General features: G+C 71.2%; 49 protein-coding genes and 1 tRNA gene (2 of these 50 only partly in view). 20 read left to right on the forward strand and 30 right to left on the reverse strand.

The annotated features are described in order from the left end of the window. Positions 1-61 (forward strand) — tRNA-OTHER (locus BJ981_RS12805) (it extends 7 nt beyond the left edge of the window). Between the two features lie 705 nt (positions 62-766). Further along, positions 767-2005, forward strand: a complete 1239-nt coding sequence (locus BJ981_RS12810) for an IS256 family transposase (RefSeq protein WP_184611101.1) — start codon at positions 767-769, stop codon at positions 2003-2005. Positions 2006-2035: 30 nt separating this feature from the next. Here the strand turns inward: BJ981_RS12810 and BJ981_RS39130 are convergent, their stop codons facing one another. Continuing rightward, positions 2036-2674: a YdeI/OmpD-associated family protein gene (locus BJ981_RS39130; RefSeq protein WP_184611103.1), complete on the reverse strand. Its 639-nt coding sequence runs from the start codon at positions 2672-2674 to the stop codon at positions 2036-2038. A 60-nt stretch (positions 2675-2734) separates the two neighbouring features. Then, entirely contained in the window at positions 2735-3679 is a 945-nt protein-coding gene (locus tag BJ981_RS12820; protein ID WP_184611105.1) for an alpha/beta fold hydrolase, read from the reverse strand. A 185-nt stretch (positions 3680-3864) separates the two neighbouring features. Between BJ981_RS12820 and BJ981_RS12825 the strand changes: the two genes are divergently transcribed. Then, positions 3865-4812: a helix-turn-helix transcriptional regulator gene (locus BJ981_RS12825; RefSeq protein WP_184611108.1), complete on the forward strand. Its 948-nt coding sequence runs from the start codon at positions 3865-3867 to the stop codon at positions 4810-4812. A gap of 48 nt (positions 4813-4860) precedes the next feature. Here BJ981_RS12825 and BJ981_RS12830 read toward each other — a convergent pair whose 3' ends face one another. From BJ981_RS12830 to BJ981_RS12850, 5 genes are all read right to left on the reverse strand, one after another. Continuing rightward, a complete protein-coding gene (locus BJ981_RS12830) occupies positions 4861-6120 on the reverse strand; it encodes an NAD(P)/FAD-dependent oxidoreductase (protein ID WP_184611110.1) in 1260 nt (419 codons plus the stop codon). A 72-nt stretch (positions 6121-6192) separates the two neighbouring features. Next, a complete protein-coding gene (locus BJ981_RS12835) occupies positions 6193-7440 on the reverse strand; it encodes an NAD(P)/FAD-dependent oxidoreductase (RefSeq protein ID WP_184611112.1) in 1248 nt (415 codons plus the stop codon). A gap of 3 nt (positions 7441-7443) precedes the next feature. Further along, positions 7444-8826 carry an NAD(P)/FAD-dependent oxidoreductase gene (locus BJ981_RS12840; protein WP_184611114.1) on the reverse strand — a complete coding sequence of 461 codons (1383 nt, stop codon included), beginning with the start codon at positions 8824-8826 and terminating at the stop codon, positions 7444-7446. Further along, entirely contained in the window at positions 8823-10271 is a 1449-nt protein-coding gene (locus BJ981_RS12845; protein ID WP_184611116.1) for an FGGY family carbohydrate kinase, read from the reverse strand. Before BJ981_RS12845 ends, BJ981_RS12840 begins: the two co-directional genes overlap by 4 nt. Beyond that, a complete protein-coding gene (locus BJ981_RS12850) occupies positions 10268-11053 on the reverse strand; it encodes a DeoR/GlpR family DNA-binding transcription regulator (protein WP_184611118.1) in 786 nt (261 codons plus the stop codon). Before BJ981_RS12850 ends, BJ981_RS12845 begins: the two co-directional genes overlap by 4 nt. Positions 11054-11483: 430 nt before the next feature. Between BJ981_RS12850 and BJ981_RS12855 the strand changes: the two genes are divergently transcribed. From BJ981_RS12855 to BJ981_RS12870, 4 genes are read left to right on the forward strand one after another with little or no spacing between them, the layout of a single operon-like run. After that, positions 11484-12461, forward strand: coding sequence for a substrate-binding periplasmic protein (locus BJ981_RS12855; protein ID WP_184611120.1), 978 nt, complete (start codon positions 11484-11486; stop codon positions 12459-12461). Further along, positions 12458-13204: an amino acid ABC transporter permease gene (locus BJ981_RS12860; RefSeq protein ID WP_184611122.1), complete on the forward strand. Its 747-nt coding sequence runs from the start codon at positions 12458-12460 to the stop codon at positions 13202-13204. Before BJ981_RS12855 ends, BJ981_RS12860 begins: the two co-directional genes overlap by 4 nt. Then, positions 13204-13974, forward strand: a complete 771-nt coding sequence (locus tag BJ981_RS12865; protein WP_184611124.1) for an amino acid ABC transporter ATP-binding protein — start codon at positions 13204-13206, stop codon at positions 13972-13974. Before BJ981_RS12860 ends, BJ981_RS12865 begins: the two co-directional genes overlap by 1 nt. A gap of 41 nt (positions 13975-14015) precedes the next feature. Next, the gene (locus BJ981_RS12870) at positions 14016-15380 is read left to right on the forward strand and encodes a flavin monoamine oxidase family protein (protein ID WP_184611126.1); all 1365 of its coding nucleotides are present in this window, start codon (positions 14016-14018) and stop codon (positions 15378-15380) included. A gap of 66 nt (positions 15381-15446) precedes the next feature. Here the strand turns inward: BJ981_RS12870 and BJ981_RS12875 are convergent, their stop codons facing one another. Together BJ981_RS12875 and BJ981_RS37485 are read right to left on the reverse strand one after the other, a co-directional pair. Continuing rightward, the gene (locus BJ981_RS12875; protein ID WP_184611128.1) at positions 15447-16166 is read right to left on the reverse strand and encodes a hypothetical protein; all 720 of its coding nucleotides are present in this window, start codon (positions 16164-16166) and stop codon (positions 15447-15449) included. A gap of 108 nt (positions 16167-16274) precedes the next feature. After that, on the reverse strand, positions 16275-17603 hold the full coding sequence (locus BJ981_RS37485) for a helix-turn-helix transcriptional regulator (RefSeq protein ID WP_239139729.1): 1329 nt from the start codon (positions 17601-17603) through the stop codon (positions 16275-16277). A gap of 148 nt (positions 17604-17751) precedes the next feature. Here BJ981_RS37485 and BJ981_RS12885 point away from each other — a divergent pair, with 148 nt between their 5' ends. From BJ981_RS12885 to BJ981_RS12895, 3 genes are read left to right on the forward strand one after another with little or no spacing between them, the layout of a single operon-like run. Continuing rightward, positions 17752-18255 carry a SigE family RNA polymerase sigma factor gene (locus tag BJ981_RS12885; RefSeq protein ID WP_239139730.1) on the forward strand — a complete coding sequence of 168 codons (504 nt, stop codon included), beginning with the start codon at positions 17752-17754 and terminating at the stop codon, positions 18253-18255. Then, positions 18242-19591 (forward strand): hypothetical protein, encoded by a 1350-nt coding sequence (locus tag BJ981_RS12890; protein WP_184611130.1) that lies wholly within the window; start codon positions 18242-18244, stop codon positions 19589-19591. Before BJ981_RS12885 ends, BJ981_RS12890 begins: the two co-directional genes overlap by 14 nt. A 47-nt stretch (positions 19592-19638) precedes the next feature. Beyond that, positions 19639-19944 (forward strand): nuclear transport factor 2 family protein, encoded by a 306-nt coding sequence (locus BJ981_RS12895; protein ID WP_204070702.1) that lies wholly within the window; start codon positions 19639-19641, stop codon positions 19942-19944. Between the two features lie 13 nt (positions 19945-19957). Here the strand turns inward: BJ981_RS12895 and BJ981_RS12900 are convergent, their stop codons facing one another. The 9 genes from BJ981_RS12900 to BJ981_RS12940 form a co-directional block, all read right to left on the reverse strand. Then, positions 19958-20371, reverse strand: coding sequence for a hypothetical protein (locus tag BJ981_RS12900; protein ID WP_184611132.1), 414 nt, complete (start codon positions 20369-20371; stop codon positions 19958-19960). A 378-nt stretch (positions 20372-20749) separates the two neighbouring features. Continuing rightward, entirely contained in the window at positions 20750-22561 is a 1812-nt protein-coding gene (locus BJ981_RS12905; protein WP_184611134.1) for a cellulose binding domain-containing protein, read from the reverse strand. Between the two features lie 220 nt (positions 22562-22781). After that, entirely contained in the window at positions 22782-23174 is a 393-nt protein-coding gene (locus BJ981_RS12910; protein WP_184611136.1) for a DUF4265 domain-containing protein, read from the reverse strand. Positions 23175-23391: 217 nt separating this feature from the next. Then, the gene (locus BJ981_RS12915; protein WP_184611138.1) at positions 23392-24150 is read right to left on the reverse strand and encodes an enoyl-CoA hydratase-related protein; all 759 of its coding nucleotides are present in this window, start codon (positions 24148-24150) and stop codon (positions 23392-23394) included. A gap of 45 nt (positions 24151-24195) precedes the next feature. Continuing rightward, the gene (locus BJ981_RS12920; RefSeq protein ID WP_184611140.1) at positions 24196-24714 is read right to left on the reverse strand and encodes a hypothetical protein; all 519 of its coding nucleotides are present in this window, start codon (positions 24712-24714) and stop codon (positions 24196-24198) included. Continuing rightward, entirely contained in the window at positions 24711-25949 is a 1239-nt protein-coding gene (locus tag BJ981_RS12925; protein WP_184611142.1) for an NAD(P)/FAD-dependent oxidoreductase, read from the reverse strand. The genes BJ981_RS12920 and BJ981_RS12925 overlap by 4 nt, the downstream gene beginning before the upstream one ends. Next, positions 25946-26140: a ferredoxin gene (locus tag BJ981_RS12930; protein ID WP_184611144.1), complete on the reverse strand. Its 195-nt coding sequence runs from the start codon at positions 26138-26140 to the stop codon at positions 25946-25948. Before BJ981_RS12930 ends, BJ981_RS12925 begins: the two co-directional genes overlap by 4 nt. A gap of 31 nt (positions 26141-26171) precedes the next feature. Continuing rightward, positions 26172-27389 (reverse strand): aromatic ring-hydroxylating oxygenase subunit alpha, encoded by a 1218-nt coding sequence (locus BJ981_RS12935; protein ID WP_184611147.1) that lies wholly within the window; start codon positions 27387-27389, stop codon positions 26172-26174. 61 nt (positions 27390-27450) lie between these two features. Then, a complete protein-coding gene (locus BJ981_RS12940; protein WP_221314698.1) occupies positions 27451-28863 on the reverse strand; it encodes a nucleobase:cation symporter-2 family protein in 1413 nt (470 codons plus the stop codon). A 324-nt stretch (positions 28864-29187) separates the two neighbouring features. On the opposite strand from BJ981_RS12940, the gene BJ981_RS12945 reads away from it, so the two are divergent. The 8 genes from BJ981_RS12945 (at position 29188) to BJ981_RS12980 (ending at position 37942) form a co-directional block, all read left to right on the forward strand. Further along, positions 29188-29934, forward strand: a complete 747-nt coding sequence (locus BJ981_RS12945; protein ID WP_204070703.1) for a maleate cis-trans isomerase family protein — start codon at positions 29188-29190, stop codon at positions 29932-29934. A gap of 8 nt (positions 29935-29942) precedes the next feature. Next, complete coding sequence (locus BJ981_RS12950) at positions 29943-30890, forward strand: polysaccharide deacetylase family protein (protein ID WP_184611149.1); 948 nt, start codon at positions 29943-29945, stop codon at positions 30888-30890. Then, the gene (locus tag BJ981_RS39135) at positions 30887-31579 is read left to right on the forward strand and encodes a GntR family transcriptional regulator (RefSeq protein WP_204070704.1); all 693 of its coding nucleotides are present in this window, start codon (positions 30887-30889) and stop codon (positions 31577-31579) included. Before BJ981_RS12950 ends, BJ981_RS39135 begins: the two co-directional genes overlap by 4 nt. A 140-nt stretch (positions 31580-31719) precedes the next feature. Continuing rightward, the gene (locus BJ981_RS12960) at positions 31720-32985 is read left to right on the forward strand and encodes a YlbE family protein (RefSeq protein WP_184611151.1); all 1266 of its coding nucleotides are present in this window, start codon (positions 31720-31722) and stop codon (positions 32983-32985) included. Then, the gene (locus BJ981_RS12965; protein ID WP_184611153.1) at positions 32982-34544 is read left to right on the forward strand and encodes an amidase family protein; all 1563 of its coding nucleotides are present in this window, start codon (positions 32982-32984) and stop codon (positions 34542-34544) included. The genes BJ981_RS12960 and BJ981_RS12965 overlap by 4 nt, the downstream gene beginning before the upstream one ends. Beyond that, a complete protein-coding gene (locus BJ981_RS12970; RefSeq protein ID WP_184611155.1) occupies positions 34541-34936 on the forward strand; it encodes a DUF2237 family protein in 396 nt (131 codons plus the stop codon). The genes BJ981_RS12965 and BJ981_RS12970 overlap by 4 nt, the downstream gene beginning before the upstream one ends. Further along, positions 34933-36204: an MFS transporter gene (locus BJ981_RS12975; protein WP_184611157.1), complete on the forward strand. Its 1272-nt coding sequence runs from the start codon at positions 34933-34935 to the stop codon at positions 36202-36204. Before BJ981_RS12970 ends, BJ981_RS12975 begins: the two co-directional genes overlap by 4 nt. Before the next feature lie 205 nt (positions 36205-36409). Next, positions 36410-37942 carry an alpha/beta fold hydrolase gene (locus tag BJ981_RS12980; protein ID WP_184611159.1) on the forward strand — a complete coding sequence of 511 codons (1533 nt, stop codon included), beginning with the start codon at positions 36410-36412 and terminating at the stop codon, positions 37940-37942. 30 nt (positions 37943-37972) lie between these two features. Here the strand turns inward: BJ981_RS12980 and BJ981_RS12985 are convergent, their stop codons facing one another. From BJ981_RS12985 to BJ981_RS12995, 3 genes are all read right to left on the reverse strand, one after another. Continuing rightward, positions 37973-41269, reverse strand: a complete 3297-nt coding sequence (locus BJ981_RS12985) for an ATP-binding protein (RefSeq protein ID WP_184611161.1) — start codon at positions 41267-41269, stop codon at positions 37973-37975. 105 nt (positions 41270-41374) lie between these two features. Then, a complete protein-coding gene (locus BJ981_RS12990; protein WP_184611163.1) occupies positions 41375-41998 on the reverse strand; it encodes a hypothetical protein in 624 nt (207 codons plus the stop codon). 123 nt (positions 41999-42121) lie between these two features. Beyond that, positions 42122-44224: an MMPL family transporter gene (locus tag BJ981_RS12995; RefSeq protein WP_184611165.1), complete on the reverse strand. Its 2103-nt coding sequence runs from the start codon at positions 44222-44224 to the stop codon at positions 42122-42124. Between the two features lie 76 nt (positions 44225-44300). On the opposite strand from BJ981_RS12995, the gene BJ981_RS13000 reads away from it, so the two are divergent. After that, on the forward strand, positions 44301-44771 hold the full coding sequence (locus tag BJ981_RS13000) for a MarR family winged helix-turn-helix transcriptional regulator (protein WP_184611167.1): 471 nt from the start codon (positions 44301-44303) through the stop codon (positions 44769-44771). Between the two features lie 75 nt (positions 44772-44846). On the opposite strand, the gene BJ981_RS13005 is transcribed toward BJ981_RS13000, so the two are convergent. The 9 genes from BJ981_RS13005 to BJ981_RS13045 form a co-directional block, all read right to left on the reverse strand. Then, positions 44847-45461 carry an O-methyltransferase gene (locus tag BJ981_RS13005; RefSeq protein ID WP_184611169.1) on the reverse strand — a complete coding sequence of 205 codons (615 nt, stop codon included), beginning with the start codon at positions 45459-45461 and terminating at the stop codon, positions 44847-44849. Positions 45462-45465: 4 nt separating this feature from the next. After that, complete coding sequence (locus BJ981_RS13010; protein WP_184611171.1) at positions 45466-47805, reverse strand: polysaccharide lyase 8 family protein; 2340 nt, start codon at positions 47803-47805, stop codon at positions 45466-45468. A gap of 38 nt (positions 47806-47843) precedes the next feature. Continuing rightward, positions 47844-48821, reverse strand: a complete 978-nt coding sequence (locus BJ981_RS13015) for a helix-turn-helix domain-containing protein (protein WP_184611173.1) — start codon at positions 48819-48821, stop codon at positions 47844-47846. A 46-nt stretch (positions 48822-48867) separates the two neighbouring features. Next, positions 48868-49596 (reverse strand): SDR family NAD(P)-dependent oxidoreductase, encoded by a 729-nt coding sequence (locus BJ981_RS13020; RefSeq protein WP_184611175.1) that lies wholly within the window; start codon positions 49594-49596, stop codon positions 48868-48870. Beyond that, the gene (locus tag BJ981_RS39140) at positions 49593-50651 is read right to left on the reverse strand and encodes a 2,3-butanediol dehydrogenase (protein WP_184611177.1); all 1059 of its coding nucleotides are present in this window, start codon (positions 50649-50651) and stop codon (positions 49593-49595) included. Before BJ981_RS39140 ends, BJ981_RS13020 begins: the two co-directional genes overlap by 4 nt. Then, on the reverse strand, positions 50648-51934 hold the full coding sequence (locus BJ981_RS13030) for an MFS transporter (RefSeq protein WP_184611179.1): 1287 nt from the start codon (positions 51932-51934) through the stop codon (positions 50648-50650). The genes BJ981_RS39140 and BJ981_RS13030 overlap by 4 nt, the downstream gene beginning before the upstream one ends. A 27-nt stretch (positions 51935-51961) precedes the next feature. Next, entirely contained in the window at positions 51962-52495 is a 534-nt protein-coding gene (locus tag BJ981_RS13035) for a 2,4'-dihydroxyacetophenone dioxygenase family protein (RefSeq protein WP_184611181.1), read from the reverse strand. Positions 52496-52854: 359 nt separating this feature from the next. Continuing rightward, complete coding sequence (locus tag BJ981_RS13040) at positions 52855-53004, reverse strand: hypothetical protein (protein ID WP_184611183.1); 150 nt, start codon at positions 53002-53004, stop codon at positions 52855-52857. Positions 53005-53224: 220 nt separating this feature from the next. Beyond that, entirely contained in the window at positions 53225-56335 is a 3111-nt protein-coding gene (locus BJ981_RS13045; RefSeq protein WP_260324634.1) for an AfsR/SARP family transcriptional regulator, read from the reverse strand. Positions 56336-56662: 327 nt separating this feature from the next. On the opposite strand from BJ981_RS13045, the gene BJ981_RS13050 reads away from it, so the two are divergent. Continuing rightward, a protein-coding gene (locus BJ981_RS13050; protein ID WP_239139731.1) for a hypothetical protein crosses the window boundary here: on the forward strand, positions 56663-57671 show its 5' portion. 119 nt of this gene lie beyond the right edge of the window; 1009 of the gene's 1128 nt are visible here — the first part of the coding sequence; the start codon lies at positions 56663-56665; its stop codon lies beyond the right edge, outside the window.

Below are 57671 nucleotides of genomic sequence, written 5' to 3' on the forward strand. Positions count from 1 at the left end.
AGCAGGGTGGTTGTTCCGCCTGAAAAGCGGAAGGTCGGCGGTTCGACCCCGCCCCTGACCACCTCAAAAGCAGCCAAAACGCCCCGAGCATTCGTGCTACGGGGCGTTTTTGATCTTCAGTGACAGTAACGTCTGCCAAGCTGCGCTCAGGTGGTTGGCGCGCAGACGGCCGAAGCGTGCCGGCGATTTGACGGGTGAGGACGCCGTACGACGGGAGCCGAAGAAGCCATCGGCGAAGACGTCATGAGCGCCGAAATGCGCAACGTCCTCACCCTCCTACGCTCCCCTCCACGCCCAAATCCACCTGCACTCAACCGTCCTGGACAACTCCATCTACCGAGGCGACGACCACGGTCGGGCGGTCGCTGGCCGCGATGTGGCTCTTCGGCCGGTCCGGCCGCGCCGCCGACGCGCTATCGGTTTTTGAAGTGTCTCGTGCGAGACGTGCGTCGTTGCTGGCTTTGGTCGGATGGGGATGCACCGTGCCTGGTAGATCGCGGCCTGTGTTCGCCTAGGTAGGTTGAACTGCTTGATCGCTACTCGCCGCACCCGGAACCCGGCCCCACCATGTCCTGACACACCCTCACTCGGCAAATCGACGACGCCACTCGGAGTCTTCGGGGCCGAGGTCAGCCCTGGGCTTGGCGGTTGCGTCCACGGACGTGGTGTAAGAGTTTCCCCTGATGACAAGCGTGGCGTCGTGAAATGAGGACGGCCATCGCGTGATCCTTCGTGATTGCGATCAAGACCGAAGGAGAACAAGGCGATGGCCGTGAACGACAGTGTGGACCCCGCCGGCTGGTTGGCGAAGCAGATCGAACAGCAGGATCCGGATCTGTTGCGATCCATGGTGAAGACCATGGCCGAAGCGTTGATGTCGGCCGAGGCCGACAGCCGGTGCGGGGCCGGATACGGCGAGCGCAGCAGCGAGCGCACCAACTCCCGCAACGGATATCGCACCCGTGACTGGGATACTCGGGCCGGCACCGTCGAGCTGGCGATCCCGCTCCGGCAGGGGTCCTACTTCCCCGACTGGCTGCTGGAGCGCCGCCGCCGGGCCGAGCAGGCGCTCATCAGCGTCGTGGCCACCTCCTACCTGCTGGGAGTCTCCACCCGCCGGGTGGACAAGCTGGTCGAGCAACTGGGCATCACCGGCATCTCCAAAAGCCAGGTCAGTCAGATGGCCAAGACCCTGGACACCCAGGTCGAGGCGTTCCGGACCCGCACCCTGGACGCCGGGCCTTACACCTTCCTGTGGCTGGACGCCCTGACCCAGAAAGTCCGAGAAGGCGGCCGGATCATCAACGTGCACGTCCTGGTCGCCACCGCCGTCAACGCCAACGGGCAGCGGGAGATCCTCGGCCTGGAGATCAGCAGCCGTGAAGACGGCGCCGGCTGGCTGTCCTTCTTGCGCGGCCTGGTCGCCCGCGGCCTGTCCGGGGTCCACCTGGTCATCTCCGACGCACACGCCGGGCTGGTGGACGCCATCGGCGCCTGCCTGCCAGGAGCGTCCTGGCAGCGTTGCCGCACCCACTACCTGCGCAACCTGCTCACCTGCGTCCCCAAATCCGCCCAGCCCTGGGTCGCCACCCTGGTACGCACCATCTTCGACCAAGACGGTCCCGAAGCCGTGCTCGCCCAGCACCAGTGGGTCATCGACGCTCTGGCCACCAAGTACCCAGCCGCCGCCGATCACCTGGAGACCTCCCGCGAGGACCTGCTGGCCTTCGCTGCCTTCCCCAAAGAGATCTGGAAACAGATCTGGTTCAACAACCCCCAGGAACGGCTGAACAAGGAGATCCGCCGCCGCACCGACGTCGTCGGCATCTTCCCCGACCGGCCCGCCATCATCCGCCTCATCGGCGCGGTGCTGTCGGAACAGACCGACGAATGGAGCGAAGCCCGCCGCTACATGGGCGTGGAAGTCCTGGCCAAAGCACGACTGAAACTCATCCACGGCGACACGCCGACCACGCATCGACTCCCCGACACACTCACCGCTTAACCTGCAGAAACAGATCACGCGAAGACTGACTCATACACCACTTCGCAGGACGTGACCGGCTTGGCGCCCGTTCGCTGCCTCAGCGACGGCGGCCGCGATTCGGCCGGCCCGCGTTGATGGCCGTGCCGCGCTGGCGATCCACCACAGCGTCTGCTTGCGGGCGCTCGGGGGAAAGCGGTCCCAGTTGGCTCGTGCTTGAGGGTGTTGGTCGAGTGAGGTGGCGAGGTCGGCGGGTTCTTCGAGGGCTTCGACTTGGTCGGAGATGGTCCACCATCCGTTCGTCTTCGCCGCGTCGATCGCTGCTCGCCCGGCGTCCGTCATGAGGCCGCGACGTTCCATTTCGGCGGCGCGTTGGCGGTTGAGTCGGGACCAAGGGCTTTTGGCTTTTCGCGGGGTGATCAGCTGGAGGCCGCGGTCGTCGTCGAGGAGGTTGGCGGTCGAATCGATCCACCCGAAGCAGATCGCTTCTTCGACTACTTCGGGGTAGGGGCATCGTGGTCGGCCGGTGCCGGTCCGCCACGAGCACAGCCACACGCCGCGGGTCGACGTGTGGTTCTGCTCGAGCCACGATCGCCATTGCGGTCGAGTCTCGACATGGTAGATCGGGTAGCCGAACCTCCACGTGGCGGGGTGCTCGGACGCCGACGGCCGGGGTTGCGCAGAGGTCACGGAAGTCTTCGGTGTCGAGCGGAACGGCCACTTCCCGAATGCCGGTCTGTCATATCGCGGTCAGGTGGCATCCTGCTGTTCCAGCCACTTCAGAATCGCTTGGGTCGTTTCTTCTGGCTTCTCTTGCTGGATCCAGTGACCGGAATCAAGGCTGACCACCTCCACGTTGGGCACGAACTCCGCCAGGTTCTCACCCCGTGCGACCAGGTCCCTGTCGCCATAGATCATGAGTGCGGGCTGTCGGATGATCGGGTCCACGTCCGCCAGCAGGTGCCAGTTGCGGTCGAGGTTCCTGTACCAGTTGATGCTGCCCGTGAATCCCGATGATTCGAAGGCGGAGACCAGGACGGCCAGTTCGCCGTCGCTCATGATGGGCTCACCGCGTGGTGTTTCCGCTCTGGCGAGATCGATCAGCGCCATGCCCGGCTGAGGCTCTCTGGGGGGCTCGTTCTTGCGGTACAGGTTGCGGAGGAACTGGAATGTGTTGTCTTCGAATACGGCGTCCGCGACGCCCGGCTGTCGATTGAAGTGGACGAAGTAGAAGTCGCCGCCGAGCATGTCCTCCATGAACTCGATCCAGGGCTTCTCCCCGCGCTCGGGGTAGGGCAGGCTCAGGTTGATCACCTTGTTCACACGGTTCGGGTGCAACAGGGTCAGTCCCCAGACGACGAACGCACCCCAGTCATGGCCGACGAAGGTGGCGTCTTCGTATCCATAGTGGTCGAGGAGTGCGACGAGGTCACCCGACAGGTGTTCGATGTCGTAGTCCGTCACTTCGGTCGGGCGGGATGAGTTGCCGTAGCCGCGCTGGTTCGGTGCGATGACGTGGTAGCCGGCCGCGGCGAGGGCGGGCATCTGGTGGCGCCAGGAGAAGGCGTGCTCCGGCCAGCCGTGGCAGAGCACGATGGGTTTTCCCGCATTTTCCCGGCCCGCTTCGAAGACTTCGAGTTCCACACCGTTGACCGGAATAAGGGTGGGCTTGGGGAATTCGGTTGGATTGAGCATTGCGTTTCCTCTCTGTCTTTCGGGGTGATCGGGCGGCGAAGGTTCCCGAAGATGGCGTCGGCGCACCACTGATGGGCCGGGAGGGGGGTTCGCTTGCGGTCGACCTCGTCGGTGAGGTCATGTCGTCATCTTGGCAACCGAAACCGGTCACCTCATGACCGGTTTTCTGTGAAAGTGTTGTCGGCGTGCGAACCGACCGGCTGGTGGCCATCCTCCTCTTGCTGCAACGGCGCGAGCAGGTGACAGCGGCAGAGGTCGCCCGAGAGCTGGAGGTCTCCGAGCGCACCGCCCGCCGTGACCTCGACGCCCTGGCCATGGCCGGGGTGCCCGTGTACTCCATGCAGGGCCGAAGCGGCGGCTGGCGCCTCGTGGGCGGCGCCCGCACCGACCTGTCCGGGCTGACCGCGAGTGAGGCCCGCGCCCTGTTCCTGGTCGCCAGCCCGGCCTCGGCTGCGACGCCGACCGTGAAAGCGGCTCTGCGCAAGCTCGTCCATGCCCTGCCGGAGCCCTTCCGGGTGCAGGCGGAGGCGGCGGCGTCGTCGTTGGTCATGGACCCGCAACGATGGGGGTCGAGTCGGATCGAGCACCGGCCACCTCGCTTCCTCGACGAACTCCAGGACGCGGTGATCCGCGGTGTCCAGGTGCGGCTCGGCTACGTCGACCGCGAAGGCACCGAAACCGAGAGAACCGTCCACCCGCTGGGCATCGTCGCCAAAGGACCGACGTGGTACCTCGTCGCTAACGCTGACGCCGGTCGGAGGACGTTCCGGATCGACCGCGTGTCATCCGTCGAGCCGACCGACGATCCCGTGCACCGGCCCGAGGGGTTCGACCTTGCCGAGAGCTGGAGGGAGATCGCCGACGAGGTCGGCCGAAGGCGAACACCCCTCGAAGTCCAGGCCGTGTGCACTCCCGAAGGGATCGGCAAGCTCCGAATGGGACTTGGGGACCGGCTTGAGGTTGGAGGTTCCACGAGCGACGGCCGCATCGAGGTCGTGATCCGCGGCTACAACGAGTACGCGCTCGCGGGCGAGCTCGCCGGACTGGTCGAATGGCTCGAAGTGACCGGCCCACCTGGTGTGCGGCACCACCTCACCTTGATCGCCAACGCGCTCATCGAGCGATACGGCTGAGACGCTTCAGGGATCGCCCGTCAGAATGGTTCGCCCACCGGAAGGGGCTCAGAAGCGGGTCGCGCCGAAGGGGGAGAGGACGTCGGGGCGGATGCCGTTCAGCATGAAATCCGTCAGGGCGGCGCCCGAGACCATGGACAGGCCGACGCCGAGCATGCCGTGGCCGGTGTTGACGTAGGCGTTGGACAGGTTGGGGAGGTGGTCGATGATCGGGAGGCCGTCAGGGGTCATCGGGCGGAGGCCCGCCCACAGGTGGGGCAGTTCCCGCACCGACTCGTTCGCCGGCATGTGCCGCAGGTAGCGGCGGGCGACGCGGACCATGCCGCGGACCATCCGCGGGTTGATCCGCAGTGTCTCGTCGGCGATCTCCATGCCGCCCAGTACCCGGTAACCACCCTTCAGCGGGGTCACCCCGACCTTGGTGTGCGACAGGTAGAGAGGGTGGGCGGGGGAGTGTTCGGACGGCACGAAGAAGCTGTATCCCTTGCCGCCCCGCATGGGCAGCCGGGCGCCGAGCCAGGCGGCGATGCGGCGGGTGTCCAGCCCGGCGGCGATCACCAGCGCGTCGGCCCGCACCTGCCCGCCGGTGGTCTCGACGGCGGTGACCCGGCCGCCGGAGGCGTGCACCGCGGTCACCCGGGTGCCGGTGTGCAGGCGCACGCCCCGCTTGACCAGGTACTCGGCCAGCGTGTTGCAGAACGCCCCCGGATCGACGTGCCGCTCCTCGGTCAGGTTGAATCCGCTGCGCACCTGGTCCGACAGCTCCGGCTCCAGCTCGTGGATCTCCTCGTGGCCCATGATCCGCGTCGGTACGGCGTACCCGGCGGCGCGCATCGGGGCCAGCTCGGCGAGTTGGTGGCGGGCCTCGGCCTCGGTCAGGCAGGCGCGCAGATTGCCCTTGCGCGGCACCTCGACCGGCACGCCGAGGTCGGCGAGTTCGTCGAAACCGTCGAACATCTCGCGTGACAGCGCGCCCAGCCGGGCCGAGCCGCTCTCGAAGGAGGACCGGGTGCAGTGGCGGGCGAACCTCAGCAGCCACGGGATCATGCTGGGCGCGGTGAGCGGCCGGATCGCCACGGCGGAGTCACGCTGGAACGACTCGGCGACGCCCATGCGCGGCACGCCCGGTCCGGGCGTCGGGATGCTCAGCACCGGGCTGAGCCAGCCGCCGTTGCCCCATGAGGTCGAACAGCCGGGCCGGCCCGACTCGATGATCGTGACGTCGAGATCGGCTTTCCGCAGGTAGTAGGCGGTGGCCAGGCCGACCGCGCCGCCTCCGATGACGGTGACCGACGAGAGTGCGCTCATACGCCGGCGCCAACCTTACTGCTCATGGATATGTCCAATACATAGAGATGTGTACGACGAGTCGTGAAGGCTTCATCCCGCTAGCGAGAGCCGTACCGGCCCCGCGCCGGGCACGGCCCGCGCGAGCGACGACCAGGGGACGCGGAACACCCGGCCGGGGGAGGCGGGCCACGGGACACGGCGACGGGTGAGCAGGCGGCCGGCCTGGTGGACCTGTACGACGGGCGAGCGGACCAGGGTGTCGGTCCACAGCAGCAGGCGGCCTCGGGAGGGAGGTGGGTCGCCGCGGCGGACCATCGACGGGGCCACCCAGCGCAGGGGGGCGTCCACCTGGATGTCGAACGCGATCTCGCCGGGCTGATCGTCGGCCAGCCAGCGATGGACGGCGGCGGCCACGTGCCGGCCGTCCAGGGCGGCGATGTCGGCGGTGTCGACGGGATGGATCAGGTTGCCGGCGGCGAAGACGCCCGGGCGGCTGGTGCGCAGCGCGGTGTCCACGACCGGGCCACGGCTGCTCGGGTCGAGACGGAGACCGGTGCCCCGGGCGAGCTCGTGGTCGGGGATCCAGTCGCCGGTCACCACTACGGTGTCGCACTCGACCCGGCGCCGCCGTCCGGTGCCGGCCTGCTCGACGACCACGGCGCTCACCCGGCCGGCGTCGCCCTCGATGGAGACCAGGCGGGTGCGGGTGGCCACGGGAACCCGGAGCAGGGCCCGGCCCGGCAGGTGGAAGGCGGCGTAGGACTCCGGGACCGGTTGCTGCGTGGTCATCAGCACGGTGCGGCAGCCCGCCTCGCGCAGGGTCAGCACCGCCGACCAGCTCACCAGCTCGGCCCCGACGATGACCGCCCGCTTTCCGGGCCGCCCGTGATGGAGGTGGACCAGGTTCTGCAGGTGGCCGGTGGTGTAGACCCCGGCGCCTCGGTCACCGGTGATCAGCCGGGCCGGCCTCGGCCGTTCGCGGGCGCCGGTGGCCAGCACGAGCGCGCGGGGCTCGACGCGCACCAGCCCGGACGGAGTGGTCACCTCCAGCTCGCGGCCGTCGGACACCCGGGTGACCGTGGCTTCGGTGAGGACGCGCGCCCCGGCTCGCTCGGCGCGGCGGTGCAGCAGCCGGGCGTATGCCGGCCCGCTCATCACCCGGTGCAGGTCGCGGAGGCCGTAGCCGGTGTGGTCGCTGTGCCGGGGGATGCCTCCCGGCACTTGTTCGCGCTCCAGCACCAGGATCTCGCCGTCGACCAGACCGGCCAGCGCGGCGGCGGCGGTCAGCCCGGCGGGCCCCGCGCCGACGACGGCCACCGCGGGCCTCATCGTCTCCATGCCTCAGGCCTCCGTTCCGGTGGCCTCGGCGAACAGCCGGCCGACTTCGGCGCCGCAGAAGAACCCCTGGCAGCGGCCCAGCGTCGCGCGGGTGCGGCGGCGCAGTCCGTTCAGATCGTGCGGCGGAATCGGCGCGGCGAACGCGTCGCGGACCTCGCCCCTCGTCACCTTCTCGCAGAAGCACACGATCCGCCCGTACTCGGCGTCCGCTCTGATCAGCTCGTCACTCTGGTACGGCCGGGTGAACGCCTCGCCGAGCACCGGCACCCGCACCGGCGGTGGCAGATCGGAGCGCGGCTTGAGCGGCAGCCCGGCCTCGTCGAGCAGGTCACGCAGGTGCTCGGCGATGCTCATGCTCGCGGTGAGCCCGGTGGAGCGGATCCCGCCGAGGCACGCGTAGCGCTGCCCGGCGTCCACGTCGACGACGTAGTCGCCGTGCTCGGTGGCGGCGCGGAGTCCGGCGTAGGAGGTGGTGATCTCTTCCTCCAGGAGTGACGGCATGATCCGGCGGCCCTTCTCCAGCAGCGATGCGATGCCGGCCTCGGAGGTGGAGGTGTCGGTGCGGTCCTGCAGGTCTTCGGAGGTAGGACCGAGCATCACGTTGCCGAACACGGTCGGGCTGATCAGCACCCCCTTGCCGCGTGAGGTCGGCACCGGCAGCACGATCTTCGGCGCCAGCGGCCGGGCAGCCGTGTCGAACACGATCAGTTCGCCTCGCCGGGCCGTCACGGAGAACCGCCGGTGGCCGAAGAGGCCGTCGATGACGTCCGCGCCGAGCCCGGCCGCGTTGACCACCCACCGGGCCGTGATGTCGCCCCGCGAGGTGTGCAGCGTGGTCAGGTCCGGCCCGGCGTCCACCGACTCGACGCGGGCGCCGAGTCGCAGGTCGACGCCTCGGGCCAGCGCGTCGTAGGCGAAGGCGAGCGTGGTGGACCACGGATCGACGATCGACTCGCCGGGCACGGTCATCCCGCCGAGGGCGCCTGGTCCGAGGGCGGGGACGGTCTCGTAGACGGTGTCGCGGCCGACGATCTCGGCGGCGTGGTAGCCGTTGGCGACGGCCTTGTCCCCGAGTCCCGGCAGCGCGGCGAGCTGGTCCTCGTCCCAGGCGACCAGAAGGGCCCCGGTCGGCTCGACCGAGATGCCCGTCTCGCCGGCATACCGCGACAGCTGCGCGTAGCCACGAGCCACCAGCCGGGACTCCAGCGTGCCGGGGGTGGCGTCGAAGCCGGTGTGCAGGAGCGCGGTGTTGGCCTTGCTGGTGGCGTCGCCCACGTCGTCACGGGCCTCGACCAGCGCCACGTCCAGCTCGAACGCGGCCAGCTCACGGGCCACGGCGCACCCGACCACCCCGGCCCCGATGATCGCGACGTCATGGATCCTCATGTGTCGTCCCTCCGGGCCGCCGCCGAACGAGCAGCCTTCTCCCAGCGCGCCATCGCCTCGGCGGCCCGCCGCTCGGTCCAGGCCGGCTCGAAGGACACGGCCGGGGACCACCCGTCGATCGCGGCCGGCAGGGACAGCTCGTCGTCGAGCGCCAGCCGGGCGAGAGCCGCAGTGCCGAGCGCGGTGGCGTGTGGCGACGGGTAGACGTCCACCGGGACCTGCAGCAGGTCGGCCTGGGCCTGCATCAGGGTGTGCGAGCGGGTCAGCCCGCCGTCCACCCGCAGCCGGGTCACCGGCACGCCGATGTCGGCGCTCATCGCCCGGGCCAGGGTGGCGACCTGCGCCGCCAGGCCCTCGACCACGGCGCGGACCAGCCGGCCCCGCGTGGTGGCCAGGCCGAGGCCGGTGAACGCGCCGCACGGCTCAGGGTTGCGCCACGGCTGCGCCAGACCGGCCAGGCCGGGTACGAAGCAGGCCCCACCGGAGTCGCCGGCCGCCTCGGCGTCGAGCGCGTCCGGCGCGGACAGCAGGCCCAGATCGACCAGCCACCGTACGGCGGAGCCGGCTGTGTAGACCTGGCCGTCCAGGCAGTAGCCGGTGGACGCGCGCAGCGACCAGGCGAGCGATGAGGTGAGCCCGTGCGCGGACCGCACCGCACGGTCGCCGGTGGCGCCGAGCAGGAACGCACCGGTGCCGTACGTGCACTTCACCATGCCGGGGTCGAGGCATCGTTCTGCGACCAGCGCGGCCTGCTGGTCCACGACCAGCCCGGCGACCGGGACCTCCGCGCCGGACCCCGACGCGCCGAACATCGACGTGCCGCCCACCACCTCGTCGCAGCGCGCCACCCGGGGCAGCGCCTCGTCGTCGAGGCCGAACAGGGCCAGCAGTTCGGGATCCCAGGCGACCTCGTCGAGGTCCAGCAGCAGGGACCGGCTCGCGGTCGTCGCGTCGGTGACGAACTCGCCGGTCAGCTGGTGGACCAGCCACGAGTCGGTGGTGGTGACGACGCCCTCGCGGGTGGCGTGCCGGCGCAGCCAGGCCATCTTCGGGGCCGAGAAGTAGGGGTCGAGCACGAGCCCGGTGCGTCGCCGGATGAGCTCGGTGTGCTCGCCCATGCCGGCGCAGACGTCCTGGGCGCGGCCGTCCTGCCAGACCAGCACCGTCGACAGCGGGCGGCCCGTCGAGGGATCCCAGGCGAGCACCGACTCTCCCTGGTTGGCCAGCGAGACGGCGGCCAGCGGCGGGTCTCCGGCTTCGCGCAGCGCGCGGATCCCGGCCTGCCGCACGGATTGGAGCAGCTCGAGCGGGTCCACCTCGACGCGCCCGCCGTCCAGGTAGGCGGGCCGCACGGGGACCTCCACCACCGACAGCGTGCGCTCACCGTCGTGCACCAGGGCCTTCGTGCCGGAGGTGCCCTGGTCGACGGCCAGAATCACGGTCATGGCCGGGCGGACAGGTCGTTGCCGGTCACCACATGACAGCCGACCCCCCGCAGCGCCTCGGCCAGCGCCTCGTCGGTGATCGCGCCGGCGATCAGCCCGGTGAAACCGCCGAGGTCGCAGACACGGAACGCGGCGACCCGGCCGTGCTTGGTGGAGTCGGCCAGCACGTACGAGCGAGCCGAGGTGGCGAGCACGGCGCGCTTGGTCGCGACCTCGTCCACGTGGAAGTCGGTCAGCCCGGCGTCGGCGCTCACCCCGCCGGAGCCGAGGAAGGCGATGTCGGGCCGCAGGTCCTGGAAGAAGCCGAGCGTCGTCGCGTTGGACAGCGCCAGGTCGCCGGCGCGCACCCGGCCACCCGAGACCAGCACCTCGATCCTGGCCCGTCCGGCGAGCTCGGAGGCGACCAGCAGCGAGCAGGTGACGACGGTGCCGTGGTAGTCGTTCGGCAGTGACCGGGCGACCTCCAGCGCGGTGGTGCCGACGTCGATCATCACCGTCATCCCGGGGCGCACCAGCGAGGCCGCGCTGCGGCCGATGGTGACCTTCTCCTCCGTGGCCAGGGTCGCGCGGTCGAGGAAGGACGCCTCCTCACCGGCCATCGAGGTGCGCAGCGTCGCTCCGCCGTGCACGCGCACCAGCAGGCCCTGCCGTTCGAGAGCGGACAGGTCTCGCCGGACCGTCTCGTCCGAGACGCCGAGGGAGCGGGCCAGCTCCTCGGTGCGGGCGTGTCCGGTGGGGGCCAGGAGGGTGAGGATCCGGTCCTGGCGTTCCGCCGCTAGCACCCGGACCACCTCCGCGTCGGGCGGAGGAATCTTTGACCGATCATGACCGATATTGTGGGTTGTGTGGCGCGTTGCTGTCAATGTGACCGGCCTTGAAGCTCCCGGGGCCCCTGGTGTTCAGCCTGGTCACATGCAAGATACCCATGATTCGCCGGAGGTTCCTGGTCATTGTGATGCTGGTCACATTGACAAATTTCCCACGGATTCCTACGTTACCCACATGTTCGCGGGCAAAATCCCTCGAATTACCACAACGAGATCGGGCTGAAACGGGCCTTGATCGGCCGCGTGGACATAGTGATCGCTCCGCCCCAGGAACAAGCCGGCGATCCACATATGCCTACGACCACCGCGAGCCCGGCGGACGGTGGGGGACGGTGCCCCGCACCTGTGGCAGCTGGTTCGTTGACAAAGGACACGAGGTACCGAAATGACGCGCACCCTGAACCTCGCGAGATCTCGCAAACTCGTCGCGGCCGTGGGCCTGACGCTCGCCACCACACTGGGACTCACCGCCTGTGGCTCGGGTTCCGGCTCGGGCTCCGGTTCCGGCTCGGGCACCGGCACCGCCGCCGCCGAGGACCTCGGACTGGTCAGGTCAGGTGAGGTGTCGGTCGGCTTCATGAACGGCCTGATGCCGTACGTCGGCCTTGACAAGGGCGCTCTGACCGGTGTCGACGGCGACCTGTTCGCGCTTGCCGCCAAGGAGCTCGGCCTTGAGGTGAAGCCGCAGGGCATGGAGTTCTCGGCGATGATCGCCGGCGTCCAGGCGGGCCGCTACGACATCGGGATCGGCGGTATCTCCTGGACCAAGGACCGCTCCCAGGTGGGCGTGATGAGCGACCCCGTCTACTACAGCCCCGCCCTGATGCTGACCCGTCCCGGGGTCAAGGCGACCTCGGTCGCCGACCTCAAGGGCCTCAACGTCGGCGCCGTCACCGGATCGATCAACGACGAGGCGGTGCGCGCCACCCCGGGCGCCAAGGCCCGCACCTACCCGGCGTGGGCGCAGGCCATCAGCGACCTGGCCGCGGGCCGGCTGGACGCGATCAACATCGACCCGCTGACCGCCGTCTATCTGCGCGACACCCGCCCCGACCTGAAGGGCTTCGAGGTCCAGACGATGACGCCGCCCACGGACGAGGAGGTCGCCGCCAACCCCGGCCTTCAGGGCTTCCGGCCGTACCAGGTGGTCTGGTACTGCTCGAAGAAGGCCGAGAAGCTGTGCGGCAAGCTGGACAAGATCACCAACGGCTGGTTCGCCTCGAAGGCCTCCAGTGAGGTGCTCAAGAAGTGGGGCGTGAACGCCGACGACTTCCTGACCGCCACCCCGGAGATGACCAAGGTCCGCAAGGGCGTCGACCGTCCCGACACGTGGACGGCGCCCACGCTCGGAGGCGGTAAGTGAGTCTGCTCTCGGTCGACTGGGGCGGGTATGCTCCCGTCCTGGTCGACGGGCTCGTCAAGTCGGTACAGCTCACCGCGATCGGTTTCACGGGCGCCTGTCTGGTCGGGTTCGTCGTCGCGGTGCTGCGGATGTCGCAGAACCGGGTGGTCAACGCGGCGGGTTACCTCTACACCGAGCTCTTCAAGAACCTGCCGATGATCACCGGCATCTTCATCATCTACTTCGGTCTCACCGGCATCGGGCTCGTCCTGGACGCTTTCACCGCCGGCTGGGTCGCCCTGGCGCTGTTCTACGGCGCCTACCTGGCGGAGATCTTCCGCGGCGGGCTGCAGGGCGTCTCGCGAGGGCAGACCGAGGCGGCGCACGCGCTCGGCCTGACCTCGGCGCGGGTCCTGCTGACAGTGCAACTCCCGCAGGCCGTACGGCTGGCGCTGCCCGCCACCGCCACCATGCTGGTGGACCTGCTGAAGGGGACCGCGCTGCTGGTCACCATCGGCGGCGGTGAGCTGATGACCCAGGCGACGATCATCACGTCCGAGACCTTCCAGCCGCTGGAGGTCTACATCGTGATCGGCCTGATCTACGTGGCGATGAGCTGGCCGCTCGCCCGCCTGGCGGGCTACCTCGAATCCCACCTGCGCGAAGGCACCGCGCTGTCCCCGACGAGCCGCAAGCTGCGCAGGATCACCGGGGCGAGGCTCGCACAGGACGTCACCGTGACCACCGGGGAGAAGGTCGGCTGATGAGCGAACCGACGATCCAGATCAGAGACCTGCACAAGTCGTTCGGCGGCCTCGAGGTGCTGCGCGGCGTCGACCTCGACGTCCAGTCCGGCGAGGTCGTCGCCGTGCTGGGCCGCAGCGGCAGCGGAAAGAGCACCATGCTGCGCTGCGTCAACCTCCTGGAGACCCCCACCAGCGGCACCATCACCGTCGGCGGGACGGCCGCGTTCGCCGGCCGCAAGGCGGCGAGGGGACGTGACCTGGTCGCGCTGCGCCGGAAGGTCGGCATGCTGTTCCAGGGGCTGAACGTGTTCCCGCACCTGTCGGTGGTCGAGAACGTCGCCCTGCCCATGGTGCGCAGCCTGCGCACCGGCCACGAGGAGGCGGTGGACACCGCGATCCGGCTGCTCGGCAAGGTCGGCCTGGTGGAGAAGGCCCTGTCGATGCCCGGCCAGCTGTCCGGCGGCCAGCTACAGCGGGTCGCGCTGGCCCGCGCGCTCGCGATGAACCCGCTGGCGCTGCTGTTCGACGAGCCGACCTCGGCACTCGACCCCGAGTCCACCATGGACGTGCTCAACGTCATGAAGGACCTCAGCGCCGAGGGCATGACGATGATCATCGTCACGCACGAGGTGAAGTTCGCCCTCGACGTGGCCGACACCGTCCTGATGATCGCCGAGGGCAAGGTCATCGAGCGGGGCTCCCCAGCGCAGATCGCCGAGAACCCGCAGGAGCAGCTGACCAGGAAGTTCCTGGCCGAGCACACGAAATTCGAAGGCAGCGCCGCCTGACCTCCCATGGCCGCGTGACCTCCAAGGAGTGCGAAGACATCATGAATGCCGAGAACCACGACGTCATCATCGTCGGCGGGGGAGTCGCCGGGCTGTCGGCGCTCTGGCAGCTACGGCACCGCGACGTGGTGCTGCTGGAGGCCGACGAGCGGCTGGGCGGACGGCTGATGTCGCTGCCGCGCGGCGACTACTGGATGAACCTCGGCGCCCACCTGTTCCCGGGCGCGGGCTCGCACGTCGAGCGGATGACGTCGGCCCTCGGGCTGGAGACCATCGGCATCCCGGGGGCCAAGTTCGCGCTGACCTTCGCCGGCAGGGTGTACGCCAACAAACGCGTCGAGACCTACCCGTTCACCCTGCCCCTGTCGCTGCGCGAGCGGGTCGCCCTCGCCAACGTCGGCCTGCGCGCGGTGGGCGCGGTCAAGGTGTGGCAGGACACCCAGCGGGAACGGCCCGGCTGGGCGGCCACCCGCTTCGGCGGCTACCTGGCCAACCGGTCGTTCCGCGAGCTGATCGGCCGCCCGCCGGCCCGGGTGGACGGCATCTTCCGCGCGGCCGGGCACCGCGCCGCCTCCGAGCTGGAGGACCAGAGCGCCGGCACCGGCGGCGCGCTGTTCGGTGGCGTGTGGGCGGGTCGCAAGAGCCTGCTGTCGTACAACCTCCACGGCGGCTCGGGCCGGCTCGGCGAGGCGATGGCCGCCGAGCTCGGGCACCTGGTGCGCTACGGCGCCTCCGTGACCAGGGTCCGCGAGGCGGGCGGTCACGTCACGGTCACCCTGCGCGAGAACGGAGAGGAGAAGACGCTGCGCGCCCGCCAGGTGATCATGGCCACGCCCGCGTACGTCTCGCACCGCGTCGTCGAGGGCCTGCCGGGTGACGTCGCCGACGTGCTGGCCGACGTCAGGTACGGCCCCTTCGTCAGTGCCGGCGTCATCACCACCGAGCGCGGCCCGATGCCGTGGGACCACATCTACGCGCTCACCGCCACCGAACAGTCCTTCGACATGCTGTTCAACCACGCCAACCCCCTGCGCGTCGGTCGCGCCCGGCGTCCCGGCGGCAGTCTCATGGTGTACGCCGGAGGCGACGGAGCACGCAGGATGCTGGACCTGGAGGACAGCGGCGTGGAGTCGCGCTACGCCGACGACCTCGTCGCGGTGTTCCCTCAGCTGCGCGGCAACCTCGGCGAGATCAGGATCCAGCGCTGGGAACACGGCATTCCCTACCGCCGGCCCGGTTTCTCCTTCGAGCCGATGCTCCGCCACAGCCGCCGCACCGACGTCGGCGTCCACTTCTGCGGTGACTACTTCGGCGACCTCGGCAACATGGAGCTCGCCGCCGCGTCCGGCTTCCGGGCCGCCCTCCGCGCGGGCGTCGCCCTCGGCGCGAACGCCGGGCGCCCCTGAGCGGGCCCCGGTCGCCCTCCCGGGAACATCATCGAGATCCCCGCCCTGCCCACTGGTCCCTGTCCGTCAATGCCTGCCGAGTGCGGTGCGCAGCCCGTACCAGCCGATCGCGGCGATGAGCGCGACCTGGAGCAGGTAGCCGGCGGCGACGGCCACGGCGCCGAGTGACCCGGTCGGCAGCCCGGCGAACACGACGACGTAGGCGATGCCCGCGATCGACAGTGGGCGCGGCATCGTCTTCGAGATCAGCGTCCCGATGAGCGCGAACAGCACACCGAGGGCGATGGCGACCTGGGTGCCGATGATCGCCGGGAGGAGTTGACCGAGGTGTGCGTTGAGGACGTCGAAGAGCTGCCGGCCCTCGGCCTCCGGCAGTACCGCGGGGTCGGCCGCGTACGCGAACGGCAGCGCCTCGGCGGTGATCGTGAGGGCGAAGAGGATCCCGCCGATGCCGGCCAGCAGGGCGCCGGCCAGGTTGAGCACGCCGGCTCTGCCCCGGGCGAGCAGCACGAGGAAGACCGCGCAGGCGACCCAGGAGACCGCATACCCGGGGCCGCCGAGGTACAGGTTCATCGGCCAGTACGCACCGCCCAGCGCGCGTACGTCGTCGTACCGGACCGTGCCGTCGAACGGCGGCTCCCAGAACGCGAACCCGGTCCGTCCGGCCAGCGAGACCAGCAGCAGGACGAAGAGCCCGACGAGGGCGACGCGCCGCTGGGCCGAGCGGGCCGGGACCGGCTCGGCGGCCGGGGGGATGACGGTGCCGGGGAGTTCGGATGCGGTCACGGTCGTATGCCTCCTTGGATCGGTGCGCGGCTCGCGCCGGTCCTCACCGTCACCGCGGGGGCGTCCCGCGGGCATCGGCCTCAGCACCTATCTTCGGAGAAGACCAGCTCAGCCGGCCTCGCTCAGCCCCTGTGGCCCCTGGTTCGCGGCGGCGTGATCCAGCCAGATCCTCGTGGCCCGCACGCGACGATTCGTCTCGGCGTCGGGCGTGAGGCCGAGCTTGACGAAGATCGCGCGGAGGTGGGCGTCGACCGTGCGCTCGGACACCACGAGCTGGGCCGCGATCCCGGCGTTGCTCGCGCCCTCGGCGAGGACGGCGAGCACCTCGGCCTCGCGCGGGGTCAGGCCGGTGACCGTCACCCCTCCAGCAGGCGCCGCGAGACCCTTGTCGTTCACAGCCGCCGGGGTCTGCGGGGCCAGGATCCGGGCGAGTCGTCCCGTCCCGGCCCAGGCGCCGCCGCCGACGACGACCGTCACGGCCGCGACGAGGAACGCGACCGAGGTCGCGCCGAGCCGGAGACCGGGGGCCGCGATGACCGTCCCGGTCCCGATCACGGCCAGGGCAGCGCCGGCGAGCCCGGTGCCGCGCACGACGATCGCCACCTGGCGACGCTCGACGCCGCCGCGCGCGGCGATCAGCGCGCAGGCGGTGCTGAACGCCGAGGCTCCGGCGAGAGCGACGAAGAACGCGACCGAGCCCAGCGACGGCTCGACGGCGCCGGGGTCGCGGGCGATGGCGAGCAGGAGGCAGAAGCAGACGGTGAGCGGCGCGGCGGTGGCCCCGGCCGCGGCGACCCCGATCCGCGCGCGGGCGGACCCCTCCGAGCCGAGCGCGGCACGCCACAGCGTCACCGGGACGAGCAGGAGGGCCAGGACGCCGAGCAGCGTGGCGAGGGCGCCGACCGGCTCGAGCGCCGTCCGCCAGGACTCCGGCGCGATGGTCGGCAGGCCGGTGAACGGTTCGCTCGCCGTCGTCAGCAGCGCGTCGGCGAGCGTGACCGCGCCGATCGCCGCGGCCAGGAGCGGGTGCGTCCAGGGCGTCTTCGCGCCGGTCCGGATGGCCGCGGACGCGGTGAGCTGCATGAGGGCGAGCGGCGGGATCCACGCCGAGTTCCAGGCGGCGACCGCGAGCGCGGCGGTCGGGTGCCCGGCCGTGACCCCCCACACCGCCCAGGCCGCCAGGACGAGATAGAGGAGCAGGGCGGCGCAGAGCCAGGCCGCGAGCGTGCCGGCCCGCCGGTTACTCACCTTGGCGAGCCGGGTGGCGGCAACGGCCGCGCCGGTCGCTCCCGCCGCCAGCGCGAGCACGCCGACCGGGTCGGTGGCGAACCCGTCGTGGCCGGCCAGCCGGAACGCGAGCAGGGCGGCCACCGCGACGCCTCCGGCGACCCCGGCCAGAACCCGGCCCGCCGACGGCGACCGGGCGATGGCGGTCATGCCGGCCTTACCCGCGGCCGGTCACGAGCCGAAGCGGCGTCATGCGCCATACGTTAGCGCTCCTGGGGCTGGGGCTGGGGCTGGGGCTGCAAGGCAACCTTCGCGGTGTGCTGTGCGTGTAGGGGGTCATGATTTCGAGGGGCGTACGGTGACGCCGGATACGGACGGGTTCACGGACTTCGTGGCCGCCCGTAGTACGAGCCTGTTACGCACGGCATATCTGACCTGCGGTTCGGTCCAGGAAGCCGAAGATCTGCTGCAGACCGCGCTGGAGCGGGCGTGTCTGCGGTGGGACAGGCTGTGCCGTGGCGGCGATCCGGAGCCCTACATCCGGCGGATCATCGTCAATCTGGCGATCAGCCGGTGGCGGCGTTTGGCGGTCATGCGGTTCATTCCGATGCACACCCCTCCCGAACAACCCGCCGCCCGGGAGGACATCGAGTTACGGCACGTCGTCATGGACGCTTTACGAGCGTTGCCACCCCGTCAGCGCGCTGTGGTGGTGCTCAGGATCTGGGATGACATGACCGAGGCCCAGACCGCGAAGATGCTCGGCTGCTCCGTCGGCACGGTCAAGAGCCAGACGTCCAAGGCGCTGAAACGCCTGCGGGCGCTGCTGGGTGAGGAGGTGGCGAGCAGTGCGCGGCATTGAGGAACGGCTACGTCAGGGGATGACCGAGGCGACCCGGCCGGTGCGGGGGGCACCGGAGCTGGCCGTACGGGTGACGGCCCGAGTGGCGCTGCGCAGAAGGCGGCGCAGGCTGGCGGCGAGTGTCACCGCGGCGGCCGCCGCCGTGCTGGTGGTGGTCGGTGTCATGTCGTCGCACATCGTCACCCGGCCCGACCCGGTCGCCACCTCCCCGGAACTCGATGGTGTACGGATCGGCTACATCCCGGAGGGGCTGGGTGCCCCGCGACGCCTGCGGGCGCAGGAGAAAGACCGCAACGGAGCGATCCGGCTGCGCGGTGAGGCGCTGAGGTGGCAGGCCGGCCGCGATTTCGTCCAGGTCACGGTCTACCGTACGCACGGCGCCGTGCGCGACGCTCTGGACATCCTGGCCATGAACGTCCTCTACTTACCGGTCGAGCCGCGTTACAGCAGCGATCCGGTGGTGTCCGGGGACGGCACCAGCTCCATGTGGGTCGCTGACTACGGCCTTGTGCTGAAAGTCGCTGTCTCGGTGACTCTGAAGGGAGAGCGCGACCGAATCGCCGATGCGCTGAGACTGGTCGGCTGGAATCCCGCCTTCGCCGGAATCCGCGTCAGTTACATGCCGGCCGGCATGTGGGTCTCAGGAACGGGGGCGGATTCCGACGTGCTGTCCCGGTTCTGGCGAGATGGGGCCGGTCGGCGCGTCTCCATCGATGTCGTGTACGGCCGGGGCGCGGCGACGCTGGAGAAGTTGCGTGCCGCCGGACAGCCGCCGGAGGTTCTGACCGATGTGCGTCCGGCCTCGGTGCGCGGCCGGCCGGCCTACGCGGCGACCACCGGACAGGGCGGCCCGGCGTTGCTGTGGCTGGTCAAGCCGGGAATCGGCGTGCGGATCCGAGGGGACCACCTGCCGGAGGGCGACCTGGTGCGGATCGCCGAGGGCATCCAGTCGCCTCCAGAAAGCCAGGGCGAGTCCGTCGACGGCATCGCGATCTCCCTCGCCGGTCTGGATCTGCGGCCGGGTCCTGTGGAGACCGCCGTCGCGGCACGCTGGCGTTCCACCACCCGGCGATGGACCGGCGCGGACGGCAAGGACGCCGTCACCGTGTCGATCCAGCGTGGCGCGGGGCTCCTGAGCAGCGTCTGGTGGGAGAGCGTGTCCAGAGGCGAGCCGAAGCCGGCGACCGTCGCCGGGGTACAAGGGCATCTGCTCGACACGGGGATTTCTACGACCAGCCGGAAGTTCACCTGGACTCCGGTGTCCGGCCTGGCCATCGTGGTCACCGCCCCCGCGCCTGATCTACGGCGAATCGTGAAGGGCGTCGCGGTGCCATGACGCTGGAAGCCACGGTGAACAGGTGAATACACGTGGACCTCTGAAGGGTGCTTGACGGTGCGGGCCGCACCTTCGATTTCTCACACCACGTCTTCCACACGGCGTTTCCCGGCGGATTCTTCTGGGAGGTGCTCGAGGTGCTCAGCCCGCCACCGGTCGGGCGTCACTGGGGCGTGTTCGACGGCGAATACCAGGGTTTCCCGCCCAACGGGCAGACGGTCGAGATGTACGGCGTCAGCGTCGCGAAAGTGTCCGACGACCTCAGGCTGGTGGAGGTCGAGCACTACTACGACCCCAACGCCTTCCTCGGGAAGCTGACCGGCGGCTGCCCGGTGGCGCACAGAGAACCATGATCGTGCGGACCTCTCAGGGGTCGCAGTCGGAGGTTTCGAGGGACAGCGTGGCGAGATGGCGGGCGATGGCGTTGGTGTCGGTGTCCTGGACTTCGCTGAGGACGACCACCGCGATGTCGTCGTCGGGCAGGTTCAGGCAGCCGTTGGAGGGGCACGACGCCTGAGGCCTGAACGCCTGCTTGACGGTGGCGGGTGGCGCGACCCGGTACGTGCCGAACGCGCGGTCCCAGCGGACGATGTCGTCGGCGTCGGCGTAGATACCGGTCGCGGAGAACGCCTGGGAGCCGTTGATGGGCGGGGCCGGCGCACCGAGCGTGAAGTAGCCCTTCGCGTATCCGTCGGGCGGGTTTCCCCTGCTGTTGTCTTCAAGCCGGCGATCGACCGGATGCTGCTCGCCGATCTGCACGCTCCACGCAAGCAGCAGCACACCAGTAAGCGGATCTTTGACCGGCTGGTGGCTGAGTATGAGATGGAGGGGATCTCCTACTCGACGGTCTGTGAAAACGTGTCGTGGCGGCGGCCGGAGATCAGAGTGGAGGTGGGCCGGGCGCCGCCCGTGGAAGTTCCGATTGATCAAGAACAAAGCCTGGCGTCGAAGCCGAGGTCGCGCCGGCACCGTCGTGGACGAGCGCGTCTGGACGATCCGCGAGAGCCTGCGGCGCGGCGACCGGGTGCGGCTGAGGCTGGGCAGGCCGCTGCCCGGACCCCGCACACCACGGCCCGGCAGGTCACCGCCCTGACCCCGCACACGGTAGGAGGCGGCGCGCACCATGGCCCGCCGCCTCCCTCATTCACTGCCGTGCCGTCAGCCCACCGTGCAGGCCGAGCCGTTCACGGTGAAGGCGGTCGGCGCCGGGTTGGTGCCGGTGTGACTGCCGCTGATCCCGACCGAGACGGACTCGCCGGGAGCCACGGTCTTGTTCCAGATCAGGTTGCCGGCCCTCACGTTGGCGCCGTTCTGGCTCCAGACGGCGTTCCAGCCGCTGTTCACGTGCTGGCCGGCCGAGAAGGACCAGGCGATGGTCCAGCCGGTGACCGTGTTCAGGCTGGTGTTGGTGTAGGTGATGTCGGCGTTGAAGCCGTTGGACCACTCCGAGGCCAGGCTGTAGGTCACCTTGCAGGCGCCGACGCCCGGATCGGCCGGAGTGGTCAGGCTGACCGTGCCGGACGGGTCCGAGACGTTGCCCGCGTCGTCACGGGCCCGCACGTAGTAGGTGTAGGTGGTGTTCGGGCTGAGGCCGGTGAGCGCCGCGCTGGCGCTAGGGTAGGTGCCGACGGGCTGGCCCGAGCCGGTGAACAGGTCGTAGCCGATGACACCGACGTTGTCGGTGGAGGCGGTCCAGGTGAGCGTGACCGCGCGGGAGGTCAGGTTGCTCGCCACCGGGGTTCCCGGCGTGCTCGGCGGGACCGTGTCCTCCGGGGCGGTGCCGGGCGCGGCGTACAGCAGCCGGTTGGGCGAGCCGTCGCCGATGTTGGTCAGCACGTTCTTGGTGGAACTGCTGATGAGCGCGGCCTTGGTGTCGGCCATCGTCGCCGTCGGGTTGTCCTGGAGGTAGCGGGCGACCCAGCCGGTCACGTGCGGAGCGGCCATGGACGTGCCGGACCAGGAGCCCGAGGCGTTGTCGTCGGTGTTGACCGAGGAGGTGATGGAGACGCCGGGCGCGAACACGTCCACGCAGGTGCCGTAGGAGGAGAACGTCGCCTTCTGGTCGGTGATGTCCGTCGCCCCGACCACGATTCCGCGCGGCGAGCGCGGCGCGTTGGTGCAGGCGTCGGTGTTGTAGTTGTTGGCGATGAACACGGTCTGGACGCCAGAGTCGATCAGACCCTCGGCGGCGTCGTTGGCGGCCGTGCCGTAGCCCTGGAGGCTGAAGTTGGCCACCGAGCGCGCCGGGTGGTTGAGCGCGACCCAGTCCATGCCCGCCACCAGGTCGCTGGTCAGGCCGCTGTTGTTGCAGTTGAGCACGCGCACGGCCACCAGGTTGACCGCCTTGGCCATGCCGTAGGTGGCGCCGCCGACCGTGCCCGCCACGTGCGTGCCGTGGCCAAGGCAGTCGTCGGTCCTGCCGTCCTCGACGAAGTTGGCGCCGAAGGACGCCCGCCCGCCGAACTCGGTGTGCGTGGTGCGGATGCCGCTGTCCACGATGAACGCCGTGCTGCCCGCACCGGTCGTGGTGTAGGTGAAGCTGTTGTTCAGCGGCAGGTTGTGCTGGTCGACGCGGTCGATGCCCCAGCTCGGCGGGTTGGGCTGGACCGTCTGGCCGCTGATCGCCGAGTCGGGCTCGACGTAGGCCACGGCCGGGTTGGCGCGGACCGCGTCGAGGGCGTCGTCGGGCAGGACGGCGGCGAACCCGGCGATGGCCTTGGCGTAGCGGCGGGTGATCTGGCCGCCTTCGACGACCGCGTCACGCTCCAGCGACGCGCGTAACTCCCCGGACAGGGCCGCCGATTTCTTGACGACCACGATGTAGCGGTCTCCTCCGGCGGCCGTCGGGCCGGCTTCGAGGAGTGGTGCCAGACCCGCCGTCTCCGCCTGGGCGGGAATCGCCGTCGCCGTCAGGGGCAGCGTGAGTGCGGCGCAGGCCAGGGCCAGTCTGCGCTTCCATGCGAGAGGCAAAAGGGTTTTCCTTTCGGAGGGATCTTGCCTCTGCGGACACTAACTGATCTTGAAACCCGGCGAGCAAGGCAATTTTTGAACGTCCGGCGTCGCCCGCGTGTCCACCGAGTCATGCTCATCTTCGCCGGTCAGCGGCTGGGTGCGATGTTGGCGTTGCGGTGGAAGGCGGGATGCCGTTAAGAAATGTGTCACCAGCCGCCAACCGTAACGTCGCTGCAGGTCAGGAAGGTATGCCTTCATAGAGGCTTCGACTCCCGGCCTCATCGAAACTCCTCGATGCAGGCCGCGAGGACCACGCGTCTTGCCACTCGTCGGTGACGCAACCGAGCTCGTAGTGCCACCATCCGTCCTCCTGCCCGTGGTCCAGGAGCGCCTTGAGGCCGGAGAAGTCAGCGCCGGCTGGTGCGGTCAAGGCCACCATGGGGAAATCCTCGCTGAACACCTCGCCCCCGAGCCCAAACGCCGCAAACCGCTGGTGCACCACCTCGGGGAGGACGGCACGAGGTACGGGCAGACACGGTCGTCGAGGCCGAGCAGCCCACGGTCGCGGAGCCATGGCCTTCAGGGCGGACTCGGACATCGGGCACGCGAAGCTGACGACCGCGGAATTCATCGATCTCGTCAAGGCCGTCGACGGGCACGCGCGAAAGGCGCTACAAGGGTGAGCGTCTGCCCATTGTTCGTGGTGAACGGTGAGTCGGCCCGCCGGTGTCAAGGCGACGGCGGGCACCGGCGATGAAATATGGGGCGCCGTTCCACGTTCCGCCGCAGGAGACCCCGGACCCGATCGCGGTCCGGGGGGCAAGCCTGATGAACACTGTGGCGTGGTGTCAGTCTCCGGTGAACTTGGGCTGTCGGCCCTCGCGTACTGAGGCGAAGCCCTCGCGGAGGTCCTTTGTGCCGAACATGAGTTGGTAGCCGCGGCGTTCCAGGGCGATTCCGGCTTCGAAGGAGGTGTCCAGGCCGAGGCGGACGACCTCCTTGATCTGCCGTACGGCGAGGCGTGGGCGGGAGGCGATCAGTGCGGCCAGTTCCACGGCGCGGTCGATGGCGTTGCCCTCGACGACCTCGGAGACGTAGCCGAGGCGGTGGGCGTCGGCCGCGCTCAGGGGCGTGCCGGTGAGGAGGGCGTACAGCGCGTTCTGCCGGCCGATGGTCCGGGGCAGCCGCTGGGTCGCGCCGCCGCCGGGTACCAGGCCGATGGTGACCTCGGTCTGGGCGAAGCGCGCGTTCTCCGCGGCGATCACGAAGTCGCACTGCAGGATGAACTCGTTGCCGCCGCCGAACGCGTCTCCGTTCACGGCGGCGATCACCGGCTTGGCGCTGTACCAGAACGCCTGGTGGGTGTAGGCGCGGATCGCGCCGACCACATCGCGTTCGGCCTGTTCGCTCAGGTCGGCGCCGACGGCGAAGACGGTGTCGCCGCCGGTCAGGACGATCGCGCCGATGTCGTCATCGGTGTTGAGCGTGTCGATGGCCGCGGCGAGCAGCTCGCGCACCTCGGTGTTGAGCGCGTTCCGCACCTCCGGCCGGTTGAGCCGGATGATCGCGACGCCGTCGCGGGGCTTTTCGATCTCGACAACTGCCATGGGTGGTTCTGGCCTTTCTGTACGCCCGGGCAGGGGCGGCGGGCGTCAGTGGTGGGACTCGAAGGTGTCCATGTTGGGGTTGTTCTTGAGCTTTCCGAAGATCTCGGAGCCGTTGTTGATCCAGTACGGCGACTGCGGCGTTCCGGTGGCGCCGTCGAGGTCGGCGACGCCGATGAAGCAGACCATGAACCAGATCAGTTCGGCCGCGAACATCTCCGGGTGCTCCCGCGGAACACGCCCGCCCACCCGCCGGGTCCACTCGGCCATGGCCGTGTCCAGGTCGATCCGGAAGCCGAGGGTGGTGTCCGGGAGATCTGAGTCGTGGAATGTCACTAGAAGCCGGTCTTTGCCGTCCTCGACGGCGTATTCCACCCCTTCGAAGGTGAACGCCGGCCAGAACGACCGGTCGTGGAGGTACTCGTCCTCGGCCGGCGCGTGAGAGGCACGACGGTTGGTGCGGTACCGGTCGCTCAGCAGCGACCACATGTGGTCGCTGATCACCTCGGGCAGCGCGGCGCCGCCGTTCGGCTGCCTTGTGCCGTCCGCGGCGGGATCGACGTTCACCCTGCGTACACCCCCTGGGTGGTCATGCCTTCCGACTGGATGCGCGCCTTCATCCGCATCACCGCACGCGGCGCGTTGACCCCGGCGGCGGCGACGACCCGGCCCGCCCGGAAGTAGGTGACGAACGGGTGCCCGTCCGCCCCGGTCCTCTCGACGCGGACCTCGTCGTGGCCGTGCGCGTGGCCGACCATCTGGTACTTGAGCCCGTATTGGTCGGACCAGAAATACGGCACGTCCGCGAACGGCGCGGGCTCCCGGCCCTCCTGAGCCGCCGACCAGCTCTCGACGGCGTGCCGGGCCTGGGCCGACGCGTTGCTCCAGTGCTCCACGCGCATCCGGCGCCCGAACACCGGGTGCCACCAGTTGGCGACGTCCCCGGCCGCGAAGACGTTCGGCCGCGCGGTGCGCAGCGCCGCGTCGCAGCCGAGGCCGTCGGAGAGGTCGAGTCCGCCGCCGTCCAGCCAGTCGCAGGAGGTCACCGCGCCGAGCCCGAGGACGACCAGGTCCGCCGAGGTCCGCTCGCCGTCGTCGTAGGTCAGCGTGACCGGGCCGCGCGGCCCGGCCGCCGACAGGCCGGTGACGGTCGCGCCCAGGCGGGTGGTGACGCCGTGGGCGTGGTGCCGGTCCAGGCAGAACCGCCCGAGCTCGGCGCCGAACACCGGCTCCATCGGCAGCCGTCCCTGCACGACCAGTTCGACGGGCAGCCCGCAGGACCGCAGCGAGGCGGCCATCTCGCTGCCGATCAGCCCGGCGCCGACGACCACCGTACGGGGCCGCCCGGCCAGCCGCTCCTTGATCCGCTCGGCGTCGGCGAGGGTGCGCAGGCAGTGGACGCCGGGCAGCCCCGTGAACGCGGCGGGGACGCGGGCGCGCATGCCGGTGCAGACGAACAGGGCGTCGAAGGGGATCCATTCCTCCCCGGCGCCGGCGGTACGCGTGACCAGGACACGGTCGGCGTCCGGGTCGAGCCGGGCGCACACCGCGTGGTCCAGGACGCGCAGTCGGAGGCCGTACCGCTCGGGGACCGGCAGGCGGATCGTGTCCCGGGTGACCTTGCCCTGGATGAGCTCCTTGGACAGGGCGGGCCGGGAGTACGGGGCCGTGCCCTCCGGGCCCCGTACCCAGACGACGTCGCCGGTGAAGCCGCGCCGGTCGAGTTCGGCGACCACGGTGTGGCCGGCGAGGGAGCCGCCGGCCACCACGATGGTCTGTGAGGTGTCGCCGGCCACGCTCATTCCACCAGGGTCAGGGCGAGGACCGGGCAGGAGGTGACCGACTGGCGGACCTGGGCGTGGACCTCGGGGTCGTCGGGGATCTCGTCGGCGATGTGCAGGGTCAGGTCGTCGTCGATGTCGAAGACGTCCGGGGCGATGCCCATGCACACGCCGTTGCCGTCGCACAGGTTGCGGTCAACAGTGATCTTCATGTCGTTCCTCACGCGAAGGGGTGTCTCGCCGTCAGAGCGCGGCCGAGGTCTCAAGGCCGCCGTCGACCAGGTCCACGTAGTCCTGGTAGCGCTTCAGCAGCCACTGGTTGAACTGGAGGAGCGACTCCTCCTGGAACGAGTAGCGGCCGGGACGGCGGAAACGGGAGCGCATGCCCTTCTGCAGGGAGAGGTCCGAGCTGGCGTCCTGCTGGTGGAACAGGACGAGGCCGTCCTGGGCGATCTTGTAGAGCTGCTCGAAGCGGGGGTGCTTGGTGGACTCCTCCGGATACAGGTGGCCGATGCGCAGGTTCATGTGCTCGGGCCCGGCCGGCAGGACGAGGTAGTAGAACAGGCCCTCCGGCACCGCCCCGAAGCCCAGGTTCGGCGGGATCGAGGCGAAGATGACCTGGTTGCGCTCCTTCTCGCCGAGCGTCGGGATCACCGGGAGCAGGGCCTTGGTGGTGGGGTTGAAACCCGCGTCGGCGTGATAGAAGCCGGTCGGGTGGTAGATCGCGCCCTCGTCGGGGCTGATGTCGACGAAGCTGGTCAGCCGGACGTGCGCGAAGTCGTGCAACATGCCGTGCAGGTAGGCGCTGTGGTACGGCTCGATGCCGTTCTCCAGCTGGGACTTCCAGTTCCAGTTGTTGCCGCGCAGCTCGGCCACCGGCATGCTCACCATGTCGCCGATGTGGTAGTTCTCCAGTTCGGCGGTCAGCTTGGTGAGCGTGGGCGCGAGGGGCTTGGCGTCCGGGTCGAGGTTGGTGAAGACGAAGCCGTTCCAGATCTCGACCCGGTGCGAGGGAAGGTACGCCTCTCCCTTCAGGTTCTTGAGGCCGATGGTGTCGTTCATGGACGGCGCCGCGATCAGGTTGCCGTCGAGCCCGTAGGTCCAGGCGTGGAACGGGCAGCGGAACAGCCTGCCGGTGTTCCCCGTCCCCTCGCACACCAGGTGGGCCCGGTGCGCGCAGACCGGGGTCAGGACCCGGATCTCCATGTCCTTGCCGCGGACCATCATCAAGGGCTCGTCGCCCATGTCGACGCGGACGAAGTCTCCCGGCTTCGGGATCTCGTCGACGCGGCCGAGGCACAGCCACTGCCGCATGAAGACGGCCTCCTGCTCGAAGGCGTAGAACTCCGGATCGACATAGCACTCGCGGGGAAGGTTCCAGCCGGTGGCCATGTCGCGGGAGCCCTCTTCGATGACCTTGAGGATCCGCCGGAGGTTCGCTGAAACGGGCGCCTGACCCATGATCGTGGTGCTCCTTAGGGGTACTGCGGTATCTGTGCGGTGACGCCGGGGGGTGCGAGAGTCAGCCGGTGCCGTCCACGACGGGCGTCCGGGGGATCTCATGGGCGTCGGCGCTCGGGGCGGCCTCGGCCGCGGGTGGGTCCTCGCGGACCAGCAGGTGGTTGAAGAGCAGGTTGAGCAGCAACGCCACGAGCACGGTGGCCGTGATGGCGCTGCCGAGGATGAACTGCGCGTCCTGGTGGAAGTTCTGGTAGATGGTGGGCACCGCGACCGGCAGCATGCCGACGCCGAGGGCGACGGCGACGATGAGCAGGTTCTGGTTGCCCTCGAAGTTCACCTTCTGCAGCATCTGGATGCCCACGGCCGCGGTCATCGCGAACATCACCAGGCCGGCGCCGCCGATCACCGGGCCGGGCAGGCTGGCGACGAGCTCGCCGAGCTTGGGGATGGCTCCCATGATCAGCAGGAGCAGGCCGGTGACCGTGATGACGTAGCGGCTCTTGACCTTGGTGAGGCTGATCAGTCCCACGTTCTGCCCGAAGGTGGAGTCCGGCACGGAGTTCATGAACCCGGCGAGCAGGGCGGCGAGGCCGTCGGTGGCGAGGCCCCTGGCCATGTCCTTGTCGGTGACCTTCTTGCCGACGGCGTCCCCGATGGCGAGCACGCACGCGGTCATCTCGCTGAAGACCACCACCATGGCCACGCACATCGCGATGATCGGGACGATCCGGAACTCCGGCGCGCCGAACTGCAGGGGCGTGGAGAAGCCGAACCACTTGGCGCCGCCCACGGACGAGAAGTCGGCGAGGCCCATGAACCAGGAGATCACGGCGCCGAGCGCGAGGCCGAAGAGCACCGAGACGTTGCGGGCGAACCCCTTGAACAGGCGGTTCACCAGCACGATGATCACCACGACGGCGAACGCCAGCAGGATGTACCGCACGCTCGCGTAGTTCGGCGCGGCCGGGTCGGAGCCGATGATCAGGTCGGCGCTCACCTTGATCAGCGAGAGTCCGATGATCGTGATGACGCAGCCGGTGACCAGGGTCGGGAAGAACCGCAGCACCTTGGAGAACGGCCGGGCGATCAGTATCCCGAAGACGCCGGCCGCGATCATCGAGCCGTACATGGTCGGCAGGCCGTACTCGGAGCCGATCAGGATCATCGGGGTGAGGAAGGTGAACGAGGCGCCCGCGACCACCGGCATCCGGATGCCGAAGAAGCGGGTCAGCCCGAGGCTCTGGATGATGGTCGCGATTCCGGCCACCAGCAGGTCGGCGTTGACGATCAATGCGATGGTGTGCGTGTCGAGTTTGAGCACCGCGCCGAGCACGAGCGGAACGGCCACGCAGCCCGCGTACATGATCAGCATGTGTTGCAGGCCGAAGAAGAACAACTGGGGGATGGGCAGGACTTCGTCGACCGGGTGACGACGGGAGTCCGTTGACTGGGGTGCGCGGACGGTAGGTGACACGACGGTCTCCTGGGCACTGAGCGGAACGCGCCCTGGTCCCTCCGGCGGCGTCGACGCGGGCCATGATCCGGAGCTATGGGCGGATGTGTTGAGACACCTGCACGTGCAGGAATCCTCGCTGATCCGACGGTCGAGGTTTCCCGTCGAGAGCCGTGAAAGAGGGGGATCCGGTACTGCGGTATATGGAGATTAAGGGCGCCCTATACCACTGTCAACGGCTTGTTTCCCTGCCGATCGCTGCTTAGGATCCTGTATACCGTATCCCCCATTGATCCCCGATTGACCACCGTTGACCCCCTTCACGACTCACCGAGCGGAGGCATCGTGCGGCCGACCGCGCGGCGGATAGGCATGATCACCCCGTCGTCCAACACCGTTGTGGAACCCGTGACCGGCGAACTGCTGGGCGCCCGGCAGGACGTCTCGGTCCACTTCACGCGGCTCCGGGTGACGAGCATCAGCCTCGATCCCGCCGACACCCGTCAGTTCGGCCAGGACTCCTTCGTCGAGGCGTCCCGGCTCCTCGGCGACGCCCGCGTGGACGTCGTCGCCTGGAACGGCACCTCGGGCTCCTGGCTCGGTCCCGACCGGGACGAGCGCCTGTGCCGCGCCATGGCGCAGGCCGCGGGCACGCCCGCGACGACCTCGACGCTGGCCATCCTCACGGCGCTGCGCACCCGGGCGGTCCGGCGCCTCGGCCTGCTCACGCCGTACACGCCGGACGTCGGCGCGGCCATCGCCGCGAACTACGCCGGCCAGGGCTTCCCCGTCCACGCGGCGCGCCACGTCGGCCTCACCACGAACTACGACTTCGCGCTGGTCACGGCCGCGCAGCTCGACGACGCCTTCGACGGGCTCGCCGCCGCCGGCTGCGACGCCGTCGCGGTGGTGTGCACCAACGTGCGCGCCGCGCACCTCGCCGCCGGGTGGGAGAGCCGGACCGGCGTCCTGGTGGTCGACAGCGTCGCGGCGACGCTGTGGCACGCCCTCGCGCTGGCCGGGGACACGGCCCCGATCACCGGGTACGGCGGGCTGCTCGCCCGCCCGCCCGCGGCTTTCACCCAGAGATGAGAAACCCCATGGCCAAGGACATAAAGATCCTCATCGGCGTCGACGTCGACGCCGTCGCCGGCTGGCTCGGCTCCTACGGCGGCGAGGACTCGCCCAACGACATCCAGCGGGGCGTGTTCGCCGGCGAGGTGGGCACCCCGCGCCTGCTCCAGCTCTTCGAGCGGTACGGCCTGCGCAGCACCTGGTTCATCCCGGGACACTCCATCGAGACCTTCCCCGCCGAGATGGCGGCCGTCGCCGAGAAGGGGCACGAGATCGGGGCGCACGGCTACTCCCACGAGAACCCCATCGACATGTCCCTGGAGCAGGAACGCGACGTGCTCGGCCACTGCGTCGAGCTGATCCGGCGGCTGTGGGGACGCCCGCCGCGCGGCTACGTCGCCCCGTGGTGGGAGATGAGCCGCAACACCACCGACCTCCTCAAGGAGTACGGCTTCTCCTACGGCCACTCGCAGAACTACAACGACTTCCACCCCTTCTACGCCCGCGTGGGCGACGAATGGACGAAGATCGACTACAGCCGCCGCGCCGGCGACTGGATGAAACCCCTCCGGCACGGCGACGAGGTCGACCTCGTGGAGTTCTGCGGCAACTGGTACGTCGACGACCTGCCGCCGATGATGTTCGTCAAGAAGTCCCCGAACAGCCACGGCTTCGTCAGCCCCCGCGACGTCGAACAGCTCTGGCGCGACCAGTTCGACTGGGTCTACCGTGAGCTCGACTACGCGGTGTTCCCCATGACGCTGCACCCCGACGTGTCCGGACGGCCGCAGGTGCTGTTGATGCTGGAACGGCTCTTCGAGAGCTGGCTCGACCTGCCCGGGGTCGAGTTCACCACCTTCGACGCGGCGGCCGACGACTTCCGCCGGCGCTATCCTTTCGAGGGCGCCGAGCGGCCGGCGCCGGTCGGGAGCGGTCCTGGACCGAGGCGGAAGACCGGGGAGACGGCCCTGTGAGCAGGCAGGCTGACGCGCCGAGTTTCGACATCGACGCCGACTACAAGCCCCTCAGGGACCGCGTCCGCGACGAGCTGCGCCAGCGCATCATCGACGACGTGTACCCGGCCGGCACCCGGCTCGTCGAGACCGAGCTCGCGGCCCAGCTCGGCGTCTCCCGGCTGCCGGTGCGCGAGGCGATCCGCGCGCTGGAGACCGAGGGGTTCGTCAGGACGGTCCCCCGCCGGGGCGCGGTCGTGGTGGAACTCTCCGCCCAGGACGTCGAGGAGCTGTTCGACGTGCGGGAGGCGCTGGAGGTCCTGGCCAGCCAGCAGGCGGCCACCCGGGCCACCAAGGCCGAGCTGCGGCGCGTCCGGAGCGTCCTCGACCGTGGCCGCAAGGCCCTCGACGCCGGGGACCGCATCGCCCTCGGCAAGGCCAACGAGGCCTTCCACGACGAGATCCTGAAGCTGTCCCACAACACCCTGCTCCAGTCCGTGCTGGAGCCGCTGCAGGGACGTCTCCACTGGCTGCTGCGCCAGACCGGTGACCCGTACGACCTGTTCGAGGAGCACGCCGCGTGGTTCGAGGCGATCGCCTCGGGCGCGGCCGACCTCGCCGCCGAGCATGCCCGCAGGCATGCCCGGCTGAACCGCGAGATCGTGCGGAACCTCCTGGCCGAGCGGCAGCAACGCGCCCCGTCGGCCTAGCACGACCCAGGCACGTTCCCGGCGGGTGGCCCCCGCGTCTCACCTTGTCCTCCTGCGGCGGACGTTTCGTTCCCGCCGTGTCCCCCACCCACCGTCATCTCGCGCTGCCGCGATGCCGTTCTCCCACCAGGAGCAGCACCATGTCCGATCCCACGCAGCAGACCCTCGACGCCCTGAACGGCACCGCGGTCCATCTGCGCCACGTCCGCAAGGCACGCGACGCCACCGACCGGGTCGGGCCGCGGCACTTCCTGCACGCCGGGCCGCCGCTCGAACTCGCCGCCGTCCCCGGGCCCATGCGCGGCGCGATCATCGCGGGCCTGCTGCTGGAGCGCGAGGCCGGCTCCGCCGCCGAGGCCGAGGCGATCATCGACCGTGGCGAGGTGAGCATCAGCCCGTGTCACGACGCCGGCGCGGTCGGCGCGATGGCCGGGATCATCACGCCGAACACCCCCGTCGTGGTCGCCGGGACCGCCGGCGGCGTCACGACGTTCTCGCCGCTGAACGAGGGCATCGGCGGGGCCATGCGCTACGGGTCGTACGACGACGTGACGCTGGCCCGGCTGCGGTGGCTCGGCGACGTGCTCGCCCCGGCCCTGGACGAGGCCGTCCGGCGCTCCGACCCCCTCGACCTGCCCGCCCTGGTGGCCGAAGGGCTGCGGCGGGGCGACGACTGCCACAACCGGCTGGTCGCGACCACCGCGGCCCTGCTCGTGGCGCTCACCCCCGGCCTGCTGCGCACCCGCCTCGACCGCGAGGACCTCGCGAAGGTGGTCGCGTTCATCGCCGGCAACGGGCACTTCGCCCTGCCCTTCGCGATCTCGGCGGCCAAGGCCGTCACGCTGGCGGCGAGCGGCGTCCCCGGCAGCCCGGTCGTCACGGCCATGGCGAGCAACGGGCGGGAGTTCGGCATCCGCGTCAGCGGGCTCGGCGACCGCTGGTTCACCGTGGCGGCGCCGGTCGGCGACCCGGTGCTGGTGGAGGGGGCCACGCTCGACGACGTCACGCCGACCATGGGCGACTCGATGATCGCGGAGACGGCCGGGTTCGGCGCGTTCGCGATGACCGCGGCGCCCGCGATCATGTCCTTCGTCGGCGGCGACGCGGCGCGGGCCCACGAGATCACCCGGCGCATGCGGACCGTCTGCGCCGGGACCAGCGAGCGTTTCCTCATCCCCGGCGAGGACTTCCGCGGCACGCCGCTCGGCATCGACGTGCACAAGGTGCGCGCCACCGGCGTCGAACCCGTCATCAACAACGGCCTCGCGCACCGCGAGCCGGGACGCGGCCGGGCCGGCGCGGGGATCACCCCGATCCCGGTGGAGCCGTTCGCCGCGGCGAGCCGGGCGCTGGAGGAAGCCGGCCACGCCGGACGGGCCGCCGCCGTCGAGGGGGCGCACGCGTGAGCGACGCCGGCATCCCCGCCTTCACGCCCGCCGATCTGGCCGCGGTCGCGGCCCGGTGGGGGCTCGACCCCGACCTGGTGGGCCGGCTCGGCCCCGCCCTGGACCGGATGCGGGACACCTACGGCCGCGTGCGGACCCTGGCGACCGAGGGGCGGGCCCCCGAGCCGCCGCCCGTCGCGGTCACCCGGGTCCCGCGCGGCCCGGACAACCCCCACGGCGCCTGGCTCTACCGGGTCGACGACCCCGGGCGGCACGGGACCGGGCCGCTCGCCGGGCGGACCGTGACCGTCAAGGAGTCGATCGCGGTGCGCGGGGTGCCGATGACCCTGGGCAGCCGCCTCATGGCCGATTTCGTCCCCGGCTCCGACTCGGCGGTCGTCGGCCGGCTCCGGGACGCCGGCGCGATCATCGCCGGCACGTCGGTGTGCGAGGACCTGTGCTACTCCGGGTCCAGCTTCACCAGCGCGCACGGCCCCGTCGGCAACCCGTGGGACCCGCGCCGCGCGGCCGGGGGATCCTCCAGCGGCGCCGCCGTCCTGGTGGCCACCGGGCAGGCCGACTACGGCATCGGCACCGACCACGGCGGCTCGGTCCGCAACCCCGCGGCCTGGTGCGGCGTCTTCGGCCTCAAACCGACGTACGGCGTCGTCGAGTACGACGGCGCGATGCCGACCGAGCGCACGCTGGACCACATCGGCGTGCTCACCCGCACGGCCGCCGACCTCGTCCCCTTCCTGGAGGCCGCCGCCACGCCCCCCACGGCGCACGAGTCGTACGCCGACGGGTACGCCCGCGGGATCACCGGGCTGCGCGCTGGCGTCCTGGCCGAGGGATTCCGCTGGCCGGACCGCTCGGACCCGCGCGTGGACGGCGTGGTCGGCGAGTCCGCGTGGGCGCTGGAGCGGCTGGGGCTGACCGTGTCCGAGGTGTCGGTGCCGTTGCACCGGCACGGGAGGGACGTCCACCTGCCCATCTCGATCGAGGGCGGCCTCACCACCGTCTTCGAGTCCCGCCTCCAGGGCAACAACCACCTCGGGCCCTACCACCCGAACTTCGGGGAGGCCTTCGGCCGGGCGCTCGCCCGCAGTCCCGAGGACATCCCGGTCGGCGGGGTGCTGGCGCTGGTCGGCGCCACGCTGCTGCGGGACGCCACGCACGGCAAGGTCATGGCGTACGCGCAGCAGGTGCGGGCGCGGCTGCGCGCGCAGGTCGATCGCGCGCTGCGTGAGGTGGACCTGCTCGTCCTGCCGGCCGTCCCGATGCCGCCGCACCCGCTCCCGGCCGACCCGCGCGCGGCGGTGATCGACACCGATCTTCCCTTCGAGATGCACGACAACAACTGCGTGTTCAACCTCACCGGGCACCCCGCGCTCAGCGTCCCCTGCGGGTTCGTGGACGGGCTGCCGGTCGGCATGCTCCTGGTCGGACGGCCCGGCACGGACGCGCGCCTGGCCCGTGTCGCGGCCGAGTTCGAGGAACGCGTCTTCCGCTGCCCCCCACCGCCGCCGCCTCTTCCCGGGGCGCGGGACGAACTTCCCACCGTGAGGAGCGGACGATGACCGCGCTGAACTTCTTCGGCGAGCCGCTCGAGCCGTGCGGCTTCGACCCGATCACCGGATACCGCCGGGACGGCTACTGCCACACCGGCCCGGACAACCCCAAGGGGCACACCGTCTGCGCGATCGTCGACGAAGGCTTCATCGCCTTCCAGACCACGGTCGGCAACGACATCGCGACGCCCCGGCCCGACCTCGCCTTCCCCGGGCTGAAGCCCGGCGACCACTGGTGCGTCATCGCGTCGAAGTGGTACGAGGCGTACCTGGCCGGCCGCGCCTGCCCGGTGAACCTCGCGGCGACCAACATCCGGGCGCTGGAGGTGATCCCGCGCGAGGCGCTCATGGAGTACGGGGTGGACCTTCGCGCGGGCGACGGCGGGGACACCTCGCGGTGAGCCGCTGGGACGCGCTGCGCGCCTACTCGGCGCTGCCCGCCACCACCGGTCCCTGGTTCCTGGCGGTCACGCTGATCGGCCGCGTCCCCGCGAGCATGGGCCAGCTCGGCGCGCTGCTGCTGGTCAGCGGGGCCACGGGGTCCCTCGCGCTCGGCGGCGCCACGGCCTCCGCCTTCGCCGTGGGGCAGGCGGCCGGCGGCCCGCTCGTCGGGCGGGCGGCGGACCGCTACGGGCACCGGCCGGCCGGGCTGGCCGCGGCGCTGCTGCACACGGCGGCCCTCGTCCTGCTGGTGGTGTGCGTCGAGCGGGACGCGCCCACGGGGGCGGCGCTGCTGGCGGCCGTGGTCGCGGGCTTCTCGGTGCCGCAGGTCGGCCCGCTGTCCCGGGCCCGCTGGACCGCGCTGGCCCACCACGGACGGCTGCCCATGGCGCGTTTCCCTGCGGCGATGAGCTTCGAGGGGACCGGCGACGAGTTCGCGTTCGTCCTCGGGCCCGCGCTGGTCGGCGTCATCGCGACGGCGACCTCGCCCCCGGCGGCGGTGCTGGTGGCCGCCGGGCTCACCGTCACGATGTGCGTGGCGTTCGCCCTGCATCCCACGGCCGCCGCCGTCACCCGGGGCCAGGGCAGGGGCGCGGACGCCGCGGCCCCGGTGCTGCGCGTCCCGGTGTTCCTGCTCGCCGCCGGGCTGACCGGCCTCGGGTGCTACTTCGGCGCGGTGCAGGCCGGCGTCACGTGGCGCGCGGTCGACGCCGGGGCCGACGGGGCGGCCGGGCTGATCTACGCGGTGCTCGGGCTGAGCAGCGCACTCGCCGGGGTGCTCGTCCCGATGCTGCCCGCGTCCTTCCCGCTCGCCCGCCGGCTCCAGGTGGGCTTCGTGCTGCTGGCCGTCCTCACCCTGCCCCTCGCGATCGTCGGCGGGTTCCAGGTCGGCGGGCTGTGGCCGCTGGGGCTGCTGATCGTGCTGCCCGGCGTCACCATCGCGCCGATCCTCGTCACGGCGTACACCCAGGCCGAGATGACGGTGCCGGTGGCGAAGATCTCGTGGGTCATGACCGTGCTCACCTCCGCCGTCGTCGTCGGCTACGCGATCGGCGCCTTTCTGTCGGGCACGCTCGCCGACCGGTACGGCCCCCTTTCGGCCTTCCTGCTCGCGCTCGGCGCGGCCGGTGTGGGCATCGCGGCCAGTGGCCTCGGGCGGCGGCGGCTGGCGGCCCTGCGCCCGGGCGGAACACCACACCACGAGCGGAATCCTGCGGAAATTTCCTGATCTTTCGTGATAGGACGGCCCAAGGGAATTTCGGTTCGGCCGGGCGCTTCGCGCCGGCACGCCCGTGGCGGCCGCTTGTCGCGCCGCCGGTCACGGGGCCGTCGACGGGGATGTTCCGACGGGTGCCGCGGGAGGGCCGGCCGACGACGATCGGAGCGACGTGCGACCTAAGTACTCCCTGCTCGCGGCCGTTTTAGTCTCGGTGGTGGCGCTGTCACCCGCCACCACCGCCGCGAGCGCGGACACCCGTGACGAGGCGCCGGGGGGCGCGGGGAAGGGCCGGATCACCTGGGCGCCCTGCGAGGAGGAGCCCGCCGCCGAATGCGGCACGCTGGCCGTCCCCATCGACTGGTCCCGGCCGAACGGGCCGACCGTCGACCTCGCCCTCGCCCGCCGCAAGGCCACCGATCCCGCCGCGCGGATCGGATCCCTGCTGATCAACCCCGGAGGCCCCGGCGGGTCCGGTGTCGAGTTCGCCTACTCCGCGCCGGGCTACTTCACCGAGGAGATCCAGCGGCGGTTCGACCTCGTCGGGTTCGACCCCCGGGGCGTGGCGCGCAGCCACCCGGTCGTCTGCTCGGCGTCGGTGTACAACCAGATGCCGTACGCGATCATGAAGAGCCAGGCGGACTTCGACAGGTGGACCGCCTACGCCAAGAGGCTGCGCCAGGACTGCCGGGCCCGCACCGGCCCGCTGTACGACCACGTCGACTCGGTCGACGTCGCCCGCGACATGGACGCGATCCGGGCCGCGCTCGGCGAGGAGAAGCTCACCTACTACGGCGTCTCCTACGGCACGCTGATCGGGCAGATGTACGCCGAGCTGTTCCCGCACCGCGTCCGGGCCCTGGCCCTGGACAGCAACATGGACCACAGCCTCGGCGTGAAGGCGTTCCTCGACACCGAGGCGGCCGCCGTCGAGGACTCCTTCGACGAGTTCGCCGGCTGGTGCGACCAGGAGCCGAACTGTGCCTTGCACGGCCAGGACGTGCGGGTGGTGTGGGAGCGGCTGCTGGCCAAGGCGCGCGAGGGCGAGCTGTACTACCCGGGGGTCCCGGACCGTCCGATGACCGAGGTGCAGGTCCTGTGGCAGGGCGTGCTCGGCACCGAGGGGCCCGCCTGGCAGCTGTTGAGCGAGATGCTGCGCTACCTGGACGGCGGGCCGCCGTCGTCGTGGCTGCCTCCGCTGCCCGGCCGGGGGCCGGTGGAGGGGGACGTCGCCCAGCTTCCCACCGCGGTCCTGTGCGAGGACTACGACCTGCGGGTGCGGAACTACAAGGAGTACGCCGCGCTGCTCCGGAGCAACGCGCGCGTGGCCCCCGACATGCGCCTGAACCCGATGCCGATCGAGGACCTGCCCGTCTGCCTCGGCCACCCGACGAGCAACCCTCAGCACCGTACGCGCTACACGGGCAGCGCTCCGCTGCTGCTCGGCACCTCCATCCACGACCCTTCCACGCCGTACGCCTGGACCGCCGATGTGGCCCGCCAGCTCGGGCCCAAGGCGAGGCTGCTCACCTACGAGGGCTGGGGTCACCGCATCTACGGCAAGGAGGAGTGCGCCACGGTGCCCATCGACGACTACCTGATCTCGCTGACCCTGCCCCCGCGCGGCTTCCGTTGTCCCGTGGGCGGCGGATCCGAGCCCGGGCTGAAGCGGCGGTCCGAGGTGTGGCCGACGGACGGGCTCCCGTGGGCCGCCGTGCCGCGGCCGGTCGTGTCGCGAACGTCCGGCTGACGCCGAGCGGACGGCCCGCATGCGCCCGCGTCAGGGACCGGCGACGCGGCGCATGCGGCGCCGGACCGCGGCGAGCGCCCCGAGGGCCTCCTCCCGCCAGTGCGGCGAGCCGATCCGCCCCGCGACGTCGGCGGCCGTCGCGTAGTGGTCCGCGGCGCGGGCGGGATCGCGCAGGAACTCCGCCAGCCGGCCGAGCGTGAGCCCCGCGGGGCCGAGCGTTATCGAGGAGGTGTGCAGGCCGATCATGTCCTCCCGGGCGGGGAGGAGCAGGCGGTGGCACTCCTCGGCGACCTCGCGGGAGCCGAGGGCCATCGCGTTGCCCGCGCGCAGCGCCAGGTTGATCCTCAGGAAGATGTCCCGCCTCGGCCAGCGGCGCGCCGGCCAGGCGGCCCGGGCCTCGTCCAGGCGCCCGGCGGCGACCAGCGCGCTGACGTGGAACTCGTCGATCGCCCCCGGCACGCGGTCGCGGATGGCGGCCAACTCGGCCACCGACTCGTGGGCACGGCCGCACGCCAGGCGTACCGCCAGCCTGGACATGCTCGCGAAGACGGCGGCGTTCGGGCTTCCGGCCTCGCCCATCCGGTCGCCGAGGGCCGTGTAGGCCGCCTCGGCCCGCTCGAACTCGCCGTCCAGCAGGAGGCGCAGGGCGTCGAGGTAGGCGATGGCGACCAGCGCGAGGCCGAGCTGGCCGCTCGTCGAGTATTCGACGGCTCGCGCGGCGTGCCGCTGGGCCGTGGCCCAGTCGTTGCGCCCGAGCGCGACGTTGCACAGCATGTAGTGGCCGAGCGTCTGATAGCCGAGCAGGCCGCCGCGCGCGGAGGTCTCCAGCAGCTCGTGCCCGAGCGCCTCCAGCTCGTCCGCGCGGCCGGGCACGAACGCCACCCAGTAGCGGGCGTTGAGCGCCAGGCACAGCAGCCGGGGGTCGCCGATCTCGCGGGCGATCTCGACGGCCTCGGCGCTCGCGCCGTCCGTCACCTCGTCGTCGTGGCCCACCAGTTCCTGGGCCATCGCGGCGAGCAGCCGGCAGCGCGGCTCGCCCGTCGCGGCGGGCAGGCAGCTTCTGATCGATTCCACCAGGTCGGCGTCGAACCCGAAGTCGGACTGCGAGATCCAGATCACGGGCGCGTCGTTGGCCACCGCGGCGCGGGCGATCGCCGCGGGGTCGCCGAGCGACCGGGCGAGCGCCAGCGCCCGCCGGCGGCCGGCCGCCGCCCGCACGAGGTCGCCCGCGCTCGCCTGCGCGGAGACCAGGCGGCACAGCAGGTCCAGCCGGGCGCCGTCCGCGGGCTCCGCGCCGAGTTCGAGGGCGCCGAGGGCGTTCTCCAGCAGGGTCGCCGCTTCCTTGTGCGCGTAGACGGCCGAAGCCTGGGCCGCGGCCCGCCGTGCGTACCGCGCGGCCTCGGCCGCCGTGGCCGGCGTGGCGGCGGCCAGCGCGTGGTAGCCGAGCGCGCCGAGGTCGCCCGGCCGCACCCGTTCCAGCGCGGTGAGGACCTTGGCGTGCAGTCTGGTGCGGCGCAGCCGGGGGATGTCCTCGTAAAGGGTCTCGCGGACCAGGACGTGCGTGAAGCGGACCCGGCCGGGGCTCGGCTCGGTGAGCAGCCCGGCGACCACGCCCGCCTCCAGGCCGTCGAGCACGGCCTCCTCGTCGGCGTCCTCGACGGCGATCAGCACGTCGGCGTCGGCGTCCCTGCCCATGACGGCGGCGTTGCGCAGGGTCGTGCGCGCCGCCGCGGGCAGGCGGGCGATCCTCCTGCGGATGAGATCGCGCACGCCGGGGGGCAGCGAGTGGGCGGCCGAGGTTCCTTCGGTCGCGAGCAGCCGGGCGGTCTCGGCCACGAACAGCGGATTGCCACCGGTCCGCTCGGTGACCGTACGGACGGTCCGGGCGTCGGCCGCGACGCCGGACCGTTCCAGCAGCAGGCGGCGGACCTCGTCCTCGCCGAGCCCGTGCAGGGCCACGTTCTCCGCCGTCTGGACGGCCAGGGCGGCCCGCGCCGCCACCAGGTCCTCGCCGTCCTCGGACGGCCGGTGCGTCAGGACCACCAGAACCGGGGTGTTCGCCAGCCGGGCGGCCAGGTGCCGCAGCAACTGGAGGGTCGCGTCGTCGGCGCGGTGCACGTCCTCCAGCACGAGCAGCAGCGGCCCCGGCACGTTCTCCAGGTAGTCGCCCACCGCCTGGGCCAGCCAGAACTGGCCCACCTGTGCGGCGTCCTCCCTCAGCAGCGGCGTGAGCCGTGCCTCGGTCCCGGGGTCCGGGGGGCGGACGGCGAACAGGGCGCGCAGCACCTCGCTCCACGCCCACGCGGGCGGCACCCCGCCGAGCGTCTCCGGGCACCGGCCGACCGCGACCTGCCAGCCCTCGCCGTTCAGCCGCCGCAGCAGGGCCTCGGCCAGCGTGCTCTTGCCCGCGCCCGGATCCCCGCCGAGCCATGCCACCCGGAAACCGCGCCCGGCCTGCTCGGCGGCGGAGACCAGCCGGGCCAGCTCCGCCGTCCTGCCGATCATCCGGAACGGCGCGGCCGGGGGCGCGGTGGGACGGATCGGCACGGCGATCCGGGGCACCTCAAGGGCGTCGCTGTGCGCGAGGATGTCGGCTTCGAGGGTTCTCAGGGCCGGGCCCGGGTCCACGCCCAGCTCGTCGGCGAGGGTGGCCCGGGTCCTGCGCAGCGCCGCCAGGGCGTCGGCCTGCCGCCCGGAGCGGTAGTAGGCGAGGGCGAGCAGCCGTACCGCGTTCTCGCGCAGGGGATGGGCGGCGACCTGGCGTTCCAGCTCGGGCACGACCTCGGCGTGGGAGCCGAGCGCGAGTCCGGCCTCCGCGCGGCACTCGGCCGCGATGATCTTCAGCTCGCGGAGCCGCGACGCCTCGGGGGCGGCCCACTCCTCGTCGGCGAACTCGGCGAAGGCGGGTCCCCTCCACAGCGACAGGGCCTCGTCGATGACCCGCACGGCCCTGGCCGGGTCTCCCCCGTTGAGCGCCGCGACCGCCGCGTCCACGAGAGTGGGGAACCGCCAGGCGTCGACGCGGTCGGCGTCGAGCCGCAGCAGGTACCCGGGCGGGGCGCTCACCAGGACGGTGGCCGGGGTCCGCGGCGCCCGGCCCGGCTCCAGGACGCGGCGGAGGTTGGAGATGTAGACCTGGAGCGCGGCCAGCGCCTTCGGCGGGGGCTGGCCCTGCCACAGGTCGTCGATGAACCGGTCCGTCGAGACCACGTGCCCGCCGGCACAGACCAGTCTCGCGATCACCGCCCGCTGCAGCGGCGAGCCCAGTTCGACCGGACGGCCCTCGACCTCGGCGTGGAACTGCCCGAGAACCCGCAAATGCACCATTTCCCGAGAAGCATAGAGTTCACCGCTCTCATCGGTACATAGGGGAGGGAGTCCTCGAGCGCCGCCGCCGAGCCGTCCAGGACGTGGCCTACGGCCTGAGCCGGGTCACCGTGAGCAGGTCCAGTCCATGCGGATGAGCTCGGCCACCGCCGGGCGGGTGGTGGACGGGTAGCTGCTGGAGAACGTCACGTACACCTGCTGCGGGTTCCCGGCGGGCTCCACGACGGCGACGCCCGCGCCCCCGGCGAACTCGGGCGAGGCGTAGTACGTGTACGTGCCGCTCTGGTGCGCCATGCCCGTGTCGAAGTAGGGGTAGGCCGAGAGGCAGTTCATCTGGGTGGTGAGCGGCTTCGGGTCGTTCGACCGCACCGTGGTGTTGTTCCACCTCTGGTAGGTGGTCGGGGTCGTCGAGCAGCCGTAGGCCGCCGTCACCGTCGCCTCCTCGGCGTTCGCGTTCGTCGCCGTGATGACCCAGCCGTCGCCGCCGGCGGCCCGCTCGATCTTCTTCGTCACCGTCACGCCCGCGCCGTGCTCCGCGCGGAACCCGCCGCGCACCAGGTAGGGAGCGCCGGCGGGACACGTCTGGGTGACGGTCACGGTCGCGCCGGGGGCGACCGGGAAGGCGTGCCTCACCTGCGTGTCGGCGGCGGACGCCGACGGCGCGGCGAAGACCAGGCCGGCGACGGCGAGGGCGGTCGTGGTCGCGGTCAGGGCGGCTGTTCTGGACATGGCTGTGTTCCTCCGTGGAAGGCGAGTCGTCGCGGGGTCGATGACCGGGAGCGGCCCCCGATTCGCGTCACGCCTCGGGGGCCGCCTGCTCCAGAAGAGTGCCCGGCGGCGCTTCGCGACGACTTAGGAGGGACTTGGTGAGAACCGGCGCTCGGCATGGTCCGTGCCGCCGGCGCCGGCGCGGCCGAGGCGGCCGGGCCACCACGCGCGGGGGCCCAGGTTCCGCACCAGGGCCGGGACCAGCAGGGACCGGACGACCAGGGTGTCGAGGAGCACGCCGAAGGCGACGATGAAGGCGGTCTGCACGAGGAAGGCCAAGGGGATCACCACCAGCGCGGCGAAGGTCGCGGCGAGCACGACGCCCGCCGAGGTGATCACGCCGCCGGTGGTGACCAGCCCGCGCAGGATGCCCTCCCGCGCCCCGTGGCGCGCGGTCTCCTCGCGCACCCGGGACATGAGGAAGATGTTGTAGTCCACGCCGAGCGCGACGAGGAACACGAAGCCGTACAGCGGCACGGACGCGTCGCTGCCGGTGAAGCCGAACACGTGCGTGAAGACCAGCGTGGAGACGCCGAGGGTGGCCAGGAAGTTCAGCGCCACGGTCACCACCAGCAGCACGGGCGCGGTCAGCGAGCGCAGCAGGACGACGAGGATCAGCAGGATGATCCCGAGGACCACGGGGACGATGCGGTAGGTGTCCTTCTTCGCGGTCTCCGTCGTGTCGTAGCGCTGGGCGCTGTAGCCGCCCACCAGGACGCCCTTCTCGGCGGCGAGCGCCGCCCGCAGCCGCTTGACCGTGTCCTGGGCGGCGTCGCCGTCGGGCGCGTCGGTCAGGGTCGCCTCCACCAGGACCAGCCCGTCGACGACCTTGGGGGTGTCGCCGGGACGTCCGCTCCGGCTCGCCGGCGCGGCGCCGGACACGCCCTGGACGCGCCGGGCCGTCTCGGTGACGGCCGCAGCGCGGGCGGCGGGGGCGACGATGACCGCGGGCTGGCCCGAGCCGCCGGGGAAGTGCTCGCCCAGCGTCGCCTGGGCCGCCACCGACGGCGCGTCGTTGACGAAGGTCTCGTCCAGCGGGACGCCCCGGGCGTTGAGCTGCGGCGCGAACAGGGCCAGGCCCACCAAGGGGAGGATCGTCGCGATCCACAGCCGCCGCGGGTGGCGGTCGACCAGGCCGGCCACACGGCGCCAGATCCCGTGTCCCTCCGCGTCGGCCGGGCGCGGCTTCGCCGGCCAGAGCGCCGCCCGTCCCAGCAGGACGAGCACCGCGGGAAGGAAGGTGAGCGCGCTGAGCGCGGCGCACACGATGCCGATGGCGCCCACCGGGCCGAGCGCGCGGTTGTTGGTCAGGCTGCTGAGCAGCAGCGCGAGCAGGGCGAGGGCCACGGTGGCGGCGCTGGCGACGATCGGCTCGAACGAGCGCCGCAGCGCGACGCGGCCCGCCGCGAAGCGGTCGCCGCCGGTGGCCAGCTCCTCGCGGAAGCGCGCGGTCAGCAGCAGCGCGTAGTCGGTGGCCGCGCCGATGACCAGGATGAACAGGATGCCCTGCACCTGGCCGTCCACCCGGACGACGCCGTGGTCGGCGAGGAAGTACACGACCGCGCAGGCCAGGCCCAGCGCGAAGACGGCCCCCAAGATGATGACCAGCGGCAGCAGCACGCTGCGGTACACCGCCAGCAGGATGATCAGGACGGCGAGCAGGGCCACGCCGAGCAGCAGGCCGTCGATCCCGGCGAAGGCGTCGGACAGGTCCACCCGCGTGGCCGCCGGTCCCGCGAGCTGGGCCCGCAGGCCGTCGACCTTGACCGCGGCGCCGATGCGCTCCAGGGCCTCCCCGAGGGAGCCTTCGACGTCGGGGCCGAGCTGGACGATGCCCTGCAGCGCCCGGCCGTCCTGCGAGGCGATGGCGGGCGAGGGGGTGCCGGCGACGCCGGTCGTGCCGCGCAGCGCGGCCAGGGCGCGGGTCGCCGCGGCGGTCTGGCCAGGGGTGACGGCCGCGCCGTCCGCGGTCCACACCACGATGAGCGGTTGTGTCTCACCCTCGCGGAACCGCTCCTGCACGTCCAGGACGCGTGTCGACTCCGCGCTCTGGGGCAGGAAGGCGGCCTGGTCGTTGGTGGACACCTCGGTGAGCTTGCCGGCGAAGGGCCCGAGCCCACCGCCGACGGCCAGCCAGACCAGTACGAGCAGAGCCGGGACGAGCAGGCGGACGGGTCGCCGTGCCATGGGAAACGCCTTTCGGTCACATCATGTAACTCAACGATTAAAATACTCAATGATTGAGTTAATGTAGCATGGCCGCATGGACGGCGACAGCGGGGAGGGCATCGACCTGCGGTCCTTCGCCATGCGCCTGCGCCGCATGACCGGCGAGCTCAACCGCATCGCGCACGACTTCGCCCACCAGCACGGCCTGCACACCACCGACGTCCAGGCCCTCATCAAGATCTTCGACGCGCCGTCGCCGATCACCCCGAGCCGGCTGCGCGAGGAGCTGAACCTCACCTCCGGCGCCGTCACCGCCTGCCTCGACCGGTTGGAGCGCGCCGGCCACATCCGCCGCGTCCGCGACGTGCACGACCGCCGCGTCGTCCACCTGCACTACCTCGACACGGCGAAGGAGTTCGCCGCCGCCTTCTTCGGCCCGCTCGGCCGGAGCACCGACAACGCCCTGCGACGCTTCACCCCCGACCAACTGCGCACCGTCGCCGCCTTCCTCGACACCATGAACGACGAACTCGACGCCCTGCGCGCCTCGCCGCGTTCCTCCTGACCCTGTCTCAGGGGTCTTTCGGGACGGGGTGCCGGTACGGTTGCGCCTTCGTACACCGCCCGCGGGCGGCGTTCCTCACCCGGACGCGCCGTCGCCGAAGCGGCGGGTCGCCACCAGGGCGGCCAGGTCGGGCGCCAGGCGGAGCTCCGCCGCGTCGAGGCCGGGATGGCGGAGCCAGTGCGTCCGGGCCTCGTCGACCGCGCCGTCATGGCGGGGCGGCCAGTGCCGGGCGGGGGTCAGGTCGTCGACGACCAGCGTTCCCCCCGGGGTGAGCAGCCGGTGCGGATCGGCGGGCCGCTCACCGTTCTTGCCCTGGCCGCCGCCGTCCAGGACGAGCAGGTCGTACGGCCCGTGCCCGTAGATCTCGCGCCAGTCGCCGTGGATCACCGACACCTGGGGATGGTCGCGGAACACCCGCGCGGCCAGCGCCGCCCGGTGCGCGTCCCGCTCGACGCTCACCAGCCGCGTCCCCGGGCGGGCGCCCGAGACCAGCCAGGCCAGCCCCACACCACACCCGGTCCCGGTCTCTCCGACGACCTCCGCGCCCGCCGCCAGCGCGTGCAGCAACCGTCCGTGCTCGGGCCGGCAGGAGGCCCCGAACCCCGCCTCCCTGGCCGCCTCCACCGCCCGCCGCACCAGGGCCGGCACCGCTGTCAGATCGGCGTACGCCGCGGTTCCTTCGATGGACATGCCGTCAGGGTAGGACGGCCGGCGGGGGCTTCGCGGGGGCGAGGCGGACGGTGGTCGTGTGGGAGGCGCCCTGGCGGGTGTCCAGGCCGGTGAAGGTGAGGGTCAGGGGCGGGCCGAGAGTGGCGGAGGTCAGCACGGAGGTAGTGAGGACGGCGGTCGCCGGGCGGTTCCAGGTCACGGTGAGGGTGGGCAGGTCGCGGCGGGGGTCGGCGACGGTGAGGGCGGCGGTGCCGTCGCCGTGGTCCCGGGCCAGCACGGCGCAGGGGCCGGAGGCGGTGAGCGGGCCCACGGTCCCCGGCTGCCAGAAGTTCACGGCGGTGATCCCGAGCGAGGGGATGTGGACGCCCTGGTGGTGGCCGGTGTTGGCCAGCACGCGGGCCCAGCCGGGGTCGGCGGCGCGGGCACGCGTGGCGGCTCGGTCCGCGCCCGGCATCAGGAGGTAGGCGTACCCGGCGGCGACCGGGTCGACCCCGTGGTCGAGCCAGAGGGTGGCGTAGCCGCGCGTGACCCGCCGGGGGAACGCCGAGCCGCGCGCGGGCGCGGCGTCCGTGCGTTCCTCGCGGAGGGTGCGGAGGGCGGGGCAGGCCCGCAGGACGTAGCCGCCGTGGCCCTCCAGCCAGGCCCAGCCCTCCCGGTCGTCCACGGTGAGCGGGGCGTCGGTCCTGCGGTTGTCCACGATGGTCTCGACCGGGACGCCGTCGCGGGCGGTGATGCCCGCGCCGAGGCAGAGCACCGCGTCGTCCAGCAAGAACCAGGACTTGAACGCCTCCAGCGTGCTCTCCAGGCCGTACAGGTGCTGGCCGACCGTCGCGTACGTGCCGTCGGTCGCGCCGCCGACCCACCGGGCGGGCGGCAGCGTGTCGCCCCAGGCCCCGCCGGCGCCGTCGGGCAGCCGCCGCGTCGAGACCGTGGTGCCGGGCAGGCGGTAGGGATCGACCGTGGTCCAGAACGAGTCGGAGTACTGGGCGCCGTGCCCCGGCCCCCACCAGTAGAGCATCCCCGAGCCGGTGTGCCAGCCGCGCGGGTTCTCGCCGTTGCCGTGCTCGTAGTGGCCGATCGTGGACGACGCCATGCTGAGCGCCGCGCACCAGCCGGGGCGCCGGTGGACGGCGCGGGCGCTCATCGGCATCAGACGGTGCCCGGTGGGCTCGCCCGCCGCGGGGACGGCGTCGTCGGCCAGGATCTCGGCCAGGCGGGCGTGGAACGCCAGCTCGTCGTCCCTCTCCGCGGCGGCCAGCATGGGAGCGGCGGTGTCGCGCCGTGCCCACCCTTTCACCATGGCCCGCCAGCGGTCCCGCTCGGCAGGGGAGGCCGTCTCGCCGAGCAGCAGGATCGCCGCGGCGATCTCGCGCCCGCGCCGGTGGTCGCCGTACGGCGCCCTGGCCAGGCCCCGGCCCCGGACCAGGTCCATGCAGAAGCCGTCGTGGACGAACGGCGCGAACGATCTCTCCACGCCGTCGAGGACGACCCGCGGGGCGGCCGGTTCCCACGGCGAGCCCCGCAGCACCGCGAGCAGGGTCGCGACCCCGGACAGCAGCGACGCCCCGTAGGCGCCCTGGTAGGGGATGGTCGAGTGCTGGATGAACGAGCCGTCCCGGTAGAAACCATCCCCTTCGGTGACGTAGGCGAAGACCGGCGCGAGGGCGGACACGGCCCGCGCGGCCCCGCCCGGGTCGGAGCCGAGCATCGCGCGCAGCAGCGTGACCAGGCACAGATCCACGCGGTTGGCCCCGGTGCTCGTCCCGCTGTAGCCGGACAGCACGTCGCCGGGGACGAAATGGTCCACCGCCGCCCCGAGCGCCGCGGCGCGCGGGCCGGTGAGCCCGATCAGCAGGGACGCGTCCAGCAGGGCCTTCGGCACGCCGATCCGCCAGTGCCACCAGTTCCCGTACGGCTCGGCGCCCGCCGCGTACACCCGCCGCCGGTAGTGGTCGACGCCGGCCGCGACGGCCTCGGCCAGCGCGGGGTCGCCCGTGACCCCGGTGCCCGGCAGCACGCAGGCGCGGGCCATCGCCCGCAGCCGGGCCGGGGTCGCGACGAAGGAGGGGAACGGCAGGTCCGGCCACAGCGACGCGTCCCCCATCGTCATGGCCGCGGCGTGCCCGGCGGCCCGGGCTCCGAGCCGTGCCAGCCGGGCGCGGTACGGCTCGGCCGCGGCGTCGAAGCCGGACCCCGCGGAGACCTCACGCCAGCGGCGGCGCAGCCGGTCGAACGTGGCGGAGGGGACGGCCTGGCCGGGGACGCCCGGCGCCATCGGTACCGGCGCCCCTGCTCCGGCGCCGCCGAGCGGGAGCAGCACGGTGCCGCCGAGCCGCAGGAACCGGCGCCTGGAGTATCCGCCCACGTGCGCATTATCGTGCCGCACGCCCGCGGGGCACGCCGCTACGGGGAAGCCGGTTCGGCGGCGGCCGAGCGGACCTCGCTCGGGGTGTGGCCGAAGCGGGCGCGGAAGACGCGGGCGAAATGGGCCTGGCTGGAGAATCCCCAGCGGTAGGCGACGTCGGCGATCGTGGTGTCGCGGATGCCGGGACGGCTGAGCTCGGCGTGTACCCGGCGCAGCCGCCGCTCCAGGATGTACCGGGCGGGACTCGTGCCGGCGGCCTCGAAGATGCGGGAGAGCTGCCGCACCGAGATCCCGAGGACGGCGGCGACCGCGGCGGCGTCCAGCTTGGGGTCGTGCAGGTGCCGCTCGATGTGCTCCTCGGCGATGATGCGCTGGGTGAGCGACGACATGGGGCCGCCGTACCGCTGCAGCGTGAGCAGCCGCATCAGCCCGAGCACGGCGTGCTGGAGGTCGCCGGGGTCCTCGCCGCCCTGCCGCTGTCCGACCAGGCCGCCGAGGAGCGAGGCGAGCGCCGACACGAGCGCGCCCTCGCGGGCCGACGCCCGGCCGAACAGCATGGGCACGGGGACGCCGCCGGGCACGCACGTCTCGGCGAACAGCTCGCCGGGGATGTCCACCAGGATCTGCTTCATCGAGGAGGAGAACCCGAACAGGTACGGGTTGCGCGTGTCGTACACCACCAGGTCGCCGGTGCCCGCCGCCAGGCAGCCGTCCTGGTGGTAGAAGACGGCGTCGCCCTTGACCAGCAGGCTGGCGAACACCGAGTCGTTGGGGACGGACCGCGCGAGGTGCGGCGTGCGCTCGACGACGTGCGCGTTCCCCGTGATGTGCGCGAGCCGCACACCGCCGACGCGCAGGTTCGTCTGCGTGGCCAGCAGCCCCTTGTCGGAGTAGGACCGGCAGGACAGGCCCACCAGCGCCTTCCGGTTGTACTCCTCCCAGAAGTGGACGCGCTCGGCGGGCGCGATGTCCTCTGTCGTGGCCCGGGAGATCACGGAGATGGCGTCGGCGGGCATCAAGGACCTCCTCACAGCGCGATCCTTGTCGAGAGTATGTCGAGAATCAGACGGCTAGGTAACCCCCGTCCACGGTGAGTATCGCTCCGGTGACGTACGACGCCGCAGGCGAGCACAGGAAGGCGATCGTCGTGGCCACGTCGCGGGGGGCGCCGTAGCGGCCGAGCGGGATGCGGGCCAGCACCTCGGCGGCGGCCTCGGCGTCGTCGAGCAGGCCCCGGGCGAGCTGGGTCTCGACGAACCCGGGCGCGACCGCGTTCACGCGGACGCCCTCGGGCGCGTACTCGGCGGCCAGCGACCGGGTGAGCTGGGAGATCCCTCCCTTGCTCGCGCTGTAGGCCGGGCGGTCCTTGCTGCCGAAGAAGGCGAACATGGACGAGACGTTGACGATCTCGCCGCCGCCCGCGGCCAGCGCGGGCCGCGCCGCCTCGCACGCGACCATGGTGGCGGTCAGGTTGACGTCGATCACCCGCTGCCAGCGGCCGAGGTCGTACTCGTCGCGGTCGTGGCTGACGCCCGCGCAGTTCACCAGCACGTCGAGCCGGGATTCCGCGCCGACCAGCCGGGCCAGGCCGTCCCGGTCCAGGACGTCGTGCTCGACGACGCGCACGCGGGGATGGTCCGGCAGCTCGGCCGCGACCCGGGGGGCGAGGCCGAGCGCCACCACGTCCGCGCCCAGCTCGGCGAACAGCGTGGCGGTCGCGGCGCCGATGCCGGAGGTCCCCCCGGTGACGAACGCGGCACGGCCGGCGAACAGGCCGTCCTGGAAGGTCATGACGCCTCTCCTGGCCGCACGAGCACCTTGATCTGCCCTTCGCCGCGCAGCAGCGCCTCGAACCCCTTGTCCACCACGTCGTCCAGCGCGATGATCGAGGACACGATCGCGGTGAAGTCCACGCCCTCCTGCGCGAGCCGGATCAGTTCCGGGTACGCGTGCCGGTACCCCACGCTCGTGAGGATCGACTGCTCGCGGTTCACCAGGGCGAACGCGTCGATGCTCACGGTGTGGGTCAGGCCGAGGAACATCACGCGGCCGCCGTTCCTGGTCGCGTCCAGGCAGGTGCGCAGGGTGTGCTCCGCGCCCACCACCTCGAACGCGACGTCCACCCCCTCGCCGCCCGCCGCCTCGCGGATCAGGCCGGGCGCCGCGGCGGCGTCGCGGGCGTCCACGAGATCGGTGGCGCCGAGCCGTCCGGCCAGGGCGAGCCGCTCGGGGGAGAGGTCCGCCGCGATCACGCGCCGGGCGCCGCGCCGCGCCGCCAGCATCACGACCAGCAGGCCGATCGGCCCGAGGCCGACGACCGCGACGGTCTCGTCGCCCGTGACCCCGGCCCGCCGCACGGCGTGCAGCGCGACGGCCGCCGGCTCGAACACGGCCGCCTGCTCCAGGGAGACCGAGTCGGGCAGCCGGTGCAGCATGTACGCGGGGACGGTGGTCCGTTCCGCGAGCCCTCCGTCGCCCATCAGGCCCGCGAAGCCGAAGTGGCGGCAGATGTTGTACTCGCCGCTCAGGCACCTCGGGCAGGTGCCGCACCGGTAGTGCGGCTCGACGGCGACCCGGTCCCCGACCGCGAGGCCGGTCACCCCCGGTCCCAGCGCGGTGACCGTGCCGCAGAACTCGTGGCCGAGGACCAGGGGCGCCGTCGCGCCGGATTCCGGGTGCGGTTCGCTCACCGGGATCGCGTGCGGCCCGTCGGCGTACTCGTGCAGGTCGCTGCCGCAGATCCCGCAGTAGGCGACGGCGATGGTCGCCTCCCCGGGCCCCGGCGCGGGGACGTCCACGTCCTCGACGCGGACGTCCCGTGCTCCGTACCAGACGGCGGCCTTCACACGGCCTCCCGCGTCGCGAGCCGCCTGCGGAGGACGGCGGGGGCCGTCTCCTTCAGGGCGAACGAGAGCGCCACCACGATCAGCGCTCCGCCGGAGGCGATGAACATCGCGGTCTGCAGGCCCCACTGGTCGGACGCCCATCCGGACACCATCGGGCCGATGAAGCCTCCGGCGAGCTCGCCCACGCCCATGATCACGCCGAGTGCGGTGGCGAGGGCGCCCGGCGGCACGGTCTCGGCCGGGATCGTGGCCATGAACAGGGTGAAGCAGCCGAGCCCGGTGTAGCTGACGATCATGAGCGCGCCGAGCAGGACCGGGTTGTCCACGTAGACGAGGAAGATCGGGCAGAGCACCGCCAGGGAGGTGAAGCCGATCAGCGCCTTCTTGCGGCCGATCCGGTCGGAGATGCCCGGCGTGGCGAAGCCCCAGAGCACCCACGCGACGCCGAGGCACGTCATGACGCCGCTCATCGTGCCGGGCGCGAAGCCCTTCTCGTCGGTGAGGAACTTGGGCGTGAACGTGATCAGCGTGATGAACCACGTCAGGTAGAAGCAGGCGATCAGCATGCAGATCAGGACGTTCCGCTGCTTCAGCACGTCCTTCATGGCGGGCTTGGGCTGGGCCGGCGCCGCGTCGGCCACCGCGTCGGTCGCCGCGGTCCTGACCAGCGGCGGCTTCTCGCGGACGTACTTCGCGATCACCGCGGCGATGACGAGGCCGGGGATGATCGTGACGAAGAAGGCGGTCCTCCAGCTGGTCGCCTCGGCCACCCACACCACCACGATGGGCGCGAGGATGCCGCCGAGCAGGCCGGCGGACGAGCCCTGCACCAGGCCCATGTTCAGGCCGCGGCGGTGCTCGCGCGAGGTCTCCACCATGAGCGACTGCGCCATCGGCAGCACCGCCCCCTCGGCCACGCCCATGAGGGCCCGCGCGGCGAGCAGGCCGACGAAACCCCCCATCAGGCCGGAGACCGACGAGAACACCGAGAACATCAGTACAGCGACGATGAGGATCGGCTTGCGGCGGCCGATCTTGTCGGACAGGCGCCCGGCCACCATGCCGGCCAGCGCCCACGTCAGCGCCAGCACCCCGGACAGGGTGCCGAGCTGGGCGTTGGACAGGCCGAAGTCCTTGTCCATGTACGGCGCGAGGAAGGCGAGCGCCTGCCGGTCGAAGAAGACGAAGCCGAAGGCCACGAACAGGATGACGAGGAGACGGTTCTCGTACCGCCGCGACTCGTTCTCCAGGGCCGCCGGCGTGGGCGTCGAGATGTCGGTCATCACGTGCTCCGGGGGGAAGGCCGTCGGCTAACGGAAGAGGGAGTTGACGTAGTCCGCGCCGATGCCGACCTTCTCGTAGTGCGCGCGGCACATCGCGATGTAGTCGTGCACGTCGAAGACGCCTTCGGTCTCCCCGTTCTCGTCCAGCCAGATCAGCGGGCCCTTGACGATGAAGAACGTCTTCATCGGCTCGCCGCTGTCATAGGCCACGAGGGTGTGCCCCTCGCCCGGGGCCTCGTAGATGAAGTCGCCGGCCGTGGCCGTCCAGTCCCGCTCCAGGTACCCCCACTTGCCCGAGATCGTGTACGCGAAGACCTCGTGCGGGTGGTAGTGGCGGTTGACCAGCCCGGCCTCCTTGGCACGGAGGATGTCGGCCCAGCTGTTGTCCTTCACATTGATCCACAACGGACGCGACCCGACCGTCTCGGTGAACGGCACGTAGTAGCGGTCGTCGTCCGTGGCGACCTTGGACAGATAGACTTCCGGAAGCGCGTCAGGCTTCTGGGAGTTTTCGATCGGCTTGAGGTTCTTCCAGAACTCCGAGTTCGGGTTTTCCGGCACGTTACGAACTCCTTTCACGCCCACATGGCGAACCGTGCGTCAGAGTGAACATCCTCCGACCCTCACAGGTCTTTCCCTTCCCGGACGTGCGAGGTTGACGATTCGGGACACGCCCCGGACCGGCGACGTCCGCGACCAGGCGTCCTTCCCCGCCTCCGTGGGGGATCGCGGCGTCCTGGGAGGATCAGCGACACGCGAGTAAAGCTTTGGCATGTGGACGGCCTGCTCAGAACTCCGCCGCGCCCGACCGGCGCCGCGACGGGATGGTGGGCTCGATCACCGCTCTGATGGCCCGTGGGCGTCCGCCCGAAAAGGAGCAGGGGAGGCCCTTCTGGGCCTCCCCTGCTCCGTCGGACCTCTCAAGCGTTCGGCTGTGCCACCTGAACGGCCGGGACCGTGCCTGACGTCACAGGACGCTCAGGCGCCTTCTGTGTCAAGTAGACCATCCAGATCATGGCCGTACCTGCCACGAACGCCGCTATTTTGAGCAGAATCTTGCGCTGGTTCATCAGCTTCCTTATCAACGACCTGCTTGTGCAAGCCGTCATAGATGGACTTCATTGGCCATCGACTCGCTCTGTGGCACAGTTCTACAAACTGCCGAGAGTGATGATTTGTTGGGCTATGACAGGCTAAAAGCCGACATCGCCAAGTTGATCATAGCGTATGCCGGGAGTGGTAGAGGCGCTTACCGGATCGATTCGGTTGTCGTTTCGATCGCGAAATCCGTCACGATTCGGCAACGTCACTTCGCGGGTCGAGCCGTCTCCGGAGCGTGTCGGCCTCGGGAACGTTCAACTGCTCGTAATAATCGAGCGCCTGACGGAAAGACGCCTCCGCCTTGGCGTGCTCGCCGACGCGTGCCAGGGTCACGCCCAGGTCGTCGAGCGTTCGTGCCTCCTGATAGATATCGCCGATGGCCTGAGCGTGCTCCAAGGCCTTTTCGTAATATGAACGGGCGATTTCGTACCGTTTTGCACGATGATGTACTACACCGATATTGCGCAGAGCCTGCACTTCGTCCCCGCGCGCGGATATCTCGACCGCGATGTGCAGAGCCTTCTGGTAATTGATGAGCGCCTCGCGCTCCTTGCCGATGTGTGCGAGACAAGTGCCGATGTTGTTGAGGACGCGTGCCTCCGACTGCCGGTCGCCGATATCGTGGTAGGCCGTGAGCGCCCGGCGATACTGTTCGAGCGCCTCGGCGTGCCGGTCGAGACGCTGGTAGATCTCGGCGACGTTGTTCAGCAGCGTGGCCCTGTTGGGCGGGCTCACCATCGGATCGACCGATTCCGCCTCCTCATAATGGCGCAGCGCGGCCGTGTAGTCGCCGCGCCGCTCGTCGAGGTGGGCGGTGTTGTTGAGGGTCATCTGCTCGCCGCGCGGGTCGCCGACTTCGTGGTACAGCGCCAGGGCCGTGTCCAGGCGCTCGGCCGCCTTCGCGTAGTCGCCGCGCTCGAAATCGATCTTCGCCAGGTAGTTGAGCGTGCCGGCTTCACCGTGGCGGTCGCCGTCCCGCTGCCGCAGCTCCAGCGCCTGCTGGTGGTAGCCGAAGGCGACATCGAGCTCGGAGCGGAATCCGTGCACGAGCCCATGCTCATCGAGGAGGTCGGCGACCACCCGGTCGTCACGGGCGGCGCGCTGGATCTCCAGTGCCTCGGCCGCCGAGCGCAGCGCCTCCTCGTAGTGGCCCGTGCGCCTGCGCACCGCGGTCAGATCCGCCAGGGCGCGCGCCATGGCCGGGCGGTCTCCCATCTCACGCCACATGGTCACCGCGCGGGTGTGGAGCCGGGTCGCCGCGGCCCAGTGCGCCCACAGGTAGAGATGCCGGCTCAGGACGTGGGCCAAGGTGGCGGCGTGTTGCCACCAGCCGTTGTCGGCGGCGTAGCGGGCGACGAGCAGGAGGTTCTCCAGTTCGGCGTCCAACCAGGCGTGGGCCTCGGCGGGCGACCTGATCGAGGGCCGGGCGCCGAGGCTGGACGGGATTCCGAGGGGAGCGCGCCCGCGGAAGGGATAGAGCATGCGGTCGGCGGCGTCGGCCGTGTACAAGAAGTGGTCGAGGGCGCGCCGGATCGTCGCGGTCGTCTCGGCCTCCGGCGCGCGGTCGGAGAGGCCGACGGCGTACTCGCGGAGGAGCGAGTGGAACGTGTAGCGCCCGCGCCGGGGCTCCATGATGAGATGGTGATCGAGCAGGGCGTCGAGGATCTTCTCCGCCTCGGCCCGGCTCGACCCCAGCAGCGCCGCGGCGGACGGCGGGGTCAGGTCCACTCCCGGGTGCAGGCCGAGTCTGCGGAAAGCCTGCCGCTGGTAGGCGTCCAGGTCGCGGAAGGAGAGCTCGAAGGCGGCCGACACCCTGCGGTCCTCGGCCCAGATCTCCCCGAGCAGCCGGTCGGTTCTCTCGAGCAGCTCCACCAGGTCGGCGACGGTCCACGCGGGCCGGTGACGGTACCGGTTACCCACAAGTGCGATGGCCAGGGGCAGGTAGCCGCATAATCGCACGACCGTGGCGACGTCCTCGGCGCGGCCCGCGCGCTGGGGCTCGACGATGCGGGTGAACAGCGTGACCGCGTCCTCGGGCGGCAGGGCGTCCAGGGACAGCGACCGCACGCCGTCCAACCCGGCGAGGCGCTTCCTGCTGGTGATCAGCACCAGGCAGCCGGGCACTCCGGGCAGAAGCGGCCTGATCTGGTCGTGCCCGGCGGCGTCGTCCAGGACGATGAGCATCCTGCGGTGCGCGAGCTGGGTGCGCCAGGCCGTCGTGCGTTCCTCCAGCCCCTCGGGGATGGGGGAGACGCCGAGGTCGCGCAGCAGCCGGTCGAGCGCGGTCGCGGGGTCCATCCGCTCGCGCCGGGCGTCGTGGGCGTGCAGGTCGAGGAAGAGCAGCCCGTCGGGGTGGTCGCCGGCGAGCTGGTGGGCCAGGTGCACGGCCAGCGCCGTCTTGCCGACCCCGGGCATGCCGTCGATGGCGATGACGGTCACGACGTCGTCACGGGCCTGCGCGACCATCATCGGACCGAGTTCGGCGGCCCTGCCGGTGAACGTGGGGGTGTCACGGGGAAGGTTGTTGGGGCTCTTGCGGACGGTGGGCCGCGGCTCCGCCGGCAGCAGCGCCCGGTCGCCCTGCAGGATGCGCTGGAACAGGGTCTGGAGCGTGGGCCCGGGTTCGGTGCCGACCTCGGTGGCCAGACGGTCGCGCGCCCGGCGGAAGGCGCCGATGGCGTCGACTCTCCGGCCGCCGCTGTACAGGGCGAGCATCAGCAGCTCGATCAGTTTCTCGTCGAGGGGGAAGCGGTTCACGAGGTCGTCGAGCTCGGCCAGGAGATCGGCGGTCACCCCCTGCGCGATTTCGAGTCCGATGCGATCCGCCGCGGCGCGTAGCAGTTCCTCTTCGAGTTTCCTGCGGGTGCTGGTGACCCATGCGCCGGACAGTCCGGCGAGCGGTTCTCCCCGCCACAGACCTGCCGCCTCTTTGTACATGCGGACGGCCTCGCCGGCGTCGGTGACCGCCCGCGCCCGCGTGTGCAGCGAGCGGAATCGGTGGTAGTCGATGTTCCGGCGGTCGGTTTCGAGCACGTAGCCGCCTGAGGAGCGCTCGATCCGCACGCCTTCCTCGACGCCCTTGAGCGGTTTCCTCAGCCGTGAGATCGACTGGTGCACCAGATCGCGCGCCTTGTTCGGCGGTGAGCCGTCCCATAGCTTGCGGAGGAACGACTCCACGGTGACGGGCGTTCCCGGTGACATCAGCAGGATGGCCAAAATATGGCGTTCTCTGGCCCGCCCCAGGTCGAGCCGACGTCCTTGGGACCAAAACTCGACTGGCCCGAGAATACGGAAATCCATTCGAGCCCCTTTTCCGCGGGACCTGTCTTAACGCTCTGGCCTGACATTTTTTCATCTATGCCGTGGCGAATCCAGTCATAAGTGGGCCCAGAGATGCGTGGGACGTCGTTTGCGTGGCGTCGCACAAGGCCTCGGCAAGGGCGCCGCAAGGGTTTCCGCAAGGTGCGGCGTCCACGCTCGGAGACGAGCGATGCAGGGATCGCTTACAGCCATAGGCTGCACTAAAGGGGGCAATTCGAACAAATGTCTGGTCATGAATGGAACAAGGTGCCGATCGGGCCGGACGCCCGACGCTGGGTGACGCGGAGGAACTGCAAACTCGTCCTGATGGTCGTCCATACCGTCACCTCGGGACAGCGTCTGCTGGACACGGCCCGCCTCTTGGAGTCCGACCTGAGAATTCAGGTGGTCTTCACCATGGCGCCGGACGTCTTCAGCAACGGGGTGGAGCAGTTCGTCCGCCGCGTCGGGGCCGTCACGCTTCCCTGGCTCCAGGCGACGCAGCAACGGTTCGACCTGGCCATCGCGGCGAGCCTCGGCGGGCTGCACGAGATCCACGCGCCGCTGGTGGTCATGCCGCACGGCGCGGGCTTCAACAAGCTGGTCCCGGCGCCCGAGCGTGCCGCGCCCGCGCGGGGGCGCACGGCCTACGGGCTGGACGCGCAGCGGCTGGTGCACGACGGCGTCCTGATCCCGGCGGCGCTGGTCCTCGCGCACGAGGCCGAGAAGGCGCGGCTCGCCCGCGCGTGCCCCGAGGCGCTCCCCATCGCCGCGGTCATCGGCGACTCCTCCTACGACACGCTGGTCGCGAGCCTGCCCCATCGTGACGCCTACCGTCGCGCGCTCATGGTGGGCGGCGGACAGAGGCTCGTGGTGGTCAGCTCGACCTGGGGCGCGCAGTCGCTCTTCGGCAGGCGTTCGGGATTCCTGCCGCGCCTGCTCGCCGAGCTGCCGCCGCAGGAGTTCCGCGTCGTGGCGCTGCTCCATCCCAACATCTGGTTCGGGCACGGCGTCTGGCAGGTGCGCAGCTGGCTGGCCGAGTGCCGGCGTCGGGGGTTGATCCTGCTCCCGCCGGGCGCCGACTGGAGGGGGGTCCTCGCCGCGGCCGACTGGATCATCGGGGACCAGGGGTCGGCCACCCTCTACGGCACGGTCACCGGCGCGCCGGTGATGCTGGCGAACTGCCCGCGCGCCGCCGTGGACCCCGCCTCGCCCGCCGCCGAGCTCGCCGCCCTGGCTCCCAGGATCTCCCGGCGCACGCCGCTGCGCGACCAGTTGCTCAAGGTCGCCGCCGAGCTCGGGCCGGGACGGTACCGGCGCGTCGCCGAGCGGATCA

The organism is Sphaerisporangium krabiense, from assembly GCF_014200435.1.
Lineage (GTDB): Bacteria > Actinomycetota > Actinomycetes > Streptosporangiales > Streptosporangiaceae > Sphaerisporangium > Sphaerisporangium krabiense.

Excerpts from the sequence above, each read along its gene's own strand:
- BJ981_RS12990 (WP_184611163.1), bottom strand. The coding sequence starts at position 41,998 with ATGTCCAGAACAGCCGCCCTGACCGCGACCACGACCGCCCTCGCCGTC.
- BJ981_RS12840 (WP_184611114.1), bottom strand. The coding sequence starts at position 8,826 with ATGAGGATCCATGACGTCGCGATCATCGGGGCCGGGGTGGTCGGGTGC.
- BJ981_RS12930 (WP_184611144.1), bottom strand. The coding sequence starts at position 26,140 with ATGAAGATCACTGTTGACCGCAACCTGTGCGACGGCAACGGCGTGTGC.
- BJ981_RS12870 (WP_184611126.1), top strand. The coding sequence starts at position 14,016 with ATGAATGCCGAGAACCACGACGTCATCATCGTCGGCGGGGGAGTCGCC.
- BJ981_RS12865 (WP_184611124.1), top strand. The coding sequence starts at position 13,204 with ATGAGCGAACCGACGATCCAGATCAGAGACCTGCACAAGTCGTTCGGC.
- BJ981_RS12960 (WP_184611151.1), top strand. The coding sequence starts at position 31,720 with ATGTCCGATCCCACGCAGCAGACCCTCGACGCCCTGAACGGCACCGCG.
- BJ981_RS12985 (WP_184611161.1), bottom strand. The coding sequence starts at position 41,269 with ATGGTGCATTTGCGGGTTCTCGGGCAGTTCCACGCCGAGGTCGAGGGC.
- BJ981_RS12845 (WP_184611116.1), bottom strand. The coding sequence starts at position 10,271 with ATGACCGTGATTCTGGCCGTCGACCAGGGCACCTCCGGCACGAAGGCC.
- BJ981_RS13000 (WP_184611167.1), top strand. The coding sequence starts at position 44,301 with ATGGACGGCGACAGCGGGGAGGGCATCGACCTGCGGTCCTTCGCCATG.
- BJ981_RS12925 (WP_184611142.1), bottom strand. The coding sequence starts at position 25,949 with ATGAGCGTGGCCGGCGACACCTCACAGACCATCGTGGTGGCCGGCGGC.
- BJ981_RS12970 (WP_184611155.1), top strand. The coding sequence starts at position 34,541 with ATGACCGCGCTGAACTTCTTCGGCGAGCCGCTCGAGCCGTGCGGCTTC.
- BJ981_RS12950 (WP_184611149.1), top strand. The coding sequence starts at position 29,943 with ATGGCCAAGGACATAAAGATCCTCATCGGCGTCGACGTCGACGCCGTC.
- BJ981_RS37485 (WP_239139729.1), bottom strand. The coding sequence starts at position 17,603 with ATGACCGCCATCGCCCGGTCGCCGTCGGCGGGCCGGGTTCTGGCCGGG.
- BJ981_RS13045 (WP_260324634.1), bottom strand. The coding sequence starts at position 56,335 with ATGGATTTCCGTATTCTCGGGCCAGTCGAGTTTTGGTCCCAAGGACGT.
- BJ981_RS13020 (WP_184611175.1), bottom strand. The coding sequence starts at position 49,596 with ATGACCTTCCAGGACGGCCTGTTCGCCGGCCGTGCCGCGTTCGTCACC.
- BJ981_RS13005 (WP_184611169.1), bottom strand. The coding sequence starts at position 45,461 with ATGTCCATCGAAGGAACCGCGGCGTACGCCGATCTGACAGCGGTGCCG.
- BJ981_RS12935 (WP_184611147.1), bottom strand. The coding sequence starts at position 27,389 with ATGGGTCAGGCGCCCGTTTCAGCGAACCTCCGGCGGATCCTCAAGGTC.
- BJ981_RS12915 (WP_184611138.1), bottom strand. The coding sequence starts at position 24,150 with ATGGCAGTTGTCGAGATCGAAAAGCCCCGCGACGGCGTCGCGATCATC.
- BJ981_RS12910 (WP_184611136.1), bottom strand. The coding sequence starts at position 23,174 with ATGAATTCCGCGGTCGTCAGCTTCGCGTGCCCGATGTCCGAGTCCGCC.
- BJ981_RS13015 (WP_184611173.1), bottom strand. The coding sequence starts at position 48,821 with ATGCCCGCCGACGCCATCTCCGTGATCTCCCGGGCCACGACAGAGGAC.
- BJ981_RS12835 (WP_184611112.1), bottom strand. The coding sequence starts at position 7,440 with ATGGAGACGATGAGGCCCGCGGTGGCCGTCGTCGGCGCGGGGCCCGCC.
- BJ981_RS13030 (WP_184611179.1), bottom strand. The coding sequence starts at position 51,934 with ATGACCGACATCTCGACGCCCACGCCGGCGGCCCTGGAGAACGAGTCG.
- BJ981_RS12995 (WP_184611165.1), bottom strand. The coding sequence starts at position 44,224 with ATGGCACGGCGACCCGTCCGCCTGCTCGTCCCGGCTCTGCTCGTACTG.
- BJ981_RS12820 (WP_184611105.1), bottom strand. The coding sequence starts at position 3,679 with ATGCTCAATCCAACCGAATTCCCCAAGCCCACCCTTATTCCGGTCAAC.
- BJ981_RS12830 (WP_184611110.1), bottom strand. The coding sequence starts at position 6,120 with ATGAGCGCACTCTCGTCGGTCACCGTCATCGGAGGCGGCGCGGTCGGC.
- BJ981_RS12810 (WP_184611101.1), top strand. The coding sequence starts at position 767 with ATGGCCGTGAACGACAGTGTGGACCCCGCCGGCTGGTTGGCGAAGCAG.
- BJ981_RS13040 (WP_184611183.1), bottom strand. The coding sequence starts at position 53,004 with ATGAACCAGCGCAAGATTCTGCTCAAAATAGCGGCGTTCGTGGCAGGT.
- BJ981_RS12855 (WP_184611120.1), top strand. The coding sequence starts at position 11,484 with ATGACGCGCACCCTGAACCTCGCGAGATCTCGCAAACTCGTCGCGGCC.